At 60.6% G+C, this 56,617-nt stretch carries 50 protein-coding genes (1 of these 50 running past the window's edge); 31 read left to right on the top strand and 19 right to left on the bottom strand.

What is annotated here, in order from left to right; translation table 11 throughout:
- Nucleotides 1-826: CARDB domain-containing protein (locus IVA75_RS15430; RefSeq protein WP_247359380.1), on the top strand; the 826-nt coding region annotated here is incomplete at its 5' end.
- Between the two features lie 120 nt (nucleotides 827-946).
- Nucleotides 947-2,470 carry a hypothetical protein gene (locus IVA75_RS15425; protein WP_247290321.1) on the top strand — a complete coding sequence of 508 codons (1,524 nt, stop codon included), beginning with the start codon at nucleotides 947-949 and terminating at the stop codon, nucleotides 2,468-2,470.
- A 42-nt stretch (nucleotides 2,471-2,512) separates the two neighbouring features.
- Here IVA75_RS15425 and IVA75_RS15420 read toward each other — a convergent pair whose 3' ends face one another.
- The 3 genes from IVA75_RS15420 to IVA75_RS15410 form a co-directional block, all read right to left on the bottom strand.
- Entirely contained in the window at nucleotides 2,513-3,730 is a 1,218-nt protein-coding gene (locus tag IVA75_RS15420) for a glycosyltransferase (protein ID WP_247290319.1), read from the bottom strand.
- Between the two features lie 437 nt (nucleotides 3,731-4,167).
- Nucleotides 4,168-5,346 carry a glycosyltransferase gene (locus tag IVA75_RS15415; RefSeq protein WP_247290318.1) on the bottom strand — a complete coding sequence of 393 codons (1,179 nt, stop codon included), beginning with the start codon at nucleotides 5,344-5,346 and terminating at the stop codon, nucleotides 4,168-4,170.
- Between the two features lie 4 nt (nucleotides 5,347-5,350).
- Nucleotides 5,351-6,700: a hypothetical protein gene (locus IVA75_RS15410; RefSeq protein ID WP_247290315.1), complete on the bottom strand. Its 1,350-nt coding sequence runs from the start codon at nucleotides 6,698-6,700 to the stop codon at nucleotides 5,351-5,353.
- Nucleotides 6,701-6,855: 155 nt separating this feature from the next.
- Between IVA75_RS15410 and IVA75_RS15405 the strand changes: the two genes are divergently transcribed.
- From IVA75_RS15405 to IVA75_RS15370, 8 genes are all read left to right on the top strand, one after another.
- Entirely contained in the window at nucleotides 6,856-7,917 is a 1,062-nt protein-coding gene (locus IVA75_RS15405) for a Gfo/Idh/MocA family oxidoreductase (protein WP_247290314.1), read from the top strand.
- Nucleotides 7,914-8,381 (top strand): acyltransferase, encoded by a 468-nt coding sequence (locus IVA75_RS15400; protein ID WP_247290312.1) that lies wholly within the window; start codon nucleotides 7,914-7,916, stop codon nucleotides 8,379-8,381. The genes IVA75_RS15405 and IVA75_RS15400 overlap by 4 nt, the downstream gene beginning before the upstream one ends.
- 3 nt (nucleotides 8,382-8,384) lie before the next feature.
- The gene (locus IVA75_RS15395; protein WP_247290310.1) at nucleotides 8,385-9,485 is read left to right on the top strand and encodes a DegT/DnrJ/EryC1/StrS family aminotransferase; all 1,101 of its coding nucleotides are present in this window, start codon (nucleotides 8,385-8,387) and stop codon (nucleotides 9,483-9,485) included.
- Nucleotides 9,486-9,693: 208 nt separating this feature from the next.
- Entirely contained in the window at nucleotides 9,694-10,692 is a 999-nt protein-coding gene (locus IVA75_RS15390) for an NAD-dependent 4,6-dehydratase LegB (protein ID WP_247290308.1), read from the top strand.
- Nucleotides 10,693-10,697: 5 nt separating this feature from the next.
- On the top strand, nucleotides 10,698-11,918 hold the full coding sequence (locus IVA75_RS15385; protein WP_247290306.1) for a LegC family aminotransferase: 1,221 nt from the start codon (nucleotides 10,698-10,700) through the stop codon (nucleotides 11,916-11,918).
- Nucleotides 11,918-13,306, top strand: a complete 1,389-nt coding sequence (locus IVA75_RS15380) for a hypothetical protein (protein WP_247290304.1) — start codon at nucleotides 11,918-11,920, stop codon at nucleotides 13,304-13,306. Before IVA75_RS15385 ends, IVA75_RS15380 begins: the two co-directional genes overlap by 1 nt.
- A 62-nt stretch (nucleotides 13,307-13,368) precedes the next feature.
- Nucleotides 13,369-14,694, top strand: a complete 1,326-nt coding sequence (locus tag IVA75_RS15375) for a polysaccharide biosynthesis C-terminal domain-containing protein (RefSeq protein WP_247290302.1) — start codon at nucleotides 13,369-13,371, stop codon at nucleotides 14,692-14,694.
- Between the two features lie 57 nt (nucleotides 14,695-14,751).
- Nucleotides 14,752-16,320 carry a hypothetical protein gene (locus IVA75_RS15370; protein ID WP_247290300.1) on the top strand — a complete coding sequence of 523 codons (1,569 nt, stop codon included), beginning with the start codon at nucleotides 14,752-14,754 and terminating at the stop codon, nucleotides 16,318-16,320.
- A gap of 2 nt (nucleotides 16,321-16,322) precedes the next feature.
- On the opposite strand, the gene IVA75_RS15365 is transcribed toward IVA75_RS15370, so the two are convergent.
- Nucleotides 16,323-17,282: an NAD(P)-dependent oxidoreductase gene (locus IVA75_RS15365; RefSeq protein WP_247290298.1), complete on the bottom strand. Its 960-nt coding sequence runs from the start codon at nucleotides 17,280-17,282 to the stop codon at nucleotides 16,323-16,325.
- Nucleotides 17,283-17,447: 165 nt separating this feature from the next.
- Between IVA75_RS15365 and IVA75_RS15360 the strand changes: the two genes are divergently transcribed.
- Nucleotides 17,448-18,245: an FkbM family methyltransferase gene (locus tag IVA75_RS15360; RefSeq protein WP_247290296.1), complete on the top strand. Its 798-nt coding sequence runs from the start codon at nucleotides 17,448-17,450 to the stop codon at nucleotides 18,243-18,245.
- Between the two features lie 2 nt (nucleotides 18,246-18,247).
- Here IVA75_RS15360 and IVA75_RS15355 read toward each other — a convergent pair whose 3' ends face one another.
- From IVA75_RS15355 to IVA75_RS15345, 3 genes are all read right to left on the bottom strand, one after another.
- On the bottom strand, nucleotides 18,248-19,402 hold the full coding sequence (locus tag IVA75_RS15355; protein ID WP_247290294.1) for a hypothetical protein: 1,155 nt from the start codon (nucleotides 19,400-19,402) through the stop codon (nucleotides 18,248-18,250).
- 90 nt (nucleotides 19,403-19,492) lie between these two features.
- Complete coding sequence (neuC, locus tag IVA75_RS15350; protein WP_247290291.1) at nucleotides 19,493-20,686, bottom strand: UDP-N-acetylglucosamine 2-epimerase; 1,194 nt, start codon at nucleotides 20,684-20,686, stop codon at nucleotides 19,493-19,495.
- On the bottom strand, nucleotides 20,683-21,429 hold the full coding sequence (locus IVA75_RS15345) for an acylneuraminate cytidylyltransferase family protein (RefSeq protein ID WP_247290289.1): 747 nt from the start codon (nucleotides 21,427-21,429) through the stop codon (nucleotides 20,683-20,685). Before IVA75_RS15345 ends, neuC begins: the two co-directional genes overlap by 4 nt.
- A gap of 182 nt (nucleotides 21,430-21,611) precedes the next feature.
- On the opposite strand from IVA75_RS15345, the gene neuB reads away from it, so the two are divergent.
- From neuB to IVA75_RS15305, 8 genes are read left to right on the top strand one after another with little or no spacing between them, the layout of a single operon-like run.
- Nucleotides 21,612-22,694: an N-acetylneuraminate synthase gene (gene neuB / locus IVA75_RS15340; protein ID WP_247290287.1), complete on the top strand. Its 1,083-nt coding sequence runs from the start codon at nucleotides 21,612-21,614 to the stop codon at nucleotides 22,692-22,694.
- Complete coding sequence (locus IVA75_RS15335) at nucleotides 22,691-23,311, top strand: NeuD/PglB/VioB family sugar acetyltransferase (protein ID WP_247290285.1); 621 nt, start codon at nucleotides 22,691-22,693, stop codon at nucleotides 23,309-23,311. Before neuB ends, IVA75_RS15335 begins: the two co-directional genes overlap by 4 nt.
- A 12-nt stretch (nucleotides 23,312-23,323) precedes the next feature.
- A complete protein-coding gene (locus IVA75_RS15330; protein ID WP_247290283.1) occupies nucleotides 23,324-24,364 on the top strand; it encodes a nucleotidyltransferase family protein in 1,041 nt (346 codons plus the stop codon).
- Nucleotides 24,361-25,173 (top strand): SDR family oxidoreductase, encoded by an 813-nt coding sequence (locus IVA75_RS15325; RefSeq protein WP_247290281.1) that lies wholly within the window; start codon nucleotides 24,361-24,363, stop codon nucleotides 25,171-25,173. The genes IVA75_RS15330 and IVA75_RS15325 overlap by 4 nt, the downstream gene beginning before the upstream one ends.
- Before the next feature lie 37 nt (nucleotides 25,174-25,210).
- Nucleotides 25,211-26,392, top strand: coding sequence for an N-acetyl sugar amidotransferase (locus IVA75_RS15320; RefSeq protein ID WP_247290280.1), 1,182 nt, complete (start codon nucleotides 25,211-25,213; stop codon nucleotides 26,390-26,392).
- A 47-nt stretch (nucleotides 26,393-26,439) separates the two neighbouring features.
- A complete protein-coding gene (hisH, locus tag IVA75_RS15315; RefSeq protein WP_247290278.1) occupies nucleotides 26,440-27,078 on the top strand; it encodes an imidazole glycerol phosphate synthase subunit HisH in 639 nt (212 codons plus the stop codon).
- 10 nt (nucleotides 27,079-27,088) lie between these two features.
- Nucleotides 27,089-27,865, top strand: coding sequence for an imidazole glycerol phosphate synthase cyclase subunit (locus IVA75_RS15310; protein ID WP_247290276.1), 777 nt, complete (start codon nucleotides 27,089-27,091; stop codon nucleotides 27,863-27,865).
- Between the two features lie 4 nt (nucleotides 27,866-27,869).
- Nucleotides 27,870-28,535, top strand: a complete 666-nt coding sequence (locus IVA75_RS15305) for a hypothetical protein (protein ID WP_247290274.1) — start codon at nucleotides 27,870-27,872, stop codon at nucleotides 28,533-28,535.
- Here IVA75_RS15305 and IVA75_RS15300 read toward each other — a convergent pair whose 3' ends face one another.
- A complete protein-coding gene (locus IVA75_RS15300; protein WP_247290265.1) occupies nucleotides 28,536-29,849 on the bottom strand; it encodes an aminotransferase class III-fold pyridoxal phosphate-dependent enzyme in 1,314 nt (437 codons plus the stop codon).
- A 960-nt stretch (nucleotides 29,850-30,809) separates the two neighbouring features.
- Here IVA75_RS15300 and IVA75_RS15295 point away from each other — a divergent pair.
- The 4 genes from IVA75_RS15295 (at nucleotide 30,810) to IVA75_RS15280 (ending at nucleotide 34,370) form a co-directional block, all read left to right on the top strand.
- Nucleotides 30,810-32,027, top strand: coding sequence for a class I SAM-dependent methyltransferase (locus tag IVA75_RS15295; protein WP_247290263.1), 1,218 nt, complete (start codon nucleotides 30,810-30,812; stop codon nucleotides 32,025-32,027).
- Between the two features lie 62 nt (nucleotides 32,028-32,089).
- Nucleotides 32,090-32,476 carry a cupin domain-containing protein gene (locus IVA75_RS15290; RefSeq protein WP_247290261.1) on the top strand — a complete coding sequence of 129 codons (387 nt, stop codon included), beginning with the start codon at nucleotides 32,090-32,092 and terminating at the stop codon, nucleotides 32,474-32,476.
- Complete coding sequence (locus IVA75_RS15285; protein ID WP_247290259.1) at nucleotides 32,476-33,600, top strand: DegT/DnrJ/EryC1/StrS family aminotransferase; 1,125 nt, start codon at nucleotides 32,476-32,478, stop codon at nucleotides 33,598-33,600. Before IVA75_RS15290 ends, IVA75_RS15285 begins: the two co-directional genes overlap by 1 nt.
- Complete coding sequence (locus tag IVA75_RS15280) at nucleotides 33,597-34,370, top strand: class I SAM-dependent methyltransferase (RefSeq protein ID WP_247818910.1); 774 nt, start codon at nucleotides 33,597-33,599, stop codon at nucleotides 34,368-34,370. Before IVA75_RS15285 ends, IVA75_RS15280 begins: the two co-directional genes overlap by 4 nt.
- A gap of 62 nt (nucleotides 34,371-34,432) precedes the next feature.
- Here IVA75_RS15280 and IVA75_RS15275 read toward each other — a convergent pair whose 3' ends face one another.
- From IVA75_RS15275 to IVA75_RS15265, 3 genes are all read right to left on the bottom strand, one after another.
- Nucleotides 34,433-36,100, bottom strand: coding sequence for a hypothetical protein (locus tag IVA75_RS15275; protein WP_247290257.1), 1,668 nt, complete (start codon nucleotides 36,098-36,100; stop codon nucleotides 34,433-34,435).
- Between the two features lie 49 nt (nucleotides 36,101-36,149).
- Nucleotides 36,150-37,136: a lysylphosphatidylglycerol synthase transmembrane domain-containing protein gene (locus IVA75_RS15270; RefSeq protein WP_247290256.1), complete on the bottom strand. Its 987-nt coding sequence runs from the start codon at nucleotides 37,134-37,136 to the stop codon at nucleotides 36,150-36,152.
- Between the two features lie 64 nt (nucleotides 37,137-37,200).
- Nucleotides 37,201-37,797 (bottom strand): VTT domain-containing protein, encoded by a 597-nt coding sequence (locus tag IVA75_RS15265; protein WP_247290255.1) that lies wholly within the window; start codon nucleotides 37,795-37,797, stop codon nucleotides 37,201-37,203.
- A gap of 529 nt (nucleotides 37,798-38,326) precedes the next feature.
- Between IVA75_RS15265 and IVA75_RS15260 the strand changes: the two genes are divergently transcribed.
- From IVA75_RS15260 to IVA75_RS15250, 3 genes are all read left to right on the top strand, one after another.
- Entirely contained in the window at nucleotides 38,327-39,361 is a 1,035-nt protein-coding gene (locus IVA75_RS15260; protein ID WP_247290253.1) for a glycosyltransferase family 2 protein, read from the top strand.
- Nucleotides 39,358-40,479, top strand: coding sequence for a glycosyltransferase family 4 protein (locus tag IVA75_RS15255; protein ID WP_247290250.1), 1,122 nt, complete (start codon nucleotides 39,358-39,360; stop codon nucleotides 40,477-40,479). Before IVA75_RS15260 ends, IVA75_RS15255 begins: the two co-directional genes overlap by 4 nt.
- Before the next feature lie 83 nt (nucleotides 40,480-40,562).
- Complete coding sequence (locus tag IVA75_RS15250) at nucleotides 40,563-42,542, top strand: hypothetical protein (RefSeq protein WP_247290248.1); 1,980 nt, start codon at nucleotides 40,563-40,565, stop codon at nucleotides 42,540-42,542.
- A 1,898-nt stretch (nucleotides 42,543-44,440) separates the two neighbouring features.
- On the opposite strand, the gene IVA75_RS15245 is transcribed toward IVA75_RS15250, so the two are convergent.
- The 4 genes from IVA75_RS15245 to gmd form a co-directional block, all read right to left on the bottom strand.
- Nucleotides 44,441-44,851 carry a hypothetical protein gene (locus IVA75_RS15245; protein ID WP_247290246.1) on the bottom strand — a complete coding sequence of 137 codons (411 nt, stop codon included), beginning with the start codon at nucleotides 44,849-44,851 and terminating at the stop codon, nucleotides 44,441-44,443.
- 171 nt (nucleotides 44,852-45,022) lie between these two features.
- Nucleotides 45,023-46,231: a glycosyltransferase family 4 protein gene (locus tag IVA75_RS15240; protein ID WP_247290243.1), complete on the bottom strand. Its 1,209-nt coding sequence runs from the start codon at nucleotides 46,229-46,231 to the stop codon at nucleotides 45,023-45,025.
- 21 nt (nucleotides 46,232-46,252) lie between these two features.
- Nucleotides 46,253-47,221: a GDP-L-fucose synthase gene (locus IVA75_RS15235; RefSeq protein ID WP_275993263.1), complete on the bottom strand. Its 969-nt coding sequence runs from the start codon at nucleotides 47,219-47,221 to the stop codon at nucleotides 46,253-46,255.
- Nucleotides 47,202-48,287: a GDP-mannose 4,6-dehydratase gene (gmd, locus tag IVA75_RS15230; protein WP_247290242.1), complete on the bottom strand. Its 1,086-nt coding sequence runs from the start codon at nucleotides 48,285-48,287 to the stop codon at nucleotides 47,202-47,204. The genes IVA75_RS15235 and gmd overlap by 20 nt, the downstream gene beginning before the upstream one ends.
- A gap of 292 nt (nucleotides 48,288-48,579) precedes the next feature.
- On the opposite strand from gmd, the gene IVA75_RS15225 reads away from it, so the two are divergent.
- Nucleotides 48,580-48,810, top strand: a complete 231-nt coding sequence (locus tag IVA75_RS15225; protein ID WP_247290240.1) for a hypothetical protein — start codon at nucleotides 48,580-48,582, stop codon at nucleotides 48,808-48,810.
- A gap of 1,512 nt (nucleotides 48,811-50,322) precedes the next feature.
- On the opposite strand, the gene IVA75_RS15220 is transcribed toward IVA75_RS15225, so the two are convergent.
- Genes IVA75_RS15220 through IVA75_RS15210 form a run of 3 tightly spaced genes read right to left on the bottom strand, consistent with a single transcriptional unit; the run spans nucleotide 50,323 to nucleotide 52,953 of the window.
- Nucleotides 50,323-50,904, bottom strand: a complete 582-nt coding sequence (locus tag IVA75_RS15220; protein WP_247290239.1) for a hypothetical protein — start codon at nucleotides 50,902-50,904, stop codon at nucleotides 50,323-50,325.
- Nucleotides 50,905-50,912: 8 nt separating this feature from the next.
- The gene (locus tag IVA75_RS15215; RefSeq protein WP_247290237.1) at nucleotides 50,913-52,109 is read right to left on the bottom strand and encodes an ERF family protein; all 1,197 of its coding nucleotides are present in this window, start codon (nucleotides 52,107-52,109) and stop codon (nucleotides 50,913-50,915) included.
- Nucleotides 52,093-52,953, bottom strand: a complete 861-nt coding sequence (locus IVA75_RS15210; RefSeq protein WP_247290235.1) for a YqaJ viral recombinase family protein — start codon at nucleotides 52,951-52,953, stop codon at nucleotides 52,093-52,095. Before IVA75_RS15210 ends, IVA75_RS15215 begins: the two co-directional genes overlap by 17 nt.
- 393 nt (nucleotides 52,954-53,346) lie before the next feature.
- Here IVA75_RS15210 and IVA75_RS15205 point away from each other — a divergent pair, with 393 nt between their 5' ends.
- The 4 genes from IVA75_RS15205 to IVA75_RS15190 all read left to right on the top strand — a co-directional run bounded on the left by IVA75_RS15205 (nucleotide 53,347) and on the right by IVA75_RS15190 (nucleotide 55,343).
- The gene (locus IVA75_RS15205; RefSeq protein WP_247290233.1) at nucleotides 53,347-53,895 is read left to right on the top strand and encodes an HAD family hydrolase; all 549 of its coding nucleotides are present in this window, start codon (nucleotides 53,347-53,349) and stop codon (nucleotides 53,893-53,895) included.
- 549 nt (nucleotides 53,896-54,444) lie between these two features.
- Complete coding sequence (locus tag IVA75_RS15200; RefSeq protein ID WP_247290231.1) at nucleotides 54,445-54,582, top strand: hypothetical protein; 138 nt, start codon at nucleotides 54,445-54,447, stop codon at nucleotides 54,580-54,582.
- Between the two features lie 135 nt (nucleotides 54,583-54,717).
- Nucleotides 54,718-55,026 carry a hypothetical protein gene (locus IVA75_RS15195; protein ID WP_247290229.1) on the top strand — a complete coding sequence of 103 codons (309 nt, stop codon included), beginning with the start codon at nucleotides 54,718-54,720 and terminating at the stop codon, nucleotides 55,024-55,026.
- Nucleotides 55,027-55,097: 71 nt separating this feature from the next.
- Nucleotides 55,098-55,343: a hypothetical protein gene (locus tag IVA75_RS15190; RefSeq protein WP_247290227.1), complete on the top strand. Its 246-nt coding sequence runs from the start codon at nucleotides 55,098-55,100 to the stop codon at nucleotides 55,341-55,343.
- Between the two features lie 89 nt (nucleotides 55,344-55,432).
- On the opposite strand, the gene IVA75_RS15185 is transcribed toward IVA75_RS15190, so the two are convergent.
- Nucleotides 55,433-56,617: the 3' portion of a hypothetical protein gene (locus IVA75_RS15185; RefSeq protein WP_247290225.1), read on the bottom strand. It continues 129 nt past the right edge of the window; 1,185 of the gene's 1,314 nt are visible here — the last part of the coding sequence; the start codon falls outside the window, past its right edge; it ends in the stop codon at nucleotides 55,433-55,435.

The raw sequence follows: 56,617 nt of genomic DNA, 5'->3' as shown, positions 1-56,617 counted from the left end.
CGACAGCGTGAGCAGCACGACGATAGCGGCGGGCGGAAGCACTAACATCGACTTCTGGGTGGTGAATTTTGGCAAGGCTGCCGCCGCCGCGTCGATCTCGGGCCTCTATCTATCGACCGACGCAACAATCACGACTGGAGATACGCTACTGACGACTGTGGCCTCGCCAGGGCTGTCGGCGAACGGGGCGACGGGCTATTTCGATCACCAGACGATCTCGCTGGGGCTGCCAGCCAATCTGGCGCCCGGCACCTATTACATCGGCGGAATCGCGGACTACAATAATGCAATTTCGGAAAGCAATGAGGCCAACAACAATCACAATGTTACGCAGATCACGGTGACTGCGCCGGCAAAGCCCGATTTGACCGCGTCGTTCGACAGCGTGAGCAGCACGACGATAGCGGCGGGCGGAAGCACTAACATCGACTTCTGGGTGGTGAATTTTGGCAAGGCTGCCGCCGCCGCGTCGATCTCGGGCCTCTATCTATCGACCGACGCAACAATCACGACTGGAGATACGCTACTGACGACTGTGGCCTCGCCAGGGCTGTCGGCGAACGGGGCGACGGGCTATTTCGATCACCAGACGATCTCGCTGGCGCTTCCCGCCAATCTGGCGCCCGGCACCTATTACATCGGCGGAATCTCGGACTACAATAATGCGATTTCGGAGAGCAACGAGGCCAACAACAATCACAATGTTACGCAAATTTCTGTTATTGCCGCATCGTCTCAGGTGCAGGACACGACTGGCGGCAGGGGGGACAACCCCGACTCCGGATTTCATTTTGTCGACCCGACAGGACACTTCATTATAGTCTGACCTCTTCGGGGGCCGATGACGGGTGATGGTCGCGGTTTGTTGCCCCGACTCAACTGCGATGACCAACGGGTGGCCGAGCTATGTCTCTGATCTATCGTTGATATGCAGCCTGAGAGCCGAATGAACGTCCCCGGCCGCCTTCGCCGCCTCATTCGTGGCTGGTCTGCGAATGTCGTCCAGATGCTGCTTGCCCTGACCCAGCAGCTCGTTCTGATTCCGGCGTTTTTGCATTTCTGGAGCAGTGACACACTTGCGGCCTGGCTCGCGCTGTATGCGGCCGGAAGCCTCGTTGTCGTCGCCGATGCCGGCCTGCAGCTTCGTGCCATCAACCGCTTTCTCGCGTTCAAGGCCTGCGTCGATTCCGATGGACGCACGGCAACTTTCTACGCGCGCATGATGCGGCTCTATCTGGTGATCGTCCTGGGACTCAGTGCCCTGCTGATTGCGGGAACCGAGCTGTTCCCGCCGGCGGCAGTCCTCGGGTTTCACGAAACGCCGAGCTTCAATGTCGCGATGATCGTCATCACTGTCGGCACGCTGCTCGCTCTGCCGGCCAATCTCGTCTCGGGGCTCTATCGCGTGCGCGGCAAATACAGTCGCGCGGTGTGGTCGCAGAATGTCGCGCTGCTAGTTGGACAGATCGGACAGTTCATCGCGGTTGCATGGCTCGGGAGCCTGCTTGCGGTCGCGATCACTTTCGTCGCGACGCAGATTCTGTTCGCGTTGTTCTTGACCGTCTACGACGCCCCGCGCCAGTTGCCATTCCTGCGGCGGGGACGCGCGATCGCCTCACGGTCCTGGCTATGGAACGCCGGGCAATTCCGTCTTGCGCTGCCATTCGCCGTGGCCAATCTGACGGAGATCGCGCTCGCCAATGCGCCGATGCTGCTGGTCAGCGCGATGGTTGCCGATCGCGTGGCGGTCGCGCAATGGGGCTTGATCCGCGTGATCTCGAGCTTCCTGCGCGGCATCAGCATCCAGATGACATTGCCCATCGGCGCTGAGCTCGGCCACGATTTTGCGATCGGCGACTTGGTACGGCTGCGCGGCCTCTACGCTTACGGATCGCTGTTCATCACCGCGATGGCCAGCTTGATCGTCGGCGGGTTGCTGCCGTTCTGGCCGGATTTCTTCACATTGTGGACGCATGGCAGTATTCCGAACGACGCCGCGCTCACCGTCACGCTGCTGATAGGTTCGGCTGTCGTTGCGCCTTCCCTGATGGCCCTTAGTTTCGCCAATCACAGCAATCGTGGTAATCTCCTGGTGCGGACCAAGGGAGTACAGCTGGGAGTTTTCCTGGTGTTGTCTGCCGTGCTGATTCCCCGGCTCGGTCCGCTCGGTGCCGCAATCGCGATCGTTGCGAGCGACCTGCTTACCCAGTTCGGAATCCTGACGCTCGTGATCGTCTGCCAGACGCTAAGCCATCCGGTCCGCCACGTTGTGGTCCTGATCTCAACCATGGCGACGATCGTGCTCGGCGGATGGGGTCTTGGCGCAGCAATCCGGGATGTCGTGCCGGGGGCGGGGCTGCTGCCTTTCATCGCGGAGTGTGCGATCTGGCTGGTCGTCGTTGCCATCGCGGCCAGTCCGCTTCTGATGGAGCGGGTGCGTGCGCGGGTGCTGGCGGCGGTGCCGAACTGATTTAGCACATCCGGCCAATCGTCTTTCCTGCTCCTGTGGAAGTCAGTAGATCTGGGGATAGCGGCGGTATCGAAGCCGCATCAGCTCCCGGGCGAGCTGGCGATGACCCTCGTCAATCCGCTCGGCGAAAAAACCGAGCCGCTCCTTGCCGGCCGCGGCGAGCCGGCTGCGCTCCTCCGCCGAGCCGACCTTGACGATGGCCTTGGCCAGCGATGCGGGATCGTCGTAGTCGAACAGGATTGCGGCATCGCCGGCTTGCGCCTTCAATGCTTCCGGATAGATTACGGGCGTTCCGACCGCCCAAGCTTCCAAGGGCGGGAGGTTGGTCGGGCCAAAATAGGTAGCCATCACCATCGCATTTGCAGCCCGATAGAGAGCGGCAAGCTCGGTGGAGGGGACGAAGCCAAGGATACGGACGGAATCTTCAAGCTTATGTTCGGTGACAAGTGCCTCGAAAGTGGATCGTGCACCAGGATCTGAGCCGCACAGCACCAGCCTATGCTTGTGCCCTTGATCTCTCAGCAGGCGCATGGCGAGCAGGATGGTCGCATGGTTCTTATGCGACCAAAACTGTGCAGGGTAAAACAGATAGCCTGGCTCCAAGCCGTATCTGCTTAAAATCGCAGAATCCTGTTCCCGTGTTGCCTCGTCCGCGTTCGCTCGGGTGACGTAAGGTGATGGCGAAAGAGGAATGCAGACGGCGCGGTCCCGCGTCATCGCATAACGAAAACATAATTTATCGATGAGCTCGTCGGCGTTCGTGATGACAAGGGCGGCTTTAATGCAAGCGCTGCGCCAAACGATTTCACGTCGCTCGAACTGGGCGAATTCGCGCACCTCGTCGAACTCGGGGCTGTCGCGGAAGCAACCGTCGAAAACCGTGATGATGAACGGCAGCTTGTAGAGCACCAGATTCCAGTTGGACGTGGTGGTGAAGTAGACGATATCGACCTCAGCGTTCCGGAGCTTTTTCTCGAACGGCGCGCAGGCGCGCAGGCTGTATTGCAGCAGATCGAACGGTCCCAGATATTTGAGGAACAAGAACAGGCGGTCGAGCCAGTTGAGTTTCAGATACACGCTGGTGATGCCGAGCTCGGCAAGGATCGCAACGTTATCGCGCAGCGTCGTGAATACGGTGACCTCCAGGCCGACGGTCCTGGCCCAGTCGTGCATCCATATGATGTCGGTGAGCGACTGCTGGAAACCGCCGCCGACGTCGAGCGGAAGTTCGAGGAACACACCAATGTGGTAGCGTTTCATCGTTCAGCGTCCACTCGTGTTTGTGGCTTCGGCAGCAAGTGATAGCGGCTGGTCAATCGAAACCCGCTGGAGTCTGACGTCGTGTCGACTTTGAATGGACACCCGTAGTACGTTCGGTGTGATTCGTAGGCAGACCACCTTGTCAAACGATCCTCTTCGTCAATGAGTATGTGGTTCACGCGAATGCTCGAGCTGATTTTCGACGCTTTGGGGTTGTGCGATCCGGCGCGAATTGAAGCGTCCCGTACTTGATCCGCTGGATGCGCGCTTGTTGAGAATGATCTTAGGTAAGGTTGCTCGCCGAATCTGAAATGACCAACGTATGCCATCCAGGCCCTTAAATAAAAAAGGCGCCATTAAACTGACATGGCGTCTATCAAGCGCAGGCACTTTGGCTATTTTGATTCGTACCGTCAAGGGCGAAGGACTCGCGACTTTCAGCTCACAAAGCGAAGAATGTCCTCGATCCGCCGCCTGAATGTATGGGTCGAAACTGTCCGCGCCTGTCCTGCGGCAGCAATTGCGCAGCGCTCGTCTTCGTTCCCAAGGTAGCGATCGATCAGCGTGAGACAGTCGTCGGCCGTGTGCCAAGCCGCGACCTCGCTGCCTATATCGAACAGTGTGTGGAGATTGTCCTTGAAATCGGTCAGCAGGAACGTGCCGGCGCCGGTCGCCTCGAACAGCCGCGCGTTGCCGGCCTCGCGGCCAGCCTGATCGATGTGCGAATTGAGCGTCAGGCGCGAGGCCCGGAGCGCCTGGTACATCTCCACGCCCCAGACCTCGCCTTGATAGCAGCGGTGCAGCGGCGACGAGGCGGGCAGGTTCTGCAGGCCGCTGCCGTAGAGCTTCAGGTCGTATTTCCAAGCCACCGCTTCGAGCTGTGCGACCCGCTGCTGGTGATCCGCCGACACCGCGCCCACGAAGGAGATGTCGATGCTGCGCTCGGGCGCCGGCGGAAGACGGTCGAGGATATCTGGTTCGAAGGCCAGATGGACCACCTCGGACCTGACGCCAACGCTGCGGAAGGACTCAACGACCCGGAGAAGCTGCGAGATCATCAGATCATAGGCCGACCAATCCTCGCCGCGCGAGGGGACGATGCCGACCTGCCCGATCAGTATCGGCCGCCCGATGCCCTTGATCTGCCGCGCCAGGCGCGCATCGATGTGGAAGACGTCCTGGTTCAGGACGACGTCCGGCTTGAATCCCTCGATCTGCGCCAACAGGATCTCTTCCGCCTGCGCATCGAGCCGTGGGCTCAAGCCCACTTTTCGTGCCAGTGGCCTGAGGATCGGCTTGAATGGCGCGATCATGCGTTGAAGCGAGCCGGGGATCGCTCGCCGTTGAGCCTCGTTTCCCGGCTCCGGTGGCTGTTCGAAAGCAAGCCCGTGTTCGCGCGCCCAAGCTGCGCGCATCCAGGGATTGTTGATGTGAATGTCGGCGGCGACATGCCCAGCGGCCGCGAAGTTGCGTGAGTAGAAATCGGCAACGCCGAACAGGCTGGCATTGCGCGCCGCCATCTGCGTCGCGTAAGTCGCGCGGGCAAGATCGGGCGTGCGACGGTACAGCCAGGTCAGAAAGCGTGGGTAGTCGGCGTTGAGGATGAGGACGCGCATCGCGTTAATCCGCTCGTTCGGTTGTGTCTCGCGGCATCACATACCACAGGAGAAACAACACGACGGCTCCATGGGTCAGCATCACAGTCGTGAATGGCACGTTCAGCAGGGTCTGCGGCAACAGTGCCGAGGAAACCAGAACAATGCGCTGGGATGCGCCCGCGGACATGCCGTTGGCGATGGCGACGACGATGCCGCATACGAGTGCAGAGATCGGGGCAAGCAGCGGGCCGACCGACGCAACGCCTTCGGTGGCGAAGAGCGAGGCGTTCATGTAGCCACCGATGCCAAACCAATTGTAAATGACAACTGCCAGTGGCTCCCGATAGTGGCAAGGCATGATTGGCTTCAAATAGCTGATCTGACAGAAGTGCGTCTGTTCGTGGTTGAAAAAGAACGCGTTGTAATAGTCCATCGCAAGCGAGGGTATGGCCACCATGCGAAGGTTCACCAGCTGGAATACCGGCATCGCGGACCGCTCAGGCAATAGGCCGCTCTGGTAAAGGCTGAACAGAACCAACCCTGTCGCAGTCGGGAGCAGGAGGGACAGGATGACGGTGAGCCGCAAGCCGATGAACCGTGTCACCACGAACATGAGGACGAGCCATGCCGGGGCAAAGAAAGCCTGCTTGCTCAATGTGACCGGATAGAACAGCAGCAGCAGGATGACGACGGCGCCGGCCCGCCAGAGTTTTCCATGCACGGCGTAGCATGCGAATGCGAACGGCAAGAGGGCCGTCATTGTGATCCCAACCAGGTAGTTCACCAGTGCCGGTGCGGTCAAAGCTTCGCGATACGTGTAGATGTCTCCGAGCGAGACCAGCCTGAAGTTGTAATACGCCCCGATCGCGGCGACGGCGGCCCCGATCAGAACGATCCAGCCCAATAGCCGCTCTAAAGCCTGCGGGGACAATTCCAGCAATCGCGGCAAGGTTGGCTGGTGAAGTGCTGGCAACAGGAATGCCACGGCGGAGGCCGCCGCAGAGAGGCCGCTCAGGCGATGGTTGTAATCGAACTCGGTGAAGTTGTTGAGCCAGAGATAGCCGGCAATCATGACGAAGAGGTAGTAGCCGGCAAAATAGCCGAAGCTGAACCGGGCGCGGACGAACAAGATGGTCAGGACGGCGAACGCTGCGACCGTAGCAATCGCGGTGGGTAGCCTCTCGTTGTCGAAGATAATGCTGTAGACCGGGTAGATGCGCGCCACGCAGATCAGCGAGATGCTGCCCAGGACCAGGTGGCACAGGATGAGCAGCGCTACGCCGCGATCGTTGCCGCGCAAACGAAATCCGTCCGCGGCCCTGTGATCCGTGAAGTTCGTGGGAGGCACCATGTGGCGGATCGGATATCCCATTTGAGGAACGCAGGCAATGTCCAAGGCACGCCCGAATGGGGATATTGAACTGTCTAAAGCCTTGATTTATTCGGGCTTTTGTTAATATAGGTCAGCCTGACCGGTGCGCTCAGACCCTTTCGTCACGAGCCATCAACGGGAAAGATCGAGGTCTTATGGTTAGGTTCGGCCTGCTCGGATGCGGGCGTATCGCCAAGCGCCACTCCGAGATCCTCGGCGGCGGCATCATTGAAGGCGCTCGCCTTGTCGCGGTGTGCGATTCCGATCGCGCACGGGCGGATGCGATCGCCGCGAAGTTCAAGGTCGCCGCGTATGCCGCTCTCAACGAGATGCTCGCACGCGACGACATTGACGCTGTCGCGGTGCTCACGCCGAGCGGGATGCATCCGCAGCATGCGATCGCCTGCGCGCGCGCGGGCAAGCATGTGGTGGTCGAAAAGCCGATGGCGCTGCGGCTGCAAGACGCCGACGACATGATCCGCGCCTGCGATGAAGCCGGCGTCAAGCTCTTCGTCGTCAAGCAGAACCGCTTCAACGTGCCGATTGTCAAGGCGCGCGAGGCGCTCGATGCCGGCCGCTTTGGAAAGCTCGTGCTCGGCACGGTTCGCGTGCGCTGGTGCCGGGACCAGGCCTATTACAATCAAGACGCTTGGCGAGGGACCTGGGCGCAGGACGGCGGCGTGCTGACCAACCAGGCCAGCCATCACATTGACATGCTGGAGTGGTTCTTCGGCGACGTGGTCAGCGTTCATGCGCGCAGCGCGACCGCGCTGGTGAAGATCGAGACCGAGGACACGGCGGTTGCTACGCTGAAGTTCCGCAATGGGGCACTGGGAATCATCGAGGCCACGACCGCGGTGCGTCCGGCTGATCTCGAGGGGTCGCTCTCGATCCTGGGTGAGAAGGGAACGGTCGAGGTCGGCGGCTTCGCCATGAACCACATCCGCCACTGGCGTTTCGTCAACGAGTTGCAGTCTGACAAGGAGGTGATCGAAAAGTTTTCGGTCAACCCGCCGAACGTCTATGGCTTCGGCCACCAGGCCTATTATCAGCAGGTCGTCGAGTGTCTCGCTGACCGCGGCGCAGCTCTGGTCGACGGGCTGCAGGGCCGCAAGAGCCTGGAACTGATCTCGGCGCTCTACGAATCGATCGAGACGGGGCAGGAGGTGCCGCTTCACTTCGTGCCTCGCCGCAGTCGGCTGGGTGTTGCTTCGTGAGTGGCCCCGAGCGCCATCAGGTCGGAATGCGAGACGTCAGCTTCGGTATCGGCGTCAAGATCGTCGAGCCCTGCAATCTCTACGGTTGCACGATCGGCGATGACTGCTTCATCGGCCCCTTCACCGAGATCCAGAAGGATGTCGTCGTCGGCGCCCGCACGCGCGTGCAATCGCACAGTTTCGTCTGCGAGCTCGTCAGCATCGGTGAGGACTGCTTCATCGGCCACGGCGTGATGTTCATCAACGACACCTTCGCGGGCGGTGGTCCGGCGCGCGGTCGCAAGGAGCTGTGGCGTGAGACCCGGATCGGCAACAGGGTGTCGATCGGCTCGAATGCCACGATCATGCCGGTCACGATCGTGGACGACGTCGTGATCGGCGCGGGCTCGGTGGTGACCAGGGACATCACCGCGGCCGGAACCTATGCCGGCAATCCGGCGCGCCTATTGACCTTGCGGAAGTGACTGATGGCCGTACCCTTCGCTGATCTCCAGCTCCAGTACCAGAACATCAAGGGCGAGATCGACGCTGCGATTGCGGTTGTCATCCGCGACAACGCCTTTATCCGCGGCCCATTTGTCGATGCGTTCGAGCGCGACTTTGCCAAGGCCGCATCCGTCAAGCACTGCGTCTCCTGTGCCAACGGGACGGATGCGCTTTATCTGGCGATGGCCGCGCTCAAGGTGAAGCCGGGCGATGAGGTGATCACGACGGCACATTCCTGGATATCGACCTCGGCAATGATCACTCACGCCGGCGCTGTCGTGAAGTTTTGCGATACCGATGGTGTGACGTTTACGATCGATCCCGCGGCGATCGAGGCTGCGATCACACCGCGCACCGTCGGCATCATTCCAGTGCACCTCTATGGTCAGCCTGCCGAGATGGACGCGATCATGGGAATCGCGAGCAACCATGGTTTGTGGGTGATCGAGGATTGTGCCCAGGCGCATCTGGCCCGCTACAAGGGGCAGATGGTGGGAACGTTCGGCGCGGCCGCAACCTACTCGTTTTATCCGGGCAAGAATCTTGGCGCGATGGGCGATGCCGGCGCCGTCGTCACCAATGACGCCGGGCTTGCCGAGCACATGACGCGGCTCGCGCGTCACGGCGGCCTGGTGAAGCATCAACATGAGATCGAGGGCGTCAACAGCCGGCTCGACGGAATGCAGGCCGCGATCCTGTCGGCAAAGCTTCCGCATCTGGCGGCCTGGACCGAGGCGCGGCAGCGTGCGGCCGCGGTCTATGATTCCGGCCTCAACCGGATCGAGGGGGTGAGCGTACCGCAGGTCGCGCCTGGTCGCCACCACGTCTATCACCTTTATACCATCCGGCATCCGCGACGAGATGCGCTGGCGGCTCACCTCAACGCTAACGGCGTGCAGACCGCAATCAACTATCCGACCGCGCTGCCGCTGCTTCAGGCCTACGCGCGATTCGGTCACACGGCGGCGGAATTTCCACATGCATACCGGGACCAGACCAGCATCCTGTCGCTGCCGATTTTTGCCGAAATCACGCCCGCGCAGCAGGAGAGCGTGATCCGGCTCGTGCGCGAATTTGCATAGCCCCGGTGGCGCGCCTGTCGCGCAAGAGATTTGTTGATCTTTCTCAAAGACTTGTGCAACAGGGACGGTTGTATTTCGTGCCGGGGTCCCGAGCCCATTGCGGGCCTGCAGTGCATTCAAAACTGGCCTCCAGCGGCGGGAATGATTAGAAGCTGCCGTATCAGGTGGGCAGGCAGGTTGGGTGGCCTGCCAGAGGGGAACCGGAACTTTGCGAAAAGTACTTTTGACGGGTGCGGGTGGGTTCATCGGATCGCACCTCGCCGAAGAGCTGGTCCGACGCAATGTCGCAGTGCGCACGTTCGTGCACTACAACAGCGCGGGTTCGTACGGATGGCTCGATTCCTCGTCGCCCGAGATCCGCAAGGAGTTTGACGTCTTCGCGGGCAATGTTTGCGACCCCAACGGCGTGCGAACAGCGATGAAGGGATGCGATGCGGTGCTGCATCTCGCCGCGCTGATTGCCATTCCCTATTCGTATCACTCGCCCGACACGTATGTGGAGGCCAACATCCGCGGCACCCTCAACGTTCTGCAGGCAGCGCGCGATCTCGGCGTCGAAAAGGTCATCCATACCTCGACCAGCGAGGTCTACGGCACCGCGCAATTCGTTCCGATCACCGAAGAGCATCCGCTGCAGGGCCAGTCGCCTTACTCCGCGACCAAGATCGGCGCCGACCAGCTTGCGTTGTCATTTGAGCGATCGTTCGGCACGCCGGTGATCGTGGTGCGGCCCTTCAACACGTATGGCCCGCGGCAATCGGCCCGCGCGGTGATCCCGACCATCATCACCCAGATCGCGGCAGGCGCGCGCAAGATCAAGCTCGGCAGCATTCATCCGACCCGCGACTTCAACTTCGTCGCGGACACCGTCGGCGGCTTCCTGGCGGCGCTTGATTCCAAGGCCGGCAAGGGCGAGGTCATCAATATCGGCAGCGCCTTCGAGATCTCGATTGGCGACACCGTGAACCTGATCGCCGAGCTGATGGGAGTCGAGATCGAGATCGAGCATGACGACGTTCGTGTGCGCCCCGAGCGCAGCGAGGTCGAGCGGCTATGGGCCTCCAACGCCAAGGCGCAGAAGCTGCTGGGCTGGTCGCCGCGTTTCGGCGGCGTCGACGGCCTTCGTAGGGGTCTTGAGCAGACCATCGCCTGGTTCACCAAGCAGGACAATCTCGCCCGCTATCGCGTCAATACCTACACGTTGTGAGCACCATGAGCATGTCCTCCGCGCAAGCGACCCCGAATCGTCCCGCCATGCTTGACGTCAAGCCGGTGCTTGACGCCGTCGATGCCGCGCTCGGCTCAGCCCAGCGTCCGGTCGAACTGCATGAGCCGCGGTTCGGGGGTCGCGAGCGCGAGCTGGTGCTCGACTGCATCGACACCAACTGGGTGTCGTCGGCCGGCAAATACGTCACACGTTTCGAGGAAATGGTGGCGGAGGCGACCGGCTCGCGCCACGCGGTTGCGATCGTCAACGGCACCGCGGCGCTGCATGCGGCGTTGGTGCTGGAGGGCGTCGAGCCTGACGACGAGGTGCTGCTGCCTTCGATCACCTTCGTCGCCACCGCCAACGCCATCAGCCATGCCGGCGCGGTGCCTCACTTCGTCGACTCGACCTGGGACACGCTGGGGCTCGACCCGCGTGCGCTCGAGGCCCATCTCGATGCAATCGCCGTGCAGCAGAACGGCGCCTGGGTGAACAGGCACACGGGGCGCCGGCTTCGCGCCGTCGTGCCCGTGCACATTTTCGGGCATCCCGTCGACATGGCTGCGCTCGGCGCGGTTGCGGCCCGCTACGGCCTCGTCATCGTCGAGGATGCGACCGAGTCGCTGGGCTCGCGCCTGAACGGCAAGGGCTGTGGCACGTTCGGCCATTCCGCGGTGCTGAGCTTCAATGGCAACAAGATCGTCACGACGGGCGGCGGCGGCATGATCGTGACCGACGACGAGGCGCATGCCCGCCACGCCCGGCATCTCACGTCGACGGCAAAGAAGGCCCACGCCTGGGCGTTCGAGCATGACGAGATCGCGTACAACTACCGCCTGCCCAACATCAATGCCGCGCTCGGCTGCGCGCAGATGGAGCGGCTGGGGGGAATGGTCGCGGCCAAGCGTGTCCTCGCTCAGCGCTATCTCGATGCCTTCCGTGATTTTCCCTCGGCGCGCATCTATCGCGAGCCGAAGGGGTCCGAGAGCAATTATTGGCTCAATACGCTGGTGCTCGACCGCGACTATGCCCCCGAGCGCGACCGCTTGCTTCAGGCCCTGCACGGCCACGGCATTCGTGCACGCCCGCTGTGGACGCCGATGCACCTGTTGCCGATGTACCGCGACTGTCCGCGCGCGGCGCTCCCCGTGGCCGAGGACATGAATACCCGCTGCATCAACTTGCCGAGCAGTCCGTTCCTGGCGGAAAGCGCGAACGAGCGCTGATGCCCCGGATCGTTTTCTTCACGATTCACAGCACGACGGCCTGGTGGAAGTACCTGGCCTCGCGCATGGAGTTTGCCGACGCCGTCGTGCTCAGCGATCTGCGCGAGGACGGCGACCATTCGCTGGTCGACGACTTCTATCGCTTCGTCGACAGGGGCGATGCCGCTGCCGCGGCATTCGACCGGTTCGGCCAGGACGGATGTGCCGATATCATCCTGCGCTGTCGCGTGCTCAGGAGCCTCGATCGCGATGTCGCGCTCAGGATGATCGGCGGCATGACGCAGGCGATCGAGCAGGCTTTTGACAAGCTTGCCCCCGAGCTGGTCATGACATTCACCATCGACCGCTACGTCATGGACGTGATGGAGCGCATCGCGCGGCGGCGTGGCATCGACTTCCTGGAGATGACGACCTCGATCATCCCGGATCAGGTCATGCTGATGCGCCGGGGAAAGCCGGTCTGGTTGCGCGAGCCGTCCGCGGAGGACATCGCCGCGGCCGTCGGCCAGCTCTGCAGGGAGGATTTCGCGCCGGCCTATGTGCGTGACGCCAAGCGTTTTTCGCTCGCCAGGTTCTGGCGGATCTTCGGCTACTATGCACTGCGCGGGGCCTACTTCAACATCTGGCGGTTCATCAAGCGCGATCGCTACAATTGCCACTATCTCGACGCACTGAAGCGGCTGAAGCACAAGGTGCGTATGCGCGACGTCGCCGTGGTCGGGTTGCTCGATCACGGCTGGGACAAGCGGCTCGCCGGAGTCGAGCGCGAGCGCCGGGTATTCGTCGGGCTTCAGCTCTTCCCCGAAGCTTCGATGGACTACTGGCTCGAATCGCAGGGTATGCTCGCGCATGACGACGTGCTGGTGCGCTATTGCGAGGTGCTCGGCCGTGCAGGCTACCGCATCTTCGTCAAGGACCATCCGCTGCAATTCGGTTTTCGTCAGCGCGAGCTGTTGGAGCGCCTGGCGAAGCTGCCGGCCGTTGTGCTGGTGCCTTACGACGTGCCTGCGAATCTGCTGATCGGGAAGTGCGCGGTGTCGGTCACGTTCACCGGTACCATCGGCTTCCAGGCGGCGCTCGCCGGGTTGATTTCCGTCGCGACCGAGCCTTACTACGCAACCGAGCAGCACTTCCTGCATGTCCGCGACACAAGCGAGATCGACGGTCTCGCCGAGCGGCTTGCAAAATGGCAACCGCCTGACGATCTCGCCGCGACGCGTCGCGCAATCATGCGGCACCTGGCGTCGATCAGCGTCGAGGGCGACTATTTCGGCTGGCGCAAGTTCGATCCCGAGAACGAAGCCGTGCGGGCTTCAGTCGAGCCGCTGGCACGCTCGTTGAACGCGCACCTGCCGCAATTCATGAAGTCCTGCAAGGCCGTCGCTTGACGATCCCGCGGGGAACGCACTTGCAACCGATGTCGTCGTCCGGCGGAGATGGAAACAGCGCGATGCGACTTCGTCTGCTTGATCTCGTGACGCGTCCGGCGGTTGCCGGCACGGTCGCGGCGCTGGTGCTGCGCGCGCTGACGCTGGCGAGCCGCTTTCTGCTGTCGTTGCTGCTGGCGCGCATGTTGTCGCCAGCGGAAATGGGACAGTACGGCCTCTTGACCGCGACGCTGGCCTTCGCGCTGCTCGCAGTCGGTCTGGAGTTCTACTCCTACACCTTGCGCGAACTGGTGCCGGCCACGCCTGAGCGGCGCGCGCGCATCATCGCCGACCAGATGGTGCTTGGCACGGCCGCGCTCGTGGCGGTCGGCATCGTGGTTGCCGTCGCGATCGCCGCGGGCTCCTTTCCGGCGCGTCTGGCGCCGTGGTTCATCCTGATCCTCGTCACCGAACACGTCTCGCTGGAGGCGACGCGGATCCTGATCATCACCTGGCGGCCGGTGAGGGCCTATATCGGCGTGTTCCTGCGCGGCGGGATCTGGGTGTATGCGATCGCCGTTCTGATGTTCGCGGCGCCCTCGACGCGGACGTTGGAAACAGTGATGGTCTGGTGGGCGCTCGGTGGTATGGCGGCGATTGCCTTTTCTGCGTTCTCGCTCTCCGAATTGCCGTGGCGCGAACTCGGGGGATACCGGCCGGACCTCAAGAACATCCGGCAGGGCCTCTGGATCGCGCGTCCCTTCATGCTGACGGCCGGGGGAGCGCTGGTCATTTCCTATGTCGATCGCTTCGTCATCGACGCCTTCGTCGGCCGCGATGCGCTCGGCATCTACACGTTCTATTCCACGATCCTGATCGGCCTGCTGTCACTGGGCGCCTCGGTGTCGCACCAGTTCCTGCCGAAGGTTATTGCGGGCTATACGGCGGGCAGGGATGCCTATCGCACGGCGCTGCGCTCGTTCTTCTGGTCCATGCTGGCACTCGTCTGTGCCACGATGATCCTGTCGGCCTTTGCGATGAGGCCCATGCTCGCGCTGCTCGGGCTGTCGACTTACGCAGCGAGCATCGGTGTGTTTTACGCCATGCTGCCAGGAATATTCCTGCGCATGCTGGCGGATGTTCCCTCCTATGCGCTCTATTCGGCGCGGTCGGATAAGTATCTTCTGATCTGCAATCTCGGTTCCGCCGCGGTATCGACGGTGCTTAACGTGACGATGATCCCCGTACTCGGCATCTACGGTGCGGCGCTTGCCGGCGGAATCGCCAGCGCGGCGCTGTTCGTGTCCCTGACCGGCTTTGCCGTCCACAGGATGCGCGAGAGCTTCAGGGAACCCGCCGCAACCGAGACGGTCGGCCTTCCCACCGATCCAGACATGCTCTACCCCTGAGGGCGGTTCATAGGTAAACGTCAAGACAATCTCACGTCTTAACCCGAGGGGCGCTTCTTGGACGGCAAATTGCAGCAGCGGCTGCTTCCGTTGGTCGGCGCTCTCGCGTCGCCCGCGATTCTGATGACCGTAATCTGGTTCGGGGCGCTTTTCGCTGTCGCCGTCGGGCCGATCGACTATCCGGGACAGCCGTCGATGGCAGTGCTGACCGTGGTTGCGATCGGGCTGGCGGTCTTCTTGCTGTCCTATCGGGGCGGCAAGCTAGCCTTCGATCGCTGGTTCGCAGGCCACGACCGTTCCCCGCCGGCCTCTGCACGACTGCTCAACAACGTCACCTTAGCCGCGTCGCTGTTCGGCATCGTCGGCATCGCGCTGGTGGCGCTTGACCGCACGTTCCTCAGCGGCGTGAGCAATTCCAGCTATGCCGAACTGCTCCGTTGTGCGCCTGGGCTCGTCGACACGGTTGCGATCAGACGCACGCCGCTGCTCTATGGCGGTTACGTGATGTTCTCGTTTGGCTTCGCCTCCCTCGTGCTGTTCTTGCTCAGGGGAGAGGAGATCAGGGGATGGGCAGCGGCATTGGCGCAACTATCCATCATCTCGCCGGTCGGTTATGCGCTGCTTTATTCCGGACGCATGCCGATCCTGTTCGTTCTCGTCTTGGTCGCGATGGCGATGCTGGTGCGCCTCGCACAGGGACGAACGCTTCTGCCGCGGGGCCATTATCTCCTGCCCAAGACCGTGATCGCCGTGGGCGTGTTCGCGGTCTATTCGAGCGCGATCTGGTCCAGCCGGCAGAACTTCTGCATCCTGATGTCGCCCCTGATCGCCGAATTGCAGCAGGAGACAAACCAGCTCGACACGGCCGCGGCAGCCGGCGCGCCCGCGGCATCAAGCAAAGCCCACCGCTCCAGGCCCGCGGAGGCGATCACCGCAGCCGAGCTCAACAAGCGCGTCGCTGAGACGAAGGCGGTACCGTCACAGGCCACCGGTACGACCTCGATGGAAGCCGTTCTGGCCACGATGCTCGATGCCTGGAACGTCAAGCCGCGCGGCTATGTTGCGTCGGCGATCCAATCTAGCCGTGTGTCGGCGCGCAGCGCGATGATTGGGTTGAGCACGTATTTTTATCTGACACACGGCGTGCGAACGGTCGATATCGTCTGGAAGTCGCGCGACAAGTTCACGCCCCAATGGGGCGTTTACGAGATCGGCGCGCTGTCGCCTTTGCTGCGGATATTCTTCCCGGAGAGCGATCAGGTCGCAATCATGGAGGCCGAACTGCGGGAAGCGCTGATCTATGGCTTCTTTCCGAGCGTCTGGGCCGCCGCCTTCATCGATTTCGGCCTTGTCGGCGCGATCGTCTACGTCGTGATCTGGGGAGGGGTGGCCGGCTGGAGCACGGCAGGAAGCCGGCACTCCGGTCTGATGACGCCGCTGCTGCTGCTCGTGTTCGCGCTCGCCAGCGTCCTGCTCAGTCCGGTTCAGGGACCTCTCGGCGTGGCCAATTCGGCCCTGGTGCTGGTGTCGATGGTGGCGACCGGGCTGGTGCTGGATCTCGCCAGGCTGCGCGCGAAGGCACCACAGGAAGCCGGCGGAGTCGGGCTTAACAGGCCGGCGACTTGATCTCAGCGCGCGGAGATGTTGCGCAGCCAGGCAACGGTTGCTGCGACGCCTTGCTCCATATCGCACGGAAGCGGGCCGCAGACCGCGGCGGTCTGTGCCAGATCGAACTGATACTGCGTGAGCACGTTGTTCAGGCGAAACGAGTTGAACGGAAACCGCTTCAATCCCATCGCGTTCACGGCGTCGCCGCAAAGCGCCAGCGTGTGGGCGACGCCGGTCGGCAGATGCGGGATCGGACGCGAACCGAAGGCGCGTTGGAATGCGTCGCTCCACGCGATCAGATCGATCGGCGTGTAGTCGGCGAGATAGAACGTCCGGCGGTGGATCTGCTCCGCCGGAACGCTCAGCAGACGCCAATACTGGAAGGCGATGTTTTCGATATAGCTGTAGGACTTCCAGAGCGGGTCGTGCCCGACATGGAAATAGTGGCCGCGCTCGATCATGTGCAGGAAGCGCTGGTAGTGCGCGCTCATGCCGGGGCCCCAGACGGTCGTGGGGCGCACCAGGCACCATTCGCGCTCTGCGCCGTCGGCGCTGCGGACGATCTCCTCGGTCCGCACCTTGCTCTTTCCGTAGAGCGTGTCGGCCTTGTAGTCGGTGTCGCTGGTCGGCACATAGCCGACGCGGCAGACGAGCTGCGACGAGGTCCAGATCGCTCGCCGCACCGACGGCGTGCGCCGCACGGCCTCGACCAGGTTTTCGACGCCCTCGATATTGGCGGTGTAGCCGGCAAGGTCGGTCTTCTCGTCGAGGTCGATGCGGGCGGCGAGATGAACCACCCCATCGGGTGCGGCGCCGGTGACGGCTTTCGTCAGGCCGCCGGCATCGAGGATATCGCACACGATATCGGTGGTCTCGGCCGGAACCTTGTCGAGCCCCACGACCTCGCAATGCTCGGCGCGCAGTCGCCGCACCAATGCCTGGCCGATGAAGCCGGAGCTTCCGGTCACGAGTACTTTCATGCTGATGTCGCTGTCTTTGCCGACGGGGCGGTCGCTTGACCGGCTTGCCGGGCTGATCTACCAAACCGACCAGTCGATTGCAAACTGTCGCAAATTCATTGTGAGCAGGGGCATTTTGCGATCGCGATCCTCCACCTCGGCTTCTGCCCAACCGGCGCTCGCTTCATGAAGGCATTCGTCTCTGCCGCGTTTCAGGCCATCAATAACGTCCTGGAACCGATCGGCCTGCGCCTGATGCGTACCAACGCGCCGGTCAGGAATTTCAGTCTGTTCTTCAAGCATCTGAAGTCGCTCGGCTTCAATGTGAAGACGGTGGTCGACGTCGGCGTCGCATTCGGCACGTCGCCGATCTATGATGCATTCCCGCGCGCCAAATACTTCTTGGTCGAGCCGGTGGCGGAATGCCGAACGCTGCTGGAGCAGCTCAAGCAACGGCTCAACGCCGAGTATTTCCTGGTCGCGGCCGGTGCCGAGAACGGCGAGATCACCTTCAACGTCCATGACGACATCTCGGGCTCCAGCATCTTCGCACAGGTCGAGGGCAAGGCGCTCGACGGCGAGGCGCGCAAGACGCCGATGCGCCGGCTCGACTCGCTGTTGCCGGAGACGCTCGAGCACCCGGTGTTCCTCAAGGTCGATACGCAGGGCGCCGAGATCGAGGTGTTGAAGGGGCTCGGCACGCGGATCAGCGAGATCGATCTCATGATCCTCGAAACCACCATGATGCCCATGCGGCATGGCATTCCGCAATTCGCCGACGTCGTGCGCTTCTGCGACGACGCCGGCTTTGCAGTCTACGACGTGCTGGAAGGGCATATGCGCTCGCTCGACGGCGCGCTTGCCCAGATCGATCTTGCTTTCATCCGCAAGGACAGCCCGCTGCGCAGCCAGGCGGCTTATTTCAGCCCCGAGCAGCTTGGCGAATATCTCAAGCGTCCGAGCAAGCTGCAGCGGCAAGCTTGACGTCAGATTTCCGCGAGCAGGATGAACAGGCAGCGGCGCTCGCCCTTGTTGACCATGCCGCCGCGATGCATGCCGTTGCCGTCGAACAGCACGCAATTGCCGTAGTTCGAGGTCGCGGCGAAGTGGCCCTCGCGCAGGCGCGCCACGTCGGGCGAATTGTCCGGCAGGTCGCCGCCGAAGTCGGCCTTCTTGCGCAGGAAAGCCGGCAAGGCCATGAACTTCTTGCGCGCGTCCGGCCGGCGGCCGGAGAAGCCGGAGAAATCGTTGGTGCGGCGGATCATGCCCTCGAACCAGCCGATCTTCGCGTTTTGGCTGCCGCGGATGTAGCAGAACGGGCCGCCATCCGGGCCGATGTCATGGACGTAAATCGCGCATTTCAGCATGCCGTAGGTGGCATCGATGTGCAGATAGCTGCCCCAGGGGTCGGCAAGCTGCGTATCCGGGAACACACGCTTCCAGAATGCTAGATCTTGATCGTTAATCTGCGCATTGACGTGCTTCACGCCGGCGGGGCGGCCCAGATAGGCGCTTGCCGCTTCCATGATGCCGTAGCGCTTGAAGATGGACTCGACGGTCGCGAACGCCTGCGGATCGGCGGAGCGCGTGCACCAGTAGACGTTGTCGTCGAACTTACGCTTCTCCGGCGAAATGTTGGCGCGGCGCTCGTCGAGCTTGGCGAAGCCCGGATTTGTCACGTTGCGGATCTGCTCGATCTCGTCGGGTGTGAGGTTCAGGCAGACGATGCCGTCGGATTTGATCTTGTTGAGCAGCGCCGGGTTCACCGGCTTCGCAGGACGGCGCGTACCGGTCAGCCAGCTGATCGCGCGGCTCGCACGGATTCTCGCGAACATCGAGACGTAGCGCAGCGCTGTCCGCGCATTGAGACCGCTGAAACCAGCCTCCTTGGTGAGCAGCGGCATGTTGTCGTAATCGACGATGCGACGAATGGTGACGAAGGCGAAAGTGCGCGCAAAAACGTTCAGGGCATAAAGCCGCTCACGCAAGGTGGGCTTCGGGAACATGCCGCCATAAGCCGGGTGCGCATCATAGTCGATCGCAGGAATCGTGTTGCCGCGATAGGGCGGAATCGGAAGTTCACCGATCTCGACGGCGCGGGTCGCCGGCGTCACGTCGGAAAGTGATTCGATCGTCGTCATGTCGCGTTCTCCCGGAACGAGCGCCGTTCGTCTCCGGCGCGCCCCCATTTATACAGCCTGGGGTGCTGCGCAGGCAACAATGGACGGGACTTATACGGCCAATCCAGAGGGTTTCGGTGGAGGTGCTAAATCATGGAAATGCTTGGGGAAAGCGCGCCGAAGCTCGATCTTTCGAAGGGTTCCGGCAATGGCCTCTGAGGCCCCGCCGCGGCCGTAGGGCGGATCAACGCCCGGATCGGGCTGGAACCGGCCGTCGAGGACACGTTGGAGACTTGCGAGAACGGCAGCCGAATCGGCCGGGCAGTCGATGATTGAGGCGGCGCGCAGCCGGCCCTTCTGGCGGTCGCCGATGTTGATTGAGGGCACGCCGACGGCCGGCGCCTCCAGGATACCGCTGGAGGAATTGCCAACCACGGCATCGGCGAGCCGCAGTGCAGCCCAGTAGCGTTCACTGCCGAGTGAGGCGAAAAGGTGAGCGCGTCCGGGTCGCGCCGCGACAAAAGCCGAGATCGCGTCATCGATCGCGCGATATCCAGGATCGGCGTTGACGCCGGTGAAGATGATGCTGCGGTCCTCGACCTCGGCGAGCGCGCCAAGGGTCGCGGCAAGATTTGCGGCGTCCGCCTCGGGCTGCGCGGTGGTCGGGTGCAGCGTCACCAGCAGGAAGCGCTCCGGACCGCCGATGCCGAGCTTTGCGAACAGCTCGGCGCGGGTCAGTGTCGGCGTGCTGTCCGCCAGATCGAGGCCCGGCGCGCCGACGTTGAAAACAAAATCGGACTGCTCGCCCATCTGGATCACGCGCTGGCGATAAGGCTCTGCCGCAACGAAATGCAAGCAGGCCATTTTCGTGATGGCGTGCCGGATCGCATCGTCGAATGCACCGGCGGTGATCTCGCCGCCATGAATATGAGCGATCGGAATATTGAGCAAAGTTGCCGCGACCGCGGCGGCCAACACCTCGTAACGATCGCCCAGCACAACAAGGATGTCGGGGGCGAGCTTCGGCAGCACCTCGGCAAATCCGGTTACGCCGATGCCGGTGCCGCGCGCTACAGACTCGGCGCGGTCGTCGGCGAGCGCGAGATCGACTTTCGCGGCGATCTGAAAACCGTCAGCCTCGATCGCCCGCCAGGTTTCGCCGAAGCGCGGCACCAGATGCATCCCGCAGGCGATGATGCTCAGCGCGACGTCGTCGGCCGCCTTTAGCCGCGTCAGGATGCCCCGCAGCAATCCGTAATCGGCGCGCGAGCCCGTGACGACAGCGATGCGGCGGCGTGCGCTCATGTTCGCTGCTGCCACCGCGAAGCATCGAGCATCCCGTGCTCGATGACGTAGGAGGCATAGGCGAGGTCGGCCGCACTCTCGATCTCGATGGAATGCATGCGATCCATCATGATGCCGTAACTCGCGGACGGATCGGCGTAGATCTTGCGATGCCTGCGCATCGCGTCCCAGCCGACCAGGTAGAGTGCGCCGTTCATGGTGACTTCGACGGCCTGATCCTGCCGTCGCTGCGCCGTCGTGGTCAGCATTTTCTCGACGATGCCTCCGATGGAGCCGTCCTTGCCGAGCGTCCCGACGAAGATCGAGGAGACCTCGGTCTCGCGCATGCCGACCACGAGGCTCGCTTTGCGCGCGGCGAAAAGGTCGACGGCCTCGTCAAAATGCGCCGGCGTGGCGAAGGGCGAGGAGGGTTCCAGCAGCATGATCGCGTCGTAGCGCCGCTTCTCGTGCGTCTCGATCCAGTCCATCGCGTGCAGCACCACGTCGTTGGAGGAGGCGGTATCGGTCGCAAGCTCGGCCGGCCGCTCGAACAGCACCTCGGCACCATGCCGCTCGGCCTCGGTCCTGATCTCGGCGCTGTCGCTGGAAACGATCAGGCGCGAGCAGTAGCGGGACTGCCGCGCAGAGATTGCCTTGTAACCGGTCAGGCTGAGGCCGCCGATCTCGCGCAGATTCTTGCCGGGCAGACCCTTCGATCCACCGCGGCCGACCAGCAGGAACAATATCTCAGGCGTTTGCGTCATTGGCTCTCGATGATCCGGCTTCTGTGTCCTTGCGAATCGGCATGATTCGTCGTCCAGCGGGACACCCGCGGGGCCTTTGGACACGCCGCGAGCCGCCCGCCTGCGTTGCTTTTACCAGCGTGCTCGACTAAGACAACCGCTTGATTGGCGGGCGATTTCGCTGCGCCGCGCGACGAAACCCCATGCACCGCCGAACCCTGATCATTGCTGAAGCTGGCGTCAACCACAACGGCGACCGCGCGCGCGCGCTGGCGCTGGTGGAGGCAGCTGCGCGGGCCGGGGCCGACGTGGTCAAGTTTCAGTCGTTCCGCGCCGACAAGCTCGCGACAGCCGAGGCCGCGAAGGCGAGCTACCAGCAGGCGACGACCGGGAAGGCACAGTCGCAGCTCGACATGCTTCGTGCGCTCGAGCTCAGCACTGACGACGAGGTCCAGATCGCGGCGGCCTGCGCGGCCGCTGGGATCACCTACATGTCGACGCCGTTCGACGCAGACAGCGCCACCCATCTGGTCCGCCAGGTCGGGGTTTCAACGTTGAAGGTCGGTTCAGGCGACCTGACCAATGCGCCGTTGCTGCTGCATCTGGCGCGCTTCCGCCTGCCGATCATTCTGTCCACCGGCATGGGGACACTTGCCGAAGTGGAGCAGGCGCTCGGCGTCGTTGCCTTCGGCTATCTCCGCGATGCATCGGCGCGGCCGACGCCTGCGGATTTCGCAAATCTCCTGCTGGATCGCGCGACCTGGACAGAGTTGCGCGCAAAGGTCACGCTGCTGCATTGTACGACCGAATATCCGGCTGATCCGCAATCGATCAATCTGCGCGCGATGGCGATGCTAAACGGTGCGTTTGGCCTGCCTGTCGGCTTCTCCGACCACAGCCGCGGTATCCACATCGCGTCGGCTGCGGTGGCGCTGGGTGCAACCGTGATCGAAAAACATCTGACGCTCGATCGCAATTTGCCGGGGCCCGACCACCGGGCCTCGATCGAGCCGGACGAGATGGCGGCAATGATCGCCGCGATCCGCGACGTCGAGACAGCGCTGGGAGATGGTCGCAAGGTGCCGGCGCCGGAGGAGATTCCAAACCGCGTGGTGGCACGCCGCAGCCTCGTTGTGCTCCAGCCGGTGCGCGCCGGGGAACGCTTCACGGAAGGCAATCTTGGCGTCAAGCGCCCGGGCAGCGGTATTCCGCCGATCGAATATTGGAGCTATCTCGGCAAGACCGCCCAGCGCGACTACGCGGCCAATGAGGCGCTGGAGCCATGAGTCTGATCGTGCTTTGCGCCGGCGGTCACGCCCGTGTCGTCATCGAGGCGTTGCTGAGCCGCGGCATACGTCCGATAGCCGCGGCCGACGCCGCGCGCATCGGCGAGGTTATTGGCGGCGTCCGGATCACGGTATCGGACGACGACGTCCTGAAAATGTCCGCTGATGAGATCGAGCTCGCCAATGGTCTCGGCAACCGCGCCTCGCGCCGCAATTCCGGATTGTCCGACCGGCGCGCCCTGTTTGAGCGGTTCGCCGGGCCGGGCTACAGATTTCCGGTGATTGCGCATGCTTCCGCCGTAATCGCCTCCGATGTACAATTTGGCGACGGCGCGCAAGTGATGGCCGGTGCCGTGATCCAGCCCGCGGTGCGCATCGGACGGAACGCCCTGATCAATACGCGCGCAGTGGTCGAGCACGATTGCATCGTGGGCGATCACGCGCATGTTGCTCCGGGGGCGGTGCTGTGCGGGGGCGTGTCGGTAGGCGAGAGCGTTCATATCGGCGCCGGCGCCGTGGTGCTGGGCAGCATCAAGGTGGATGCCGGAGCCGTCGTTGCCGCGGGCGCGGTGGTTAGAAAGGATGTCGCGGCCGGCGGATTCGCCGGCAACGAATAGGATGAGTTTGTCATGAAGGGTGCATTCGTCGTCGGTGAAGGTACGCCATTGATCGAGACGCTGCGGCGGATCGATCAGGGCACGCTGCAACTCGCCGTCGTCGAGCGCGACGGCAGGATCGTCGGTACCGTCACGGACGGCGACGTACGGCGTGCGCTGCTGGGCGGCGTCAGCCTTGATGCTGCCGTCAGCCTCGTGATGAACCGTTCGCCGGTCACGGCCTCCGTCGGCATCTCGAATCCCGCGGCGCTCAATGTCATGCGAAAGCATTCCATCCATCAGCTTCCGCTGGTCGATGCGGAGGGACGGGTGGTCGAGGTCAAGCTGATCGACGACCTTGCGCTCGCGCAACAATCCGATCATTGGGTCGTGCTGATGGCCGGCGGCCTCGGTTCGCGGCTGAAACCACTCACGGACGACATTCCCAAACCGCTGATCCGCGTCGGCGACAAGCCGATCCTGGAGACCGTGCTCGGCGGTTTCGTGAAGGCCGGCTTTGGCAAGTTCTTCATCTCGGTCAACTACAAAGCCGATATGATCCGCGACTATTTCGGCGACGGTTCGGCCTGGGGCGTGGAGATCGACTATCTCCAGGAAAGCGAGCGGCTCGGCACTGCCGGAGCCTTGTCGCTGCTGCCGGAGCGGCCGACGCAGCCATTCTTCGTGATGAATGGCGATCTGCTGACGACGGTGAATTTCGAGCAGATGCTGAAATACCATCGCGAGCACCAGGCTTTCTCCACGGTCTGTGTGCGGGAGCATTCGGTGACCGTGCCGTTCGGCGTGATCGATTTCGACGACCATCGGCTGCTCGGCATCCGCGAAAAGCCGACGCAGAAATTCTTCGTCAATGCCGGCGTCTATCTGCTCGACCCCGGCGTGCTGGATCATCTCGATGCCAACGAGGCCGTCGACATGCCGACGCTGATCGAGCGCACCATCGCGAAGGACAAGCCTTCGGTCGTGTTTCCGCTGCGCGAGTACTGGATCGATGTCGGCCGCCTCGACGATCTGCAGCGTGCGTCCGACGAATTCCAGAGGATATTTGGATGAGCACCGAACGCTCGCTCCGCGAGATGATGTCGCTTAACGGCCGCATCGCTGTTGTCACCGGCGGCGCCGGCCACATCGGTCGCGCGATCGCGGCAGGTCTCGCCGAACTCGGCGCCGCCATCGCGCTGGTCGATATCGCGGCGTCCGCGGGCATCGAGGCCGCGGCGAAGCTCGCCGCCGATTACTCCGTCAAGGCTACGATGTTCGATTGTGATTTCGAGCAGGGCGACGCCGTAAAGGATCTGCCGCGCCGGGTGCGCGAGGTCTTCGGGGGCATCGACATCATCGTCAATTGCGCAGCCTTCGTCGGCACCAGCGGGCTCGAGGGTTGGGCGGTGCCGTTCGAACAGCAATCGGATGCGACCTGGCGCCGGGCGATCGAGGTCAACCTCACCGCGCCCTTCGTGCTGATCCAGGCCGCGGCGGAGGACCTCGCCAAATCGGGCCATGGCAGTGTGATCAATATTTCCTCGATCTACGGCCTCGCCGGGCCCGACTGGCGGCTCTACGAAGGAACGGCGCTCGGGAACCCGGCCGCCTATGCCGCGAGCAAGGGGGGGCAGATCCAGATGACGCGCTGGCTGGCGACCACGATGGCGCCAAAAGTGCGGGTCAATGCGGTCGCGCCCGGGGGGGTCTTCAGGGCCACGCCGGAGCCGTTTTTGAGCCGCTATGTGGCCCGGACGCCGCTTGCCCGCATGGCACGCGAGGACGATATGAAGGGCGCTGTGGCCTACCTTGCGAGCGACCTGGCAGCCTACGTCACGGGCCAGTGCATTGCGGTCGACGGGGGGTGGACGGCGTGGTAAGCCAGCAGCAAATCATGCAATTGCAGGAATTTCCGAAATGTTGAGCTGTAGTAAGTGCTTACTGCCGGAAACGGCAGAGGCAACATCGTTCGACGAGACCGGTTCGTGCAGCGTCTGCGCCCAGATCGAGGTCCGTGACACCCAGATCAATTGGGACGAGCGCCACGCCCAGATGATGGAACTGGTTGCGCAATACCGTGACAAGGGTCTGTACGACTGCATCGTGCCCTATTCGGGAGGCAAGGACAGCGTCTTCCAGCTCTGGTACGTCGTCAAGAAGCTCGGTCTCAAGCCGTTGGTGGTGCGCTTCGACCACTGGTTCTACCGTCCGCTGATCGAAGAGAACAACACCAGCGTGTTCAAGCAGCTTGGCGTCGACGTGCTGAACTTCACGCCGAACTGGCATGTCGTGCGTGAGCTGATGCTGGAATCGCTGAAGCGCCGTGGCGACTTCTGCTGGCACTGTCATACCGGCATCTATGCGCACACCATGCAGATCGCGATCCGCTACGAGACGCCGTTGCTGTTCTGGGGCGAGAGTCTGGCCGAATACCAGTCGTTCTATTCCTACGACGAAATGGAAGAGGTCGACGAGAAGCGCTTCAACCGCGCGATGAATCTCGGCATCACCGCCGACGACATGTACGAGTTTTTGGGGGGCCGCGTCGCCAAGCGCGACCTCTATCCCTTCGTCTACCCGCCGCGCAAGGAGTTGATGCGGATCAAGTGCCGCTCGATCTGTCTCGGCAGCTACATCAAGTGGGACACCAAGAAGCACGTCGAAATCATCAAGCGCGAGCTCGGCTGGAAAGGCCAGGAGGTCGAGGGCATTCCGCCGGAGTACGATTACGAGAAGATCGAGTGCTTCTTCCAGGGCGTGCGCGACTACCTGAAGTACATCAAGCGCGGCATGGGCCGGACCAACCATCTCGCCAATATCGACATCCGCAATAAGCGCATGACCCGCGAGCAGGGGGAAGCGCTGGTGCGCGAGTTCGACGGCAAGCGGCCGCCGAGCCTCGATCTGTTCCTCGACTATCTCCAGCTCACGGAGGAGCAGTTCCTGGGGATAGCAATCAAGCACGAGGTCAGCCCGTGGCAGTTCTCGCCGAATACGGTCGAGCCGGGTCGCCGCATGCCGGACATGGACAAGTGGAACAACACGCAGGTGCCGTGGCCGAACCATCCCGGCGTCGAGATCGGCGGCGGCAAGGGATAGGCAAAGGTTGATGGGAGGCGCGGAGACCGCGCCCGGGGGAGCAGGCGATGTCAGGCGTAGCGATCGTCGATTACGGCATCAACAATGTACGCTCGGTGAAGAACGCCGTCGAATATTGCGGCTTCGATCCGGTCGTGACCCATGACGCCGACGCGATCGCGGATGCTTCCCACGTCATCCTCCCCGGCGTCGGCGCGTTCGGCGACGCGATGAGCAACATCCGCGCCCGTGGCATCGACGAGATGCTGGAGCGCCAGGTCCGCGAGAAGGGCAAGCCTTTCCTTGCGGTGTGCCTCGGGATGCAGCTGCTCGCCAACACGTCGGAGGAACATGCCGACGACGGCGTGGCGCATCGTGGGCTCGGCTGGTTCGATGCCGACGTCTGGCGGCTGTTGCCGAACGATCCCGCTTTGAAGATCCCGCATATGGGCTGGAACATGGTGGCGAAGGAGCGTGACCATCCGATCCTCGCCAACATCCGCGAGAGCAATCTGGCGTTCTATTTCGTGCACTCCTTCGCGATGCGTTGCAGGGATGCGGGCGACGTGGTCGGCTTCGCCCAATACGGCCAACCGGTGACCGCGGTCATCGCGCGGGACAATATCGCCGCCACGCAGTTCCATCCCGAGAAGAGCCAGGACACCGGGATCGAGCTGATGAGCAATTTCCTGCGCTGGAATCCCTGAAGCCTTTGCGATGCTGAAGAAGCGCCTCATCCCGAAATTTCTGCTGCGCGACGGCAGGCTCGTCAAATATGTCCGCTTCTTCGAGAACGAGCGCGTTGCTGGCAATCCGGTGACGACGGCGAAGGTCTATAACGACTACGGGGTCGACGAGTTGATTGTGCTCGACATCGTGCCGAGCGCGGCCTCGCGCGGCCGCGTCGTCGACATCATCGAGCGGATGTCGGAAGAGATCTTCATGCCCTTCACGGTCGGCGGCGGGGTCAAGACACTCGACGACGTCAACATGCTGCTCCGTGCCGGCGCCGACAAGGTCTCGGTGAATTCGGAGGCGGTGCGGCGCCCGGAATTTCTACGCGAGGCTGCACGCACCTTCGGCGACCAGTGCATGACGGTGTCGATCGACTACAAGAGGATCAGTCCCAATCACGCCAGCGTATTCATCGACGGCGGCCGCGAGCATGCCGCGCTCGATCCGCTCGAATGGGCGCAGCGCTGCGAGGACCTGCATTGTGGCGAGGTGCTCCTCGGCTCGATCGATCGCGACGGCACCATGAGCGGTTACGACCTCGAACTGATCCACAAGGCGGCAAGCGTCCTGAGCGTGCCGCTGATCGTCTCAGGCGGCTGCGGTTCGCTCCAGCATGCGATCGACGCGCTCGAGGCCGGAGCGTCGGCGGTAGCGATCTCCTCGATGTTCCTCTTTACTGACCACAGCCCGATCAAGCTGCGCAGTCATCTGTTCTCGCGCGGTCTGGACGTGCGCGCCAGCTTCTCGAGCAGGAATTAGGACGATGCAGCTTTCGCTGGCCCGTACCGATCTTGTCCACTATGTGCGAAAGCAGTTCGAGAACTTGTTTCCTGATGGCGCACACCTCGGCGATCTCCCGAAATTCGTTGAGCTTGCGCTCGGCCGGATCGATCATTGCTTTTCGCGGGTGCGGCTGAAGGGATTCTTTGCGAACGGCGAGGCGCGATTCTCGCACTGCCACTCCGACCAGTACGCGATCTTCCTTTACTATCTCGCCAATTCGGCCTTTCGCGAACGGCCCGGCCACCCCATCGCGGACAAGGCCTACGCCTTGAACAAGGCGCTGCACGCGCTTGACGCGTTCTACGAGGTCGAACTTCCCGACGTGTTTGCGGTCCAGCATCCGGTGGGCACCGTGCTCGGTCGCGCCACCTACTCGGATTACTTCATCTGCTACCACAATTGCACGGTGGGCGCGAACCTCGACATTGACTATCCCTCGTTCGGGCGCGGCATCGTGATGTATGGCGGCAGTCGCGTCATCGGCAAGACCGAAGTGGGCCAGAACTCTTTCGTCTCGACGGGCGCGATCGTAATCGACGGCGGCACGCTTGCCGCCGACAGCGTCTTGCATGGTATTTATCCGAAGGCAGCGCGCTCGCCGACGTCGCGCAACGTGGTGCGCGATATCTTCGGGGTGACGAGCTGATCAGGTCAGACGCTTGAACCCGGAGTGAGCGACGGGGCCGCGCAGCAATTGCCTGACGGCCTGCTGATCCACCGCCGTGCGCAGCTCGCGGAATACCTCGCCCACCGTTTCCAGGTAACGGTCGATATGGGCGTCGGTGTGCGACCACATCGCGTAGAACGAGCCGGTGGCGAGGATGCCGCGGTCCAGCATCATCTGCGTGAACAGCGTGCGCACCTCCTGCGCGTCGGGCAAATCGAAGGCGAAATGGCCGAGCGGCGAGATGCCGAAGACATGCAGCGGCAGGCCGGTGGCCTGTGACGCCTCGGTCCAGCCCTTCTGGATGCGCGTGCCGATCCGCATCAGATGCCGCGCGACGTTTTGCTCGCGATGCTTGCGCAAGGTGGCGAGCGCCGCGACCGGGCCGACGCGCTCGGTCCATGCCGTCGAGCTGACGAAGGTTTCCTGCGCAGCGTCCATCACCGAGGCGCGGCCGATGATCGCGGCCATCGGGAAGCCGTTGGCGATGGCCTTGGCAAACACGGCCATGTCAGGATCGACGTCATAGGCGAGATGCGCACCGCCGGAATTGATGCGGAAGCCTGAAGTCACCTCGTCGAAGATCAGTGCAGCGCCGCAGCGGTCGGCGAGCGCGCGGATACCCTTGATGAAGGCCGGTTCGGGCTCACTGGAGCGCACCGGCTCCATCACGATAGCGGCTAGCCGTTCGCCATGGGCGGCGACGATCGCCTGGATCTCGTCGAGCTTGTTGAAATGGAATGGATGCATCAGGCCGGCGAGACTACGCGGCACACCCTTGGTATCGAGGCCCGGCAGCAGATGGCCGTCGAGCGCTGTCGTCTCGCCAAGATTGGCGCTAAGATACCAGTCGTGCCAGCCGTGATAACCGCAGAACGCCACCATGTCGCGGCCGGTCGCGGCGCGCGCGATGCGAACCGCAATCGCCATGGCCTCGCCGCCGGCGCGCCCGAAGCGCACCATGTCGGCCCAGGGATGCAGCTCGACCAGGAGCTCCGCCAGCTCGATATCCTCGGCGCAATTCAAGGTCGACATCGAGCCCATGTCGATTGCCGACTTCACGGCGGCGTCGACGTCGGGATCGGCGAATCCCAGAATGGTGGCGCCAATGCCGCAATAGCTCATGTCGAGATAGGTCTTGCCGTCGAGGTCTGTGACCTCGGCGCCCTTGGCCGATTTGAAATAGGTCGGCCATTGACCGGGAAGGAACATCTCTGGACGCTTCGATAGCAACTGGGTGCCGCCGGGCATAACGGCACGGGCACGCTCGTAGAGCGCTCGAGCGGAATTAGACATTGCGCTTCTCCAATACGGTCGTGCGATCTAGATCGATACCTCAAAGCGACACCGGCTTGCAAGGAGCTCTGGTGCCTTAGCAGAAGGGGCGCGTTGCAACGTTAAGGTGCCGCAAGCCGGGCAGGTGAAGCGCGGCTCAAGATCCGATAGCCGCAGTCGTCAGACGATCCATCTGCGCTCAGGACCGCGTCGTGGCCGCAGCGATAGTCGGCGCTGTTAGCGAGGACGTCGCGCTCGTCCATTGCGCGCATCTGCCGAGAGTGATCCTCACCGGGCAACCGTCAGCGCGTGCCTGCCGGAGTCGAGTTGAGATCATCGCGTCATCGACGACTCGCGATCTCGTCGGCGGAAAGTTGATAGTTCCCCGGCAATCCAATAGCGCATCAATGCGGATGCTGAGGCCCACTCACGGGCAGTGGTTCATCTCGCGAAGCTCGACCGCGAACCTCGGACGGCGGGCCGACGCTGCCTTTAACCCAACTGGCTTTTCTCTCACCAGTCATGGTTTCCGGCGTTAGTGCGAGGATATTGGGGGTTGCGTGTCTCAAAACTAGGACCATTGCGTGAGCGCCTGATTACGGTGTTTAAATACCAACTGGTGAGAATTTAGTTCGCGTCTTAGAGATTTTATGTTCTTGAAATGTTCTAGTGATACGCCACTTGATCCATCGGATCGTTGTCCTAGGGAGTAGACCGGAACCGAATGCGGAGGCCGCACTAAGCGGTTGTCAGCGCCAATTGAGAGCGGTGGAGGTCAGCTGAACCGGAATTGGCATCCTACGGCATTATTTGGGCGATCCGCGAGGCTAGAGTTTGGGCCAATCCAGGCCCTCCAACCCTCTCGATTTTACGGAGGAAGTGTGTTCTTAGAGCCCAGTCCCCCCGGCTGGAGTCGCGGAACTGGCGACTGCCTTCAACCCCTGAATGATGGGCCGACCTATGTTTGTAAAGAATTGCCGCATGTGCGCGAGCGAGCGTCTCGCGCTCTTTCTCGACTTGGGAGAGATGCCGCCGGCCGACCAGTTCCTGCACAAACACCAGCTGAGCGAGCACCGGGATGCGTACCCACTGCAGGTCGCGGTCTGCGAAGACTGCGGGCTGATCCAGCTCAACTATGTCGTGCCGCCCGAGATTCTCTACTGCGACGACTATCCCTATGAATCCTCAACCACCTCGGCCGGCCGCCGGCATTGGGGGGAGTTTGCTCGCACCACGACGCGCCTGCTCGGGCTAACCAAGGATGATCTGGTCGTCGATATCGGCAGCAACGTCGGCGTGCTCCTGCAGATGTTCAAGGGGGAGGGCACTAAGGTGCTCGGCGTCGACCCGGCCGCCAACATCGCGGAGATCGCCAACAAGAACGGCATCGAGACTGTCGCCGCGTTCTTCAACAGCGAAAGCGCCAAGAAGGTCGTTGCCAGCAAGGGGCAGGCCTCGGTCATTACCGGAACCAATGTCTTCGCTCATGTCGGCGATCTGCATGATTTGATGCAGGCCGTCTCTATCCTGCTCGCCGAGCGCGGCACCTTCATCATCGAGGCTCCTTATTTCCTCGAACTGCTGCACAGCCTCGAGTACGACACCATCTATCACGAGCACCTGTCCTATCTGTCGGTGAAGCCGCTGGTGCGGTTCTTCAAGCAGTTCGGCATGGAGATATTCGACGTGCAACTGCGCGACATCCATGGCGGTTCGATCCGCCTGTTCGTACGCAGGATCGGCGTCTCGTCCAGCCCGGTCGCTCCGATCGTCGAACAGATGCTGGCCAACGAAGAACGCGAGAAAATCTACGAGCTGGATACCTTGCGGAAGTTCGCGCAGGGCGTCGCCAACAACCGCCTGGCGCTTCGGGCGATGCTGACCGGCCTCAAGCAAAGCGGGAGCAAGATCGTCGCCGTGAGTGCGCCGGCAAAGGGAATGACTCTGCTGAATTATTGCGGACTGGGCGGCGATTTCCTCGACTTCGTCACCGAGAAGTCGAGGCTGAAGCTCGGCCGTTACACGCCGGGGATGAGCATTGAAGTCGTTTCGGACGATATGTTACTGAAGCACCAGCCTGATTATGCGCTTCTGCTGGCCTGGAATTTTGCCGAAGAAATCATGAACAATCTGAAGGAGTTTTCAGATCGGGGCGGCAAGTTCATCATCCCGATTCCGACGCCCAGGATCGTCGGCTGACATCTTTCCAACTAGTTCCTGCCAGGCAACTCAACTTGCCGTCGGCAGCAGGGAGTCATGAGATGAATTTAAAAAAGCTTCCGATTTCCTTTGCGGATACGCGCGGGGAAATCATCGACGTGCTGCAGCGGGAGCCCATCGAGTATGCGACCATCATTCACAGCCGGAAGGACGCGGTTCGCGCCAACCACTATCACAAGGAGACGTGGCAGTGGCTGTACGTGCTGTCGGGGAAGCTTCGCACCGTTTCGCAAATGCCGGACCAGGCGCCAGTCGAGGCGATCATGGGGCCTAACGATCTCATCCTCAGCGTTCCCCACGAGCGGCACGCTTTTGAGGCGCTGGAAGACACAACCTTTCTGGTGCTGACGCGCGGCCCGCGCGGCGGCGAGGAATACGAGAAGGACACCTTTCGTCTCGACATCCCCCTGATCGCACCGAGGTCGTAATGGAAGCGGCCCCGTTCATTCCAGTCTCCGAGCCCCTGATCGGAGACAACACGGCTCCCCTCGTCAACGAGTGCATCGAAACCGGATGGGTTTCTTCGGAAGGGCGTTTCATCCAGGAGTTCGAGCGGAAATTTTCGCAGTTTTGTGGCGCCGCGCACGGTGTGGCGGTCAGCAATGGCACCACAGCCCTTCAGGTCGCCATGAAGGCATTGAGTCTCGAGCCCGGCTCCGAGGTCGTCATGCCCTCCTACACCATCATCTCCTGCGCTATCGCGATCCTGGAAGCCGATTGCGTGCCGGTGCTGGTGGATTGCGATCCCGAAACCTGGTGCATGGATCTCGATCAGGTTGAAGCCGCGATCACGCCGCGGACGCGCGCGATCATGCCGGTGCACATGTTCGGGCATCCCGTCGACATGCGTCGCGTCATGAAGCTTGCCGCCAAGCACGATCTGCGCATCATCGAGGACGCCGCGGAGGCTCACGGTGCGGAAGTCGAGGGCCGTCGTGTCGGCAGTTTCGGCGACATGGCCTGCTACAGCTTCTACGCCAATAAGATCGTGACCACAGGCGAAGGCGGGATGGTCGTTACCAGCAGCGACCACTATGCCGGCCGGCTGCGCTCCCTGCGCAACCTTTGCTTCCGCCCGGAGCGACGGTTCTATCACACCGAAATCGGTCACAATTATCGCCTGACCAATCTGCAGGCTGCGATCGGCGTGGCTCAGGTCGACCGCGTCGAAGATCATATCCGGCGCAAGCGAAAGATGGCCGTCGCGTATTATGAACGGCTGTCCGATCTGGCGCAGATCAAGTTGCCGATCGAGCGGGAATGGGCAAAGAACGTCTACTGGATGTATTGCCTGATCCTCGCCGATGACGTTGGCTTTGACGCCGTCGAGTTCGCGAAGCGCCTGCGTGCAAAGGGGATCGACACGCGGCCGCTTTTCCTCGGCATGCACGAGCAACCGGTCCTGCGCGAACGAGGCCTTTTTGCCGGAAGCAGCAGCTATCCGGTGACGGAGCGGCTGGCGCGCCGCGGCCTGTATGTTCCCTCTGGACTTGGCTTGACCGAGGCGCAGATCGATCGCGTCAGTGCCGCGGTTCGTGAGGTTCTTTCGTGACAGGCGTCTTCAACGACTCGTATGCGGCGACCTATGACACTGTCTACGCCGAAAAGAACTACGCCGCCGAATGCGAGGCGGTGGAGAACTTAATCGCGAAATTCAGGCGCGGCGAGATCAGAAAATTGCTCGATCTTGGCTGCGGAACCGGCAAGCATGCCGTGATCTTCGCAGGCCATGGTTTCGACGTCACCGGCGTCGATCAATCCGAACCGATGGTGGCGCGCGCGCGCGATCGCGCATCGCACATGAAACTTGGCGCCAACCCGAAATTTTTTTCCGGCGATATCAGGAATTTCTCGGGCAAATCACCGTTCGATGCGGCCCTGATGAATTTCAATGTCATCGGTTATATGACCAGCAATGACGATGCGCTGGGCGCGCTCGGCGCGGCGCGGAAAAATCTGCGGCAGGACGGATTGCTGATCGCAGATTTCTGGTACGGGCCAGCCGTGGTCGTGGATCCGCCGGGTGAGAACACCCGAAGGTTCGAGTCTGGCGACGCGGTCGTCGTCAGGTCGTCTTCAGGCCTGCATCTGCCTGACAGCCAGCGCTGCGAAATCACGGTCAAGGTCACGCGCTCGCAAGATGACACGGTCCTTGAACAAGCAGAAGAGACCCATCAGGTTCGGTATTTTTTTCCGCTGGAGCTCGAACTGATGCTTCGGATCAGCGGATTCAAGCTGCTGGCGCTGACCGGTTTCCCGGACATCAATGCGCCCGCGAGTTGCCGTAAATGGGCTGCAGTGATGGTCGCGGTCGCGGTCTGATGCTTTTGCCGAGCAGGCCATTTAGGAAAGCGACCGGATCTCTGCTCGTCGACAGACTCGACTTACTCGTGCTTACGGTAGACCTCGAACGTCCGCTCTCCGACCGCGAAGCTGGCCGTGAGCGCGAAATGCTTAGCCACCACGTCGCCGAACGGAATGCCGTCGCGCACTGTCCCGACAAGCGTGTCGCCATAGTTCTTGCGGCGCTCGATCAGCAGCGTCTGGTAGTCCCGGGCCAGCGCTAGCCGCATGCTGGCCTCGCTCCAGAAGCCGGCTTCCCAGATCACCGCGTTGACCCTGTCGCGCTGGTCGTTCGTCAATCCGGTCTTGGGCTCGCGTAAGACCGTGGGCAGGTACAAGGATCGTGGCTCGATCACGCCGCCGGCCAGCCAAACCGCTTGTGCGACCTCGACCCGATCGCTCAGGACGAAAACGCGGCCTGTTGGAGGGAGGCACGGCCGCAACTGGCGCGAAATCTCCGTCGCCGCTGTCCGCAGTTTTTCAGTTTGCGGGCGCAACAGAGTGGGGAAGGAAGGAAAGACCTGCATCACTGCGGCTGCGATGCAGAGGCCGCCGAGCGCGACATAGACTAGGTGGCGATTGCGCCCAAGCCTGGATATCTCCCCAATCAAGGCCGCCGCGGCGAGCGCGCCAACTGGCAGAAAGTAGTTCGTGTAGGGAATAATGCAGTCGACGCAGTAAGACAGCGACAGCATGTAATGCAGGATGGCGGTGATCCAAAAATAAGCGAGGATCAGGTCGATCGGTTTCAGGCGACGGTCCTCACTCGAGCGCCTGGCTGAATAAATCCGCAGCCCGATCATCGCCAGCGTGATCACGGACACAACAAAATACGGCCGAAAAAAATATGAGTTGAAATAGACAGGGATTTCACGGAGCCGAACCACGGGGTCCAGCGGTGACACCGTAAGCGGCAGGAGGTTGGAGGTTGGGGCCGCCGGCACCCCCAGCGCCATTGCAATCTGCGCCAACCCCGGCGTGTCCAGAACGACATCCACCAAACCACTTCCGAATATCCAGAGTGTTGCCATGGATGCGGCGAGGAACGTCAGAAAGCCGATCGTGAAGCACTGCAGCTTGCGCCTGGGTTCGATCAGGAGGCTCCAGCCGGTCGGGATCATGGCAAACGGCAGCATGTCGGGCCGAGCGAACAACAACGCCCAAAGAATAACGCCGGCAACCGCATAGGCGATCCGTCGTGCGTTTGCAGCGAGCAGAATATGGATCATCGCCAGCGACAGACAACTCACCATCGCATAGGGCGTAGCGGTAGCAAAATAGGTCAGGGTTACGGGATACCCCACGACGAGGATGGCCGCGCCAACACCGGCAAGGCGAGTACGGCCGATCCGCGCGCCGGCCAGGTAAACTAGCACCAAGCATCCGATTGCGAACAGGAGCATCAGAGCGCGGCCGGGAAGATAACCGGTGCCGAACAAGCGCTCCATCGAACCGACGGAGTAGAATGGCAGCGGCATGTACCAAGTCGGATCCAGCGCAGAATAGGGTGCGATCTGACCGGTAAGGTACCAGTAGCCCTTCATCAGGTACTTGCCCTCGTCCATCCAGGTGTCGAGCGTAAGGGCATTGAATACGAGCTGGCCAATTGCAAACAGCAGACAAGCCAGCAGCATCCAGCGGGCGAGACGATTGTTGGCTTCTCCGACAATATCGACGGCCGGATGCGATGTTTGGTCGCGTGCCTGCATCGTCAAATCGTCGCAGCTGGAAGGTCGACAGTCGGTCTTAGGCGCGAGATCATGATGGATTCGATATTCCGTCCGTGGCAGATGGCGCAGGCACCGCGTCCCGAGCGTGTAAGCGATGCCATTCGAGAATACTTCCGATGACCGCAAGCAGGCAAGTGACGGCCACGACAAGGGTCGCAAGCGCCAGTGCATCGACCATTGAAACATCTTGCAGACGAAGCAGTGCCACCAGCGCACCTCCCGCAGTTACTTGGCCGACTGTGATCGGAATGAGCCCCGCAATGCTTACCAGTCCGGCGATCCAGCACCAATCGGCGAAGTCGATTTTGATGCCGATACCGACCGCCAGAACAATGAATGTCAGAACGTTGACGATGTGCACCAGCGCCCCGATCGATACGCCCATCACCACCCGCCACCACTGACTGACCGCCACATGCCATTGCCGAATAGCGTTCCGCAATTCCCTGGCGAGTGCGACCGAATAGCCGTTCGTCGAACCTTCGGTCCACGTCACAACGCGTTCGGCCCAACGGAAGACAGCGTCGTGACGCAGCGCAATCAAGGTCCCGATCAGCAAGACCAGGCTCGCCAGCGCAATGTGCTGAAGTCTCGGTGGGTAGTGACTGGAGGACATCCCAAAGCCGATCACCGAGACAGACAGCATCCCGATGAAGGATGTCAGCCGATCGGTGAGGACCGAGACCGCCGCACCGCTGACGTTACCCGAACCGCGGGAAATCAGGTAAATCTTGGCGGCTTCTCCGCTAGCCTGTCCGAGAAAGAAAAAGCTGTAGAACTGACCGATAAGGGCGGCCTTGAAAAGGTCCACCACCCTCAGCGCAGGGATAACAAGCTGCCATTTGACCGCATTCAAGCCGACGGCAAGCATGGATAGCACGAAGGCCGCTGCGTCGCAGGCAAAGCCCGAGCGAGCCACAACCGCATAAATTTCCCTGACATCGCTGAGCCAGACGACGAGCCCTATGGCGACCGGGATGATCACGAATTTCAGGATCGATAACAACCTTCGCATCAATGATCCGGGCCTTTGAGATGTTCCGCCGCGGCTTGAGGGCGCGCATCGAGCTTCAATCCGATCAGCGTTCGAGCCGCACCAGCAGCGTTCTTACGCGCCGCGTAATGAGGGCGATGATCGTGGCGGTAAGCAACAGCGCCACCAGCGGAAACCCAAGCGGTACGCCTGAGGACCCATCATTGAGCAGGGAGGCCCTGCCGGTCGCGCCAAGAAAGGAAAACAGGAATACCTGCGGGGCGCTGAAGACAAAGGTCGCGATCGAATAACTGACGATGTCGATCTTTGTCAGTCCGAACAGATAATTCTGCAATGCGCTGGGAACGGGTGCCCCGAGGCGCGAAAGAGCGATGATGCGCCAGCCCTCTTCGTCCACGGCCTGCGCGACAACCTTGAGCGTCGGCCTCGTCTCCAGCTTTCGACGGAACCAGTTTGCAGCGATGTATCGCGACGAACAGAACGCAAGGATCCCGCCGACGGTCCCGCTCAGCAGAATGATTGGAGCAGCTGCCATCCCGAACGCCACGCCCGCCACAATGATCAGCACGGTGCGAGGAAAGACTATGAAGGCGGTCAATAGAAATACCAGGCAAAGTGCCGCCGCGGAAACCGGCGTCAAACTACCAAAATGCTGAAGCCAATTGCTAAGCGCTTCCGTCATCAGACCAGTACTAGCCCGGATCCTTCGCGGCCCGTGATGGGTTGCTGGAGCGATTGCCGCCGATTTCGCAATAACCCGTGTATTCTCGCACCAACAGGGCTTATTGCAGCCTGACCTGAACCAGCCCCAAACGGAAACCGCAGTAATACGAGCGATCCTCTAGCAAATCAAAATAGCCCTGGCTATAGGCGCCTTCAGGACGATGGGCGGCAGGCTAAAACTAGGCAAATTTGCCTGAGACGCGAGCCTAGGGCCACTAGGTGATGCGTTCCGGCCACGGACGGCTGAGTCGCTATTCGGAGCCCCCGCGCGGTACTTCCCTCTGTGGTCAGATTAGGATAGGCCAAGTCCCTTGGGGGCGTCCCCGCAAGGGGAAATGTTCTTGACAGCCCGGGAGGCGCAGACGGCCTTCGGTCACCGCGATGCCTCGGCTTTCATTCTTTTGCAAAAAGCGAAAATGGATCTGCCAGGTATCCTGGTTCGCCAAACCAGATGCTTTCGATCTCGACTACCGTTCTGAGGGACAAAGATGACGAGCAATGTTGAGGTGTCCATCGAGCCACGGTTGAGCGTCGTCATCGCGGTCTTGAATGAGGAGAACAACCTCGCTGCGCTCATCGATGAGATCAACGGCGTCTGCGATGCGCGCGGCTGGGTGCGCGAGATCATTGTGGTCGACGACGGCTCGACCGACAACAGCGCGCGCGTTGCGGGATCGATGGCGAACGTCACGGTTTTCCGCTTTCGGCGTAATTTTGGGCAGACCGCCGCCTTCGACGCTGGCTGCCACGCCGCCCAGTACGAATACGTGATCACCATGGATGGCGACGGGCAGAACGACCCCGCCGACATTCCCAGTTTGATTGCGCATCTGGAGGCCAACAATCTGGACGTTGTCTCGGGCTGGCGCGTCCAACGGCAAGATACGTTTGGCAAGCGCTTCGTCTCGCGCGGCGCAAACCTGCTGCGCAAGGTGTTCCTCAACGACACTATTCACGACAGCGGTTGTTCGTTGAAGGTCTACCGGCGTGAGTGCTTCGACAACGTCCATCTGTACGGTGAAATGCACCGGTTCATCCCGGCGCTACTTGAAATGCGGGGGTTCTCCGTCGGAGAGTTGCCCGTCAATCACAGGCCGCGCCGGAGCGGGACGTCGAAATATAACGCGGTCCGGACCATCAAGGGCCTCGCCGATATCGTGCTGCTCTGGTTCTGGCGCAGCTATTCGGTCAGGCCGATCCATCTGCTCGGCGGCATCGGGGTTCTGTTCTTCCTCATCGCGGCGATTTTCGGCTTGCGCACGGTCTGGCTGTTCGTCACCGACAGGAAGTTGTCGAGCACGCTGGAGCCGCTGCTGACTGTCTTCAGCTTCATCGCGGGGCTGCTGTTCGTGTCGCTGGGAATCCTGACCGACATCCTGATCAAGATCTACTATGCGATATCCGCCGAGCGCTATTATTCGGTTCGCGAGATCGTCAAGAACGGCGCGATTATGAAGGTGACGGATGCCCCGAGCAAGCTGAGCGAAGTGCGTTCCGGGCGTGCGTCGACGGACGCCTTATGATTGCACCCGGCACACAATCAATCACCCGCGACGTGTCGCCGTTATCGGCTTCGTTGAACCAGGTCGGCATCAGCGCATTTCCGTTGTCTATGGGACGCGACACCGGACGCGGCCTAGAACGGGTGATTGCGGAGTTGGTCACAGGCCTTGATGCCATTGAGCAGCCTTACGTCTTCCACGATCGCGGCATGCTCCTCACCGAAGCCGCGGTGCTTAAGCAGGCGCCGAATTTCCTGTGGGATTTGCGCGGCGTCCAGCACGACGTCTGGTTCGGCGTCTATTCGGTGTCGTCGATCTTCACAATTCTGGCGCGCAAGCGCCCGGTCGTCACCGGGGTTTACGATCTCATTCCCTTTCTGGCGCGGGGTTACGACAATTTCCTGAAATACTCCATCAAGCGCCGCTGCATCGAATTCGCGTGCCGGCATAGCGACGGACTGATCGTGCCGTTTCCATCGACGGCCAAACAGGTGGTCGACATGTTCGGCGTGCCGGCGGATCGTATCGGCGTTATCCCGCTTGGCATCGACCACAGTAGATTCTGGTGTGATGCCGCGATTCCTAAGCGCAAATTCCGCATCGGGTTTTTGGGCGAAGCCAAGCGGGCGAAGGGTCTCGATGCCGCGATCCTCGCCTTTGGCGACATTGCCAGGCAGAATCCGGATGCGTTCCTCGCAATCGCAAGCGGCGGCAATGAACTGGAGGAGATGAAGGATCTTGCGCGCAAGAACATTCCGCCGGATCGATATGAATTTGTCGGCTTCGTGCCCGAGGAGAACATAAGGCAGTTCTATTCTGAGTTGGATCTGTTCTTGTTTCCCTCCAGGTATGGATTCGGCCTGAGTGCGGTCGAGGCCATGGCCTGCGGAACGCCGGCAATTACCGGTCGTACGCTTGATTCGACGGAATTCTTTACCCACGAACTATCGTTAGTCGATCCTGACTCGCCCTCGGAACTCGCCGATCGTATCTCGCTGCTTCTAAATGACCGCGAGCGCTACGCCGAGCTGCGGCAATGGGGGCTGCAGCAGGTCCAATCGTTGTCGTGGACTCGCATGGCAGAAAAGTACGTGGAGTTCTGGAAGGAGATCCGCTCCCGATACACATCCCGACTTTAGCGTTCCGGCGGAAACTAACCGGCGGCCGCGCATGCGGTAGTTTGCGCGTCAGGAATTTTCGGCACCTCTAAGGTTTAGCATCATTGTCATCAACAAATTCAGTGTCGCCTAAAACAAAATCGAACGATGTTTTGCGAATACTTGCCACGGTGGGGCTCCTCGCCGCGACGCTGGTGTCGATTGCCACCTATTTTTGGGGCCTCTCCCAATACCCAACTGCAGATCAGACCTCGACTTTGAAGCGGCTCGGTGCATTTCTCGCCGACGTGAGATCCATTCAGTTGAGCGATGGATCTCTTATCTCCAATCTTCTGATTGCCTACCCAGGAGAGTGGCTGAACTCGATCCTGAGCCGTTTGTATCAGCTCAACGATCTGATCGTCTGGGACATTCACTACACGCCAATCTTGCCGTTTGCGTTTTTCCAGGTCGTCGTTGCACTGGTCTTGATGGCTTATCTGGCCTCGCTCGTCGTGAGGTTGGCCGGCGCGTCCACCTGGAGCTCAAACGCTTTTCTGTTCACGCTGCTCGTCGTCATGAACTTTCCGATGCTCAAGGGCATCGCAAAGGTTCTCAAATACGACATTCTGTCTACGTTATTTGCCGCCATCGCCATCCTTCACTACGTCGGATATCGCGCATTTGGGCGCAATGGCGTGGCCGTGATCGCGATATTTTGCGGCCTCGCCTATCTGGAGAAAGACACCTCGCTCTCGATCACGATCCTGATTTGCTGGCTCGAGCTGATGTTGATACCGCTCTTGGTGCCGGCGCCGCGCGAGGCGGCGGCCGCGGCGGGACGATTTTTGGTGATCTTCGGCCTGACCGTTTTAGGAACGTGCGTGTTGCTGGTGCCAAAGATCTGGCTCAATCCGCTCCAGATGCGCTCAATCTTCGCCAGCGTGCCGCTATATTTCGTCAATATCAAGCCGTCCATCGCGCTGCTGCCGTTCGTGGCCCTGTTGCTGATTTACCTGGGGCTGCCGGCAATCCGTAAGCGATGGCCGGCGCTAGTGCCGTCCAAGATGCCGGCGCAAGTCGCCACGATATTCTTTTTAATCATTTCGCTGACTGTCGTGGCACTTGGCGTGTCGGCAATATTGTTCCAGCAGAATGTTCTGTTTGATCCGACAATCGTCGGCAACGACATCGATGTTGAAGCGCTTCGCGCGCAATCGATCTACGTGGCCAGGCCGATTGCCTACAGCGCCATCACGACGATGGATCACAGCGCCATGCTTCAGCATCTCAAGGAATTCTGGAGCATGGCGCGAGTCATCTTCTATACTTTGCCAGAGATCACCCTGGTGATGATCGTCGCCGCCGCGCCATTGTTCCTGTTTTTGGCGCGAAGAAATCGGTCCGTGCTTGATCTTCACATGATACCGCTAATCCTGGTTTTGTTCTTCCCGGTCGCGATGCTGAGCGCGTTTAGCTTCGCGGACCTGCCGTTCGAGCCGAAATACCTCGTTTTGGTAAGCCTGCTACTGACGATTTTCGGCGTCTATCCAATGTTGGTATGGTTCGAGAACATCAACACCGCGACCACCGCTGCGGTACAGACAACTGTCGCCGCTCTGATGGTGCTGGTCGCACTGTCGGCAGCGCCGTCATATTTGCGATACAAGAACGTGGTGCGGGACCGGGCGCTGGACAATGCCGCTGCGCTAGACATGAATCGCTACATCTGGTGGACGTGGCCTGGCTGGGGTGAGACCGCTTACCCAATGAGCCGGTACGTCGAACAGAACGTTACGACCAAGCCTGTGACGGTCGCGTTCGATTACTGGGCGCCGTTCTATCGCGCACCGGGACTGATCTGGCTGGAAGCTGATTTTGCGAAATGCCAGTCGATGGATGATCTGAAGAAGCGATTGCAGGAAATGGAGGAGCGGTCCGTCGACTTTCAGATCATTAGCAAGAACATGAGCAACAGGCAGTGGTGCTTGAATACCATCCTCGGCAGGATAAAGGATAAGGCAGTGTTCGTCGATAGTCAGCAGGGTTTCGAGTACGGCTGGCTATTCCGATTCGGCGATGTCCTTGAGGCGTTTCCTCACTAGGTTCTTAGAAAAATGCCGGACTTTGTCCGCTTCGGAATGATGGCTTGCTGCTTCTCGCAAGGGCGGCGCTAGCCAACCAAATGCTGCAGCGACAATCCATACCGTTGGGCCTCGGAACACACCAAGTCGCCGTTCGCGACGATCTCCGCGAAGATGCGCGCCTTATCTCCTTATCTCGTCGCTCCAATTTCGCTGACGGCGGGTCTCGGTGAAGACCTCAACCCGCCGCACCGGCTCGGTAACAGCGTTATGCATTGTGTCCATTCTAAGCTAACGGTCCGAAGAGACCGCAGACTCACAGAACACTCCGCCATCTGGTAGAGCGCTGAACAGCGCTTACTAGGTAACCATCAGCCAATCATCGAAATGAGGAACCCGCTTCGCGGCGCCGCTGCCCAGATCGCGACGCTCGCCGCGCCTCACATCCACGTTAGCTGGGAGCGGCGGATCGGGGCGGCTGGATCAACGATTCCGCAGCGCGAAAGGTCATCTGCGGCCGCACACGTGCAAACTAGTCAATCACCCCCGCAGAGTGGCGCACACTTCGTTCATGGTGCATCAACCGATTTCTTTGACTTCGAAAAGCCGAAGGCAACCCAACCGCACGTCATCCCTTGCCAAATATTCTTCGGCAGCCGAGAGAAGATCGTTCACAGCCACAGCATTGTGGCCCTCAGCATTGGTACTAAGTACCAAATGAGTCTCCACCACCAAAACTCTCTTTAGCCGCCAGCTGTCAGTTCTTTAGCTTCCCAAGCAACCCTAGCGTGCGGATGATTGAAGCCCATCAGCAATTGTCCCAACGTTCTCGAGCAAATCCCATGAGCACGCGGTCAGCCAGAATGGATTAAACGTCAGCTCCTAACAGTGCAGTTACCCTATCGCGCGCGAGTCAAGTACCGGCCTAAGCCCGTGACCCACCAGGAGCGCAGACATCGCGGCCATATTTGCTTGTCGTAAATCGTATCGAGTAGCGCTCGTCCCTTTCGACACTTCGTGAGCTGAGTATCTATCCTAGGACCTCTCATGTCAGCAACTGCAGAGAAGCATTTTGCGACATTCCTAATCCAACCAAGCTCACCCGTTAACTAGAATGTCTTTCCCGGTAGACAGCCTGCTACGCAGGGCTCAGGATTAGAAGACTGGTCGTTGAGCCTTTGAACAGGTACATACGTCTGCCGTTCGCACTCCTCTACTATGACCGGGAGTCTCGAGCCTTTGTATTTATCGCCGTCGAAGAAGACGGCGTATGGCGATTGCTGCTTACCAGAGGATGAAGCCACCTCTCTAATACAGACCATGGATGATCCTGGGCCGTGATTAGTCTTGCGCACAGTGGACACTTCGAGCGGACCTGTAAAATGCGCACTATTGGCTGCTTGTGTTACTCCTATCCGCAGCGCATGGTCCGTCACTGGATTTTCCGGAGGAGCCGCAGGAGGCGCAACTGAACTGTCTGTCCAGACCGAGCAGGCGGACAGAAGAAGACATAGCAAGGGAAAGTAACGCATGGGATCAGTCATTGCCCTAAACAAATAAGCGCAGCCATCGCTTGGGACAAGCGCGCCGCAAGCGTCCGCTAATCTGGTTAGGGATATCCGCGCCATCGGCGTGTGTCACTCAATGGATTGAAGGACCACGATTGCCGCATATGAGAGCACTCAAGGATTTGCTCGATAGGAAGCCCCGCCAATGTGATCCGGTCCGTCCAAGAGCAATATCCATTACGATGCCATTACTCAACTATAACGCCGTTGCGGGTAGCTTCCGACGGAACCTCGGCGGAGGCTGCGAGTCCTGGGATGCTTTTCCATTTCTGGCGCCTTGCACCGGGGTCGCGGCGCTCGGCGCGATGAGATTGGTGATGGGGAGGCGTGGTGGATGCAGCCGGTACGTGGCTAGCGCCGGCGTTGCGCTTCGTACGGGTCACGTGCGCCTGGATCAGTCACCCGATAGACGCTCCCATTCGTGTTCGGGTCGGAGTTGTCGGATGCTGAGAATACAAGGACCGGCGGATCGTTGCCTGTCTGAAGGAAAATATATCGGCCACCGCCCAATGCAGAGACTTCGGCTTCTGGGATGTGCGGCGGCCCGAGCGCCAGACCATTCTCAGTCAATGCCAGCGTCGCGCGGCGTAGGTCGTTCGGGATGTCTCCTTTTGCTCCCGCAATCTTATGGTAAGATAAATAAGCGTTGGGGCCAATCTTGGTGAAAGGTCTGTGTAGCACGTCGGCATCACCTGATGGTTTGTACGTTGCATCAAGGTGAAACGCGATTGGAAGGTACGCCGCGGTCACTACGAATGCCACTATGATAGGTCTCATACCGGTTGTATCCCCGCTAGGACTGTCAGGTTGTGCAGAGCTATACCGTCTGGTCGTTGTTGTCTATTTTCTCTGCGGGTCTGAAGTGTTCTCAGGCAAGCGATCGATCTGATGCGACTTCCGAGTGCATCAGCTACTTTGCAGGCGTGAGGTCGCTCAACGGCGTGCGGCCTGGTCGACTTCGTTCAAGGCCTGCCGATAGCGAGCAAGTGCAATGTCTTCGCGATATTTCTCGGCGATGCCGGCCGCACGAACGCCCTTGTCCTTCGTGGCCTGACGGTCGCCGGCCGCACGGCGAATGGTGCGCGCAAGCTCGGCTGGAGTTTCGGGAGGAACTACCCATCCAATTGCCGCTTCTACAACCACGAGCGCGCCTTCGGAACTGGCTTCGGAGGTGATGATGACGGGTCGCCCGATCGCCAGGATGTTATAAAGGCGGCTAGGGACCGATACGCCAGCGACGTGCCGACGATAAGGAATAACCCAAAGATCGGCCGCAGACAGAAATTCTAAGAGTTCATCTTCGGGAACGGGTTTCAGGATCGTGACATTCTGGAGTCGGTCCTTGGCGTAGAGGTCGTCGAGCGTGGCCCAGCCAACGCCCCATCCGGACAGGATGAAATGAATCTCCTTCTGGTCTTGCAAAAGGCGGGCCGCTTCGAAGACCGTGACGGGATCGTGTGTGAAGCCGAGATTTCCGGAGAGGCCGACGATAAATCTGGACGAATCCGGCGCACGGAAGCGGCTGGCCGGGTCTATCTCTCGATAGCCAATGGGGAGCAGCGCCCAGTTCGGAATGTAGCGAAGCTGCTCGGGGGTGACACCGCGATATTTTTCGATCAGCGGCGGCACGTCGCGCCCGATCACGACGATCGCATCAAGGCGCCGGAACAAGAGCATATTGGCAAAGTGAATGAGGCGGACCGCGAGCGAGTTCGAGTGGACTATGCCGGCCGCCTCGAGCGCTTCCGGGTAGAGATCGTATATCAAAAGCATTGTCTTTGCTCCGCGCAATCTGGCGGCGAGGAGCACAGTGTAAGGCAGAGTGAACGGCGTAGTGACGCAGAACACGATGTCTCCCGACCTTGCCCGCCGCAGGACTGAGAAGAACATCTGCGTTGCAAGAAGACATATCGCTGCCGCCCGCTGGACGATCGCTGACTTGCGAGGATTCCAGTTCTTGATTTCAACGACCTCGGGCTTGCCGGTTTGGCCGATCGCGCGCGAGCCCGGCGTTGCCGAGATCACGACGACCTGGCGATCCCTGGCGAGGCTCTCGGCGATCCTTCCGATATAGACTGCCGTTGTGGTCGTGTCAGGCGGATAGAACTGTGCCGCGACGATCAGTTTTGAGGAAGTGGTCATATGCAACGTGATCCTCGGCGGTCAGTCGTGCGGCTTATGGCCGTTTGTCTGGCTTTCCGCCCGATACGCCTCGTAGACGCGCTTCAAGCCATTCTCGAGCGAAGTCGTCGTGTGCCATCCGAGCTCGTCGAGCCTGCTGACGTCGAGCAGCTTGCGCGGCGTGCCGTCGGGGCGCGAGGTGTCGAAACTGATCCCGCCGCGATAGCCGACGATTTTGGCGACGACGCGGGCGAACTCGGCGATGGTGATGTCCTCGCCGGTGCCGATGTTGACCAGATCCGCGCCGGAATAGGTCTTCATCAGATGCACGCAGGCATCCGCCATGTCGTCGACATAGAGGAACTCGCGCCGCGGCGTGCCGGTGCCCCAGACGGCGACGCTCTTGGCGCCCGCCAGCTTCGCCTCATGGAAGCGGCGGATAAGCGCGGCGACGACGTGGCTCAGCTCGGGATGGTAGTTATCCCCCGGGCCGTAGAGATTGGTCGGCATTACGCTGATGAAGTCGCTGCCATACTGACTGCGATAGGCCTCCGCCATCTTGATGCCGGCGATCTTGGCGATCGCATAGGGCTCGTTGGTCGGCTCCAGCGGGCCTGTCAGCATCGAGTCCTCGCGCAAGGGCTGCGGCGCTAGCTTCGGATAGATGCAGGACGATCCCAGAAACATCAGCTTCTCGGCGCCGTTTTGGTGCGCCGCCTGGATCACGTTCGCCGTGATCGCGATGTTGTCATAGATGAACTCGGCGCGCAGCGTGTTGTTGGCGACGATACCGCCAACCTTGGCCGCAGCCATGAAGATCACTCGCGGTCGCACCTTTGCGAACCAGTCGAACACTTGGGCCTGGTTGCGGAGATCGACTTCACGGCGGTCGACGGTGACAAGCTTGACTTCTTCCCGCGCCAGCCGGCGAACGATCGCGCTGCCGACCATGCCGCGATGGCCAGCGACGTAGACGCTTTTGCCCCTCAGCTCAAACGGTACGCTTGCCATTTGCGACATCCCGCTTGGCCTCAGCTAGATCGCTTGCCATCATCTCTTCGACGAGTTGCGCAAAGGACCGCTTCGGCTTCCAGCCCAGCACCTGACGCGCCTTGCTGGAATCGCCGATCAGCAGATCGACCTCGGTCGGCCGGAAATAAGTCGGGTCGATCTTCACCAAAGTCTTGCCGCTCTTGGCATCGACACCGATTTCGTCCACGCCGGCGCCGCGCCATTCGATGCTGCGGCCGACATGCGCGAAGGAGAGCTCGATCAGTTCGCGCACCGAGCGCGTCTCACCGGTGGCAAGCACGAAATCATCGGGCTTTTCGGCCTGCAGGATCATGTGCATGCCCTCGACGTAGTCCTTGGCATGACCCCAGTCTCGCTTGGCCTCGAGATTGCCGAGATAGAGCGTCTCCTCCAGCCCTACCTCGATCCGCGCCACGCCGCGGGTGATCTTGCGGGTGACGAATGTCTCGCCGCGGATCGGGCTCTCATGGTTGAACAGGATGCCGTTAGTGGCAAACATGCCGTAGGCTTCGCGGTAGTTCACCGTGATCCAGTAACCGTAGAGCTTGGCGACGCCGTAAGGCGAGCGCGGATAGAACGGTGTGGTCTCCTTCTGCGGGATCTCCTGCACGAGGCCGTAAAGCTCCGACGTCGAGGCCTGGTAGAACCGCGCCTCCTTCTCCATACCGAGGATGCGGATCGCCTCCAGTAGGCGCAGCACGCCGATGGCATCGGCGTTGGCGGTGTATTCCGGGCTCTCGAAGCTGACGGCGACGTGGCTCTGGGCGGCGAGATTGTAGATCTCGGTCGGCCGAATCTGCTGCACTAGGCGGATCAGATTGGTCGAATCCGTCATGTCGCCATAATGCATTAGGAACGGCACGTTTCCGACATGCGGGTCCTGGTAGAGATGATCGACCCGCGCGGTGTTGAACGAGGACGAACGCCGCTTGATCCCGTGCACGACATAGCCGAGCGAAAGCAGGTATTCGGCGAGGTAGGCGCCGTCCTGCCCGGTAATACCCGTGATCAGAGCAATCCGTTGTCCGGCATCTTTGACATTCATAGCTTTACCGAAGTGTCGCCCTTTTTGTAAACTGCAGTGTGCGCATCCACTCTGTGCGTCCTTACCCTCGGCTCCAGAGGAGCGCAAGAAAATTAGACAGTGTTGTCAACGGACTACGTGGCTCTAGATGGAGGGAACCGTTGCAAAGGCGTTCCGCCTGGCCGCAAAATGCACAGCGCGTACTTGACTCCCCCGTACCACCAGATAGTTCGTCCGTCGAGCGGGATCTCAGGCACTTTCTGATGGCTCGTTTCCAGTTCATGGAATTGTTTGAAACCTAGGGATATCGCTTATGGCCTTCAATCATCCGAATGCTCGGGCAGTTTGGGAAGCCAAGGAGCTGACGGCGGACGGCATCAAAAGGGTATTAGTCTTGGAGACCTATTTGGTGCTTACCCCCAGTGTAGACGGCCATGACCATGTAGCTGTGAGCGATCTTCTCTCGGCGGCCAATAGATATTTGGCTCAGAATGCCACACAGTTGGATTGCGTTCGGTTGTTCGAAATTAAGGAAATTGGTTGACCGTGTGGACTGTTCATATGACAGCTTAGGATTCTAGTCCGCTGGCTCGCGAAGGGCGGCCGTAGACGCGCAGAACACCGACTCCTGCAGCTTGGAAGTCTCAGCAACGTGCCATGCGATGAAAATATTAGACGTGCACGGCTATCTCCCGTAAGCAAACGTAGTATCGGCCTGGCCCGTGGTCCGTGGGGCGGAGATTTCAACCGGCTGCGCTAATTTCTGATCCTTCACGGAGGTGCCGACGCCTTTTTGGATGGCCTCTTCACTAGGCGGCTGAAAGGGCTGGACGGCAGGGGCGGGGGCGCAGAGGCTTCTACCCAGATTGAAGAACAGCTCGATAAGAGCAAACAAAAAAGCGGCGTGTAAACTTTCACTCCAGTAACTCCACTCTCTAGGACCGAGATAAGTCCAGACGTGATCAAGTTCATCTTCCGGATCTTACGGCTCTATCCGCGACCAATCCCTGCATAATGGCTGATCAGGCTTGGTAGGCTTCAGCTTCATCTTGAAGCGGAAGGGTAACAGTGGTCAATATCTGCCCCCAGGCGCACTTTGCCGGGTTCGGTCCACCTTTATCCCGCCTTGAGCGAGCACTTGGACGGGCCGCGTTCGGCAAGTGCCTGACCACTGTTAAAAATCAAAGCTGGCCGGTTCACACTGGCGGCCTTGCTTATTCAATTTGCGCCCAAACGCGCGGTCTTGCTCTCCCTACTAACCAACTTGACCGCTACTAACGAAGTTGACCGCTATCAGCGAAGGCGCACCGTGCCGCATCTGCGCGTTCCAGGAGGACGATTGTCATGGAGCAGACTTTCAGCAGCGGAGACCTTTCCTCCACCCCAGGTGCAGTCGGGCCATTCTGAATTGCTGGGTACTCCCTTGATTAATATGGAGTCGGTTTTGGCCGAAAATTCAGAATGTTCGTTGAGCCGGTTGAGGATCCTGTCTGATTTTGATTCCGCGTTCGGAGGTTCGTTCCTCACCGCCCGGCCAGGGTCGCAGCGATACGGAGTTTCTCAAATTTTGGCGCTGTTTTTCTGAGGCCTGCCGGAGGGGTTCACCACTGCCCTTCGTACCCCAGCGAGGAAATCACGCCAAGAACGCCAGATGTGCGCCGTCACATTAGCTCCTCCTGCGCGCCGTCACATTCGCCTGAGACTGCGAGGCGGCGCGGTGGGCCGGAGAGCGACCTTACTGCGGCGCAGACGATTGCATCGCAGCCGATCTGTTTAATGGATCTAACCTCCATACCTTCATCGATCGCTGTTAACTGCTTAATCCGTGGGCTAGGCCCTCAAGATCGAAGCCGGTGTCACTACCATCCGCCGCGACGCGGATACGGCGATGATCGTGGCCATGGTCCATGTGCTAAAGGCAACTTGGTGGTCACCGGCCGAATCGTCAGCGTCTTCAAGATCCTTGTTGAATGAAAGGCACGCTAGACGGTATTCGGTTTTACGATCTCGATGCATCGCTGAATTGTTCCTGAAGCGGCGAATTGTACCTCGTTCTTCATCGTAACTGTGGTTGAGCGCGGACGAAGTTAGCCGGATCCTGCATTCGGCGGCGGCTATTGATCTCCTTTAGCAAGAACAGCCGTCTCAGCTGTGCCGCGTTCATTAACGTTTCGAACAAGGTGAAGATCTCGCGGGCCTGCACGTAAACTTCCACGCTAATGGCGTGCTGATCGAAGCCATATGATGCCAGACGTGCTTCAATCTCGTCTGCCGCGATGCGGTCGAGCCGCCAATCGAGCGCGTTCTGAATGATGTAGTGTTCGGCGTCATTTTCGAAGTCGGGCACGATACCGGGCACGTCTATCCGACGAAGCGTCATCTCTATTGCATTTTGTCGATATGATTCCAGCAGCTTGTGCCGCAGAATTCGATAGCGCTGCATCTCCCAGGACAGCTCCGCAACATCAATGGCAAGCAGCCACTCGATGGCCGATTGGGGGGCTATGTCGCGGAAGATGACGGTCTGGAGCGCGCGATAATGGTCGATGCTTTCTCCAGGCAGAAGTTGCGGAGCGGGACACAAGGCCTGAAATTCGGCTGGAATCGCGGATGTGGTTGCGGGCGTGGCGTTGCTCAAGGGGCCATTCATTGGCGTGTGACCTCCGGCCGGCCCTGCGATGTGGTGTCGAAAGTGGCCACAGTAGGATTGGCGTGGTCATGAACAGGGCTGGTTGCCCATAATTCGTTCGCGACAGGCGAGGGCGATATCTGCATATCGGCCCACCACGCCTTTTCGTTGCCATGCCGATGCAGGGCCTGGTGATGAGAGCGGCATAAGGGCGCGGTGAATTCGTCGCTGACCTTGCGCCCGAGTGCTCGCGGCTGGGCGAACTTGAGGTGGTGGGCATCGGATGGAGCCTGCTTGCAGACCAGGCAAGGCTGTGCCCGGATAAAAGCAAGGTGGGCCTTGCTCCGCTTGCGCGGGGGCTCTTTGGGGAAGGCGAGGCCGCTCCCTGGCTGATCCGCCGGCCCGTCCGAGCGTGAGCCTGGGATAGCGGCTTGGGAGAGGGAAAGTTCTTCCGCCGGTTCTTGTCCGGGGGCGCTCTCAGCCTCAGATGATGGTAGATGAGTTTCGGTCTCAAGGCGGGCCGTCTCCTCGAACCTCACCAGATAGGCCGACTCAAGCGCCCGGGCATCCGCCTCTAGCAGGGTGTTTTTCAAGGGAAGGCTGGCTTTGGCCCAAGCCAAGAGGTCGTCAGTATTCCCCGCGGCCGCCAACTCGGCCAGCAGCCGCTCCCGCAGCTCAGCCGATTGCTGAGGTTTCAGGACAGCCGGTCGGTTCAAGACGGCTTTGGCAGGCTTTCCCTTTGGGCCGGGAGCCATTTGCGGCTCGGCGGCAGTGGGAGGGCCGGCGATTGCATCGGGAGCGTCGAGGTCGTCCTCACCGGCAATGCCAACCAGAGCAAATAGGGCGTAGCGACGGGCATAGGTCAATGAGGCACCCATCCGATGTGGCGCCTCGATTTCCTTTGCCGCGCAGACCGGCCAATCGGAGGAGATCCATTCGCCGGACGCATGGGCCAGCAGGGTCGTGAGACGCACTTGGCCGCTGCTGGAGTCGATCCTTGTGGTCTGGACGGTTGCGATCTCCTGCTTGCTGAGGGTCTTGCGGACAAGGTCTAGGCCGGAGGCCAAGGAGGCGTAGCGGAAGGTCCGGTCGTCCTCCCGCGGGAAGGGGGACCGTATCACCGCCGTCAGGGTCTTTTCCGGGTTGGTTAGCTCGGCCTGCGCCCGGGCGAGGGCGCCCGCGATCGCCCCGATCCGCTCACTGGATTGATGCATCGGAGGCCTCCACAGCGAGAGCGTCGAAGCTGATGGCCCCGGACTTGGAGCGTTTGGCCTTGATCCCGTGCCCGCTTGCCTCCTTGACATCCTCGGGCACGAGCTTCTTCAACTCAGCTTTGGAGAGCTCGTGCGCCCCGTGGGCGTCCTTGGTGCGGAGATAGGTTGCCGCGAACTCGCCCCAAGCATTGGACGAAGACATATCGACGACTTTAACGGCCTCCAGCCTTGGTCGCGGCGTTTCGATGTTGAAGAGCAGAGGCGCCTCGCCGCTCTGAACGCAGCGCCAGAATTTCTTCTCGGCGGTGAGGAGCAGATGCTGATAGAGCGGATCGGCGTGGATTTTGATCTCAACCCATTTGCCACCGCCGGTGATGATCGAGAGAACGGCGCTGCGGGACGCTGTGACCCACATGTTGTGCTGCAGCTGGGCCATATGTTTCTCGGCCGCGGCTTCCTCTGTAAAGGCCCAAGGCAGCATGAACTTGGCCTCGAACACCGCTCCAGTCTGCTCGACCATGCCATCGAGTGTTGCCGCCATCCATTTGTGCACCGGATGCCGAACCCTCTTCTGGATGTCGGAGATGGTTTGTCCTGTTGAGCGGTGGTACCAGGCGCGATTGAGGACCTCTGTTATCGTGCCGAGCTGGACGATGAGATTATCCGAGAGATCTTCTGGTGCGACCTCTCCACGTTTCTCTTGCCAAAGGCGGATGAGCTTGTCCTGATCATCACCCATGATGACACGTGCATCCGAGCCGCCGATGAAGTGGCGGCGGTCATTGGGGTTGAACCTGATGATGTGATTGGGCGCATCGGCGCCGTTTGTTTGAACTGTTGTCACCGGTATCTCCTACGCAAAAACAAGCGGCTTCATTTGCCGCACTGCCTGAAGCCCCGCGTCCGCGAGGCGAGATACCGGCGCTAGGATCGCAGGTGGCGCCCGGTCGAATCAGTAACGCTCCAATCGCGAATGAAGGCCAGTCCTTTCTGCAGCAACAATCTTGCTCGTTTTAGCGACAGGAATCGCTCTTGTTCTCACGGGCTTAGGGCAGGGACGGGACGAGGCTGACCGGTATAAACCGACAAAACGAAGCCAATTCACGCATGAACCGCAAAGACCTGGATACAAAAGGCGCGCTCGCCGAGAACGATTGTCCGGTCGCATGACATGTTGAAATGAAGCCGTGATTGTCGGAAGATCGTGGGTATTGCCTCCAACTTGGGCCCCTGAGACTTGAAGCATCCGGCAGTATTTTTCGATCGTGATGGCGTCCTCAATGAGGACGACGGCTACGCTTTCGATCCCGGCCAGATCCGGTGGGTGGAAGGAGCGCAAGAGGCCGTCAAAGCAGTCAATGACGCCGGGTATCTTGCGTTTGTCGTGACGAACCAATCAGGAATCGCGAGGGGGTTTTACGAGGAGCGGCATGTTCGCAATCTGCACGAATGGATGTCGCGTGAACTTGCTATGGTTGGTGCGCGTATCGATGCGTTCGAATTCTGCCCCCATCACCCCGATGGTCTGATTGAGCGTTACCGTGTCCTCTGTAGCTGTCGTAAGCCGCAGCCGGGCATGATCAGAGCCCTCCTTGAGCGGTATTCGGTGGACATCGATGCTAGCTTCCTGGTCGGTGACAAGCAGAGCGATCTTTCTGCGGCACACGCGGCCGGAATAGCCGCCTATCTGTTTGATGGATCAAACCTACATACGTTCATTGCGCCGTTGTTGCGGGATCCGTCGTATCCTCCGTCGCATCGCCGAGGCGCGGTAACCGAGGATTGAGGCCGTGGTCTTCGCGATAATGCGGATCGCTCGACTGCGAGATAGTGAAATCAAGGAGGCAAGTTGGCGTCAAAGCGACAAATCGAAGCCAATCGCGCAAACGCAGCGAGGAGTACCGGGCCGCAAACAAGCGTCGGCAAAACAGCATCGAGCCGCAACGCCTATCGGCATGGCTTATCTCGTTGGGACGAACCCGCCGGTTCTGGTTTCGATGCAGTCTTTGCGGAAGGCTTCAAAGGTACGGACATGCATGTCGCAGTCCAAGATTTGGCTCAAGCTAGGAGCCGCCAGGATCGCCTGCGAGCTCTTAGGTTAATTCTGATGTTGGCGGTGATCGAGGGCGCGGAACCAAAGCAAATGAGATATTTGTCGAGCTTGGAACGGTATGAGAAGGCTGCTCTCTCGCGGCAACGGCGGGGGCTCAAACATTTGAAGCGGAATGCCGGATGAGAACCACGAGCTGAGTAGGAAACTGGCAGTGTAGGGTCTCAGGCCGGAGAGCGTCGCGCCGATTGGACGGGCTGCTAGTATTCAATTCTTGGAGGCTGCATGAATTACATGTTCCCACTGCTGGCTGTCGCGATCACCATCGGCCTGTTTGTGCTCTACGCGACGGTGCGGCAGAACTTGGGTCGATCCCGCCGCGCGGATGAGGTTCCTCATTGGCCGGATTCGAGCCTGAGATAGCGATCGAGCGTCCATTCACATGCGCAGGGGCATCGAAAAAAAATGCGCTTGCGCCGTCGGGCAAAGGAACAGATAGAGCCTCCTTGGAAGTAGCCGTTTTCGGTTGAGGAAAAGATGAGACGAGCGCTTGCCATAATGATGATGCTACTCTTGCCGACGTCCCTGAACGCCGGATCAACGATCGTGGGCGCGGGCTCGCAATCTTGTACCGCTTGGCTGAATAGGAAGAAGAACTTAGTCGTAAAGGCAGCTTTTGAATCCTGGGTCGTGGGCTTCGTCAGCGGGTTAAACGTGAGTGCTGAGAGGGACATTGTCGGCGGCGGCGACTTCTCCGCGATCGTTGCTTGGATGGACCGGCGCTGCAAATCTAATTCTTCAGATCAAATTGGAGTTGCAGCTCTGGACCTAGCGATGGAATTGGCTGGTAACGCGGCGAAGCGCTGATCTGCTGGACACGCCAGTTGACGCTGAGGCCGCTAACGTCCTTAGCCTGGCCGTGAATCACGGAGACACATGTGCGGATCAAGCTACCCGAGACAGACCTCAAGTCAGCGCAAAGCCTTGGTAGCATTGAGCTCAAAGACGAAGGCGGCGGACACGTCGGCCAATACTTCTTCGGAAAGGGGCACGGCCGGACGGTCTTCCTATTCGGGAAGTACAAGGGCACGTTCAAGACCCACGCTGAGTGCCAAGCCTTCATCGATGGCGTGATCGCTGTGATCGATGGCAACCGCGGGTCCCGCGGCGTGGCGACTAGTTGAACCGAGTTGAGCGACTGGAAGCTTGCGGATGTCGCGCTGCCTACTCTGAAAGCCAACTGAAGGTTTGCGCAACGTCAGACTTTGCAGCTTCACGTCGGTTGACCTGCGACCTGCGACTGTATGAGAAGCCACATCGTCATGGCCGCGGCAAGACCCGTGGCAATTAAATACGCGGGCGACATGTTCCACCCGCTACCTGCGAGCACTAAATAGCTCAGCAATCCTCCAATCGAAACGGTGAAGCCAAGCCAGGCAAGCTTTGGGAAATGAAATCCACGTTCGCCGCGCCAAAGATCAAGCACGAGGTAGAACACGAGAAAGGTGTTGCCGAGCGCCGCCGGCAGCAAACCCATGATGATACCGCTCTCGAATCCAAGATAGGATAACACGCCGTCAACCTGAGCAATCACGGCGAACGGCAAATAGCGCGGATTGATGCAGGCCAAGGCGATAGACGCGAGCTCAAAGGCATAGAAATAACGCTCATGCATCTTCGGAAGCAAGTAGGGCATGAGCATGAGCGAGACGCACGCGGCGAGCAGAATGAACTCTGGGCCCGTTCGTTTGGAACGCGCGATGAACATTGACAAAGCAAGTCCGCTCACAGCCGCAAGCACCAAGCCGATGGCGACTCCGATCTCGTACGGTGTACCCCCAGCCAATACCCAGATGTTCGCTGCATTCATTGTGAGGCGATGGAATGTGTGAGCTTGCTCTAAATAGACACCCGCTACGGAGGCTAAGGATCTGCCAGCGACGAAAACCGGAATGGCGAGAACCACGTAAATCCCGGGAACAGCGGCGAGCCATGCTGGGTGGATCCTGCGGCGCATTAGCACGCCCAACACTAAGGGCCCTAGAAAGACGCCCTGGGCCTTCACCGAAACCGCCGCCGCGAATGGCAAAACGCCATTTCGGTCCCGCATGAACAGGGCTACGGAGACCAGCGTGAAGAACGTCCAGATCGAATCGGCCTGTGCCCACATTGCGCCGTTGAAGAGCACCGTCGGCGCCAGCCAAACAGCGCAGAAGGCCAAGGCGGTGCGCAATGGCACCCTTGTCGCTCGCCAGACGATCCGGGCGATAGCGATCGCGCAGCCCAACTCGATGACGGCCGAGATCGCTTTCACGAGGGACAGTGGCTGGCCCAGCCAATCAAGTCGCGCGGCAATCAGCAGGAGGTAGCTGTAAAACGGGGTGTAGTTGGTGAAAGGTTCCGCCAGCGCGCCGATCCCGTGATCTCGAGCAAAGCAATACCACGGGATCAGGAACTG

Origin of the sequence: Bradyrhizobium sp. 134 (genome assembly GCF_023074155.1) — a bacterium.
In the GTDB taxonomy this organism is placed as follows: Bacteria; Pseudomonadota; Alphaproteobacteria; order Rhizobiales; family Xanthobacteraceae; genus Bradyrhizobium.
Note: the sequence above shows the minus strand (reverse complement) of the source record. Positions and strands in the feature narration are given on the sequence as shown.

Bases quoted from the DNA above. Each gene is read 5' to 3' on its own strand.
- IVA75_RS15425 (WP_247290321.1), top strand. From the start codon at position 947: ATGAACGTCCCCGGCCGCCTTCGCCGCCTCATTCGTGGCTGGTCTGCG.
- IVA75_RS15420 (WP_247290319.1), bottom strand. From the start codon at position 3,730: ATGAAACGCTACCACATTGGTGTGTTCCTCGAACTTCCGCTCGACGTC.
- IVA75_RS15415 (WP_247290318.1), bottom strand. From the start codon at position 5,346: ATGCGCGTCCTCATCCTCAACGCCGACTACCCACGCTTTCTGACCTGG.
- IVA75_RS15410 (WP_247290315.1), bottom strand. From the start codon at position 6,700: ATGGGATATCCGATCCGCCACATGGTGCCTCCCACGAACTTCACGGAT.
- IVA75_RS15405 (WP_247290314.1), top strand. From the start codon at position 6,856: ATGGTTAGGTTCGGCCTGCTCGGATGCGGGCGTATCGCCAAGCGCCAC.
- IVA75_RS15395 (WP_247290310.1), top strand. From the start codon at position 8,385: ATGGCCGTACCCTTCGCTGATCTCCAGCTCCAGTACCAGAACATCAAG.
- IVA75_RS15385 (WP_247290306.1), top strand. From the start codon at position 10,698: ATGAGCATGTCCTCCGCGCAAGCGACCCCGAATCGTCCCGCCATGCTT.
- IVA75_RS15380 (WP_247290304.1), top strand. From the start codon at position 11,918: ATGCCCCGGATCGTTTTCTTCACGATTCACAGCACGACGGCCTGGTGG.
- IVA75_RS15375 (WP_247290302.1), top strand. From the start codon at position 13,369: ATGCGACTTCGTCTGCTTGATCTCGTGACGCGTCCGGCGGTTGCCGGC.
- IVA75_RS15365 (WP_247290298.1), bottom strand. From the start codon at position 17,282: ATGAAAGTACTCGTGACCGGAAGCTCCGGCTTCATCGGCCAGGCATTG.
- IVA75_RS15360 (WP_247290296.1), top strand. From the start codon at position 17,448: ATGAAGGCATTCGTCTCTGCCGCGTTTCAGGCCATCAATAACGTCCTG.
- IVA75_RS15355 (WP_247290294.1), bottom strand. From the start codon at position 19,402: ATGACGACGATCGAATCACTTTCCGACGTGACGCCGGCGACCCGCGCC.
- neuC (WP_247290291.1), bottom strand. From the start codon at position 20,686: ATGAGCGCACGCCGCCGCATCGCTGTCGTCACGGGCTCGCGCGCCGAT.
- IVA75_RS15345 (WP_247290289.1), bottom strand. From the start codon at position 21,429: ATGACGCAAACGCCTGAGATATTGTTCCTGCTGGTCGGCCGCGGTGGA.
- neuB (WP_247290287.1), top strand. From the start codon at position 21,612: ATGCACCGCCGAACCCTGATCATTGCTGAAGCTGGCGTCAACCACAAC.
- IVA75_RS15335 (WP_247290285.1), top strand. From the start codon at position 22,691: ATGAGTCTGATCGTGCTTTGCGCCGGCGGTCACGCCCGTGTCGTCATC.
- IVA75_RS15330 (WP_247290283.1), top strand. From the start codon at position 23,324: ATGAAGGGTGCATTCGTCGTCGGTGAAGGTACGCCATTGATCGAGACG.
- IVA75_RS15325 (WP_247290281.1), top strand. From the start codon at position 24,361: ATGAGCACCGAACGCTCGCTCCGCGAGATGATGTCGCTTAACGGCCGC.
- IVA75_RS15320 (WP_247290280.1), top strand. From the start codon at position 25,211: ATGTTGAGCTGTAGTAAGTGCTTACTGCCGGAAACGGCAGAGGCAACA.
- hisH (WP_247290278.1), top strand. From the start codon at position 26,440: ATGTCAGGCGTAGCGATCGTCGATTACGGCATCAACAATGTACGCTCG.
- IVA75_RS15310 (WP_247290276.1), top strand. From the start codon at position 27,089: ATGCTGAAGAAGCGCCTCATCCCGAAATTTCTGCTGCGCGACGGCAGG.
- IVA75_RS15305 (WP_247290274.1), top strand. From the start codon at position 27,870: ATGCAGCTTTCGCTGGCCCGTACCGATCTTGTCCACTATGTGCGAAAG.
- IVA75_RS15300 (WP_247290265.1), bottom strand. From the start codon at position 29,849: ATGTCTAATTCCGCTCGAGCGCTCTACGAGCGTGCCCGTGCCGTTATG.
- IVA75_RS15295 (WP_247290263.1), top strand. From the start codon at position 30,810: ATGTGCGCGAGCGAGCGTCTCGCGCTCTTTCTCGACTTGGGAGAGATG.
- IVA75_RS15290 (WP_247290261.1), top strand. From the start codon at position 32,090: ATGAATTTAAAAAAGCTTCCGATTTCCTTTGCGGATACGCGCGGGGAA.
- IVA75_RS15285 (WP_247290259.1), top strand. From the start codon at position 32,476: ATGGAAGCGGCCCCGTTCATTCCAGTCTCCGAGCCCCTGATCGGAGAC.
- IVA75_RS15275 (WP_247290257.1), bottom strand. From the start codon at position 36,100: ATGCAGGCACGCGACCAAACATCGCATCCGGCCGTCGATATTGTCGGA.
- IVA75_RS15270 (WP_247290256.1), bottom strand. From the start codon at position 37,136: ATGCGAAGGTTGTTATCGATCCTGAAATTCGTGATCATCCCGGTCGCC.
- IVA75_RS15265 (WP_247290255.1), bottom strand. From the start codon at position 37,797: ATGACGGAAGCGCTTAGCAATTGGCTTCAGCATTTTGGTAGTTTGACG.
- IVA75_RS15260 (WP_247290253.1), top strand. From the start codon at position 38,327: ATGACGAGCAATGTTGAGGTGTCCATCGAGCCACGGTTGAGCGTCGTC.
- IVA75_RS15255 (WP_247290250.1), top strand. From the start codon at position 39,358: ATGATTGCACCCGGCACACAATCAATCACCCGCGACGTGTCGCCGTTA.
- IVA75_RS15240 (WP_247290243.1), bottom strand. From the start codon at position 46,231: ATGACCACTTCCTCAAAACTGATCGTCGCGGCACAGTTCTATCCGCCT.
- IVA75_RS15235 (WP_275993263.1), bottom strand. From the start codon at position 47,221: ATGGCAAGCGTACCGTTTGAGCTGAGGGGCAAAAGCGTCTACGTCGCT.
- gmd (WP_247290242.1), bottom strand. From the start codon at position 48,287: ATGAATGTCAAAGATGCCGGACAACGGATTGCTCTGATCACGGGTATT.
- IVA75_RS15225 (WP_247290240.1), top strand. From the start codon at position 48,580: ATGGCCTTCAATCATCCGAATGCTCGGGCAGTTTGGGAAGCCAAGGAG.
- IVA75_RS15215 (WP_247290237.1), bottom strand. From the start codon at position 52,109: ATGCATCAATCCAGTGAGCGGATCGGGGCGATCGCGGGCGCCCTCGCC.
- IVA75_RS15200 (WP_247290231.1), top strand. From the start codon at position 54,445: ATGAATTACATGTTCCCACTGCTGGCTGTCGCGATCACCATCGGCCTG.
- IVA75_RS15195 (WP_247290229.1), top strand. From the start codon at position 54,718: ATGATGATGCTACTCTTGCCGACGTCCCTGAACGCCGGATCAACGATC.